Consider the following 56206-nt stretch of genomic DNA (forward strand, 5'->3'; position numbering starts at 1 on the left):
ACCAGCCGAAGCCGAGGATCAAGGCCGAAGGGTCTCCGATCCCGGCGGCGCAGCCAGCGGAGGCGCTCGCCGCCGCCGACGGCGGCGCCGTATCCCGCAGGCCCACCGGCACCTCCGGCTAAGCCGCACGGCCTGCAAAACGCCGAGATTCCATCTCTACACTTTTACGCCTACCCGAAAGGAAACACGCATGAATATCCATGAGTACCAAGGCAAGGAAATCCTGCGCAAATACAATGTGCCGGTTCCGCGCGGCATCCCCGCGTTCTCGGTCGAAGAGGCCCTGAAGGCTGCTGAGCAACTGGGCGGCCCGGTCTGGGTCGTCAAGGCGCAGATCCACGCGGGCGGCCGCGGCAAGGGCGGCGGCGTGAAGGTGGCCAAGAGCATCGACGAGGTCAAGACCTACGCCACCAACATCCTCGGCATGACCCTGGTGACGCACCAGACCGGCCCGGAAGGCAAGAAGGTCAACCGCCTGCTGATCGAAGAAGGCGCCGACATCAAGAAGGAACTGTACGTTTCGCTGGTGGTGGACCGCGTTTCGCAGAAGGTGGCCCTGATGGCCTCCAGCGAAGGCGGCATGGACATCGAAGAAGTCGCTGCCCACACCCCGGAAAAGATCCACACCCTGATCATCGACCCGGCCACCGGCCTGGCCGACGCCGATGCCGACGACATCGCCCGCAAGATCGGCGTGCCCGACGCGAGCGTGGCGCAAGCCCGCCAGGCCCTGCAAGGCCTGTACAAGGCGTTCTGGGAAACCGACGCTTCGCTGGCCGAAATCAACCCGCTGATCCTGACCGGCGACGGCAAGGTGATCGCGCTCGACGCCAAGTTCAACTTCGACTCCAACGCCCTGTTCCGCCACCCGGAAATCGTCGCCTACCGCGACCTGGACGAAGAAGACGCCAACGAAATCGAAGCCTCCAAGTTTGACCTGGCCTACATCTCGCTGGACGGCAACATCGGCTGCCTGGTGAACGGCGCCGGCCTGGCCATGGCCACCATGGACACCATCAAGCTGTTCGGCGGCGAGCCGGCCAACTTCCTCGACGTGGGCGGCGGCGCCACCACCGAGAAGGTGACCGAAGCCTTCAAGCTGATGCTGAAGAACCCGAACCTGAAGGCCATCCTGGTCAACATCTTCGGCGGCATCATGCGTTGCGACGTGATCGCCGAAGGCGTGATCGCCGCGTCCAAGGCCGTGTCGCTGTCCGTGCCGCTGGTCGTGCGCATGAAGGGCACCAACGAAGAAATCGGCAAGAAGATGCTGGCCGACTCGGGCCTGCCCATCATCGCTGCGGACACCATGGAAGAAGCCGCCCAGAAGGTGGTGGCTGCGGCCGCGGGCAAGTAAGCCAAGACGCACGAACGCCAACAAACGCGAACGCGAGCAGCGCGCCGGGCCGTGCCCCGCGCTGCTACGAGCCAAGCAAAGGATTACAGCATGTCGATTCTGATCAACAAAGACACCAAGGTCATCACCCAGGGCATCACCGGCAAGACCGGCCAGTTCCACACCCGTGGCTGCCGCGACTATGCCAACGGCAAGAACTGCTTCGTGGCAGGCGTGAACCCGAAGAAGGCCGGCGAAGACTTCGAAGGCATTCCCATCTACGCCAGCGTGAAGGACGCGAAGGACTCCACCGGCGCCACCGTTTCCGTGATCTACGTGCCGCCCGCGGGCGCCGCCGCCGCGATCTGGGAAGCCGTCGACGCCGACCTGGACCTGGTGGTCTGCATCACCGAAGGCATCCCCGTGCGCGACATGATGGAGCTCAAGGACAAGATGCGTAAGGGCAACAAGAAGACCTTGCTGCTCGGACCGAACTGCCCTGGCCTGATCACGCCGGACGAAATCAAGATCGGCATCATGCCGGGCCACATCCACCGCAAGGGCCGCATCGGCGTGGTGTCGCGCTCGGGCACGCTGACCTATGAAGCGGTCGGCCAGCTGACCGCGCTGGGCCTGGGCCAGTCGTCGGCTGTGGGCATCGGTGGCGACCCCATCAACGGCCTGAAGCACATCGACATCATGAAGATGTTCAACGACGATCCCGAAACGGACGCCGTGGTCATGATCGGCGAAATCGGCGGTCCGGACGAAGCCAACGCCGCGCAGTGGATCAAGGACAACATGAAGAAGCCGGTGGTCGGCTTCATCGCTGGCGTGACCGCGCCTCCGGGCAAGCGCATGGGCCACGCCGGCGCGCTGATCTCGGGCGGTGCCGACACGGCGCAAGCCAAGCTGGAAATCATGGAAGCCTGCGGTATCAAGGTCACCAAGAATCCGTCGGAAATGGGCCGCCTGCTCAAGTCGATCCTGTAATCGCCGCGGTCTGGTGATTCCCGCCCGCGAGGGCGGGAGATTTGCCGGTGCCGGCGCGCCACTGTCCGAGGGCAGTGGCGCGCCAGCCCCCGATGCCCCCGCCTTCGCGCGGGGGCGCGTCATTCTGGGACGCCAGGAACCTAGGGTATCTCCCGAGGCGGGCTGGAAGGCGATTGAAACCGAATCGAAAGCTTGATACGGTAAATCTCATGTCTGAAAAATCAGACATCCGAATTTCATCGTCGGCTGAACATCATCGGTTGCGCATCGCCCGTCGCCGTGCGGCGTTCGAACCATAATTCAAGAAAACTCGAGGAGCTTTACCGTGGAACTGTTGTCCTCCACCGCGTTCTGGATCGCGCTGGGATCCATCATCCTGACCAACATCGTGCTCTCCGGCGACAACGCCGTGGTGATCGCGCTCGCCTCGCGCAACCTGCCGCCCGCGCAACAGAAGAAAGCCATCTTCTGGGGCAGCGCCGCCGCCATCGTCATGCGCGTGATCCTGACCGTCGCCGCGGTCAAGCTGCTGAGCCTGCCGTACCTCAAGATCGTCGGCGCCGCGCTGCTGGTCTATATCGGCGTCCAGCTGCTGACCGGCGACGACGACGAGGAAGGCCACGCCGCCAAGGACAACATCTGGGCCGCGATCCGCACCATCCTGATCGCCGACCTGGTGATGTCGCTCGACAACGTGGTCGCCGTGGCCGCCGCCGCGCAGAAGGGCCCCGAAGGCAGCCAGCTGATGCTGCTGGTGCTGGGCCTGGGCCTGTCGATCCCCCTGATCGTGTTCGGCAGCACCATCCTGCTCAAGGTCATGGACCGCTTCCCCATCATCATCGTGCTGGGCGCCGCGCTGCTGGGCTACCTCGCCGGCGAAATGCTGGTGAGCGACCCGGTCGACGCCGCCTGGTTCGAAATGCACGTGCCGCACGCGCACCTGGTGTTCGGCATCGTCGGCGCCGCGCTGGTGGTGGTGATCGGCAAGCTGATGCAGAAACGCGCGGCACAGCCGGCGTGACGGGCTGAAGCGACTCTCGCCCGCAGCGGGCGGGAACTGCGATTGCGCGGGGCTCTTTGAAGCACCGCGGGACGGGTGGCCTCGGGGCCACCCGTTTCGTTTTCCGGCCTGCCGCTTTCGCTGTTTGACTTCAGTGCGGCTTCGTACAGAGTTAAGCGAAATCGTCGGTTTACTGACCTTCCGCGTCATCGCAGGTGACAAAATTTGCGCCCGGTCAAAACCTGCAATCCCCCCAAGTGGCGAAAATTGTCACCCGGCGACGACGTTTTCAGGGTTTGCGGCGCTGGCACGCTAACTGCTAAGAACTTGCAGCATCACATGAAACAAAATGTTTCTATTTGTATCCAAAATTCCTTCGAGGGGTCAATCATGCAACAACGAGTGCAACTGAAGAAACTGGGCCGCCGTGCCCAGAAGGGCTTTACGCTGATCGAACTGATGATCGTGGTCGCGATCATCGGTATCCTGGCGGCGATTGCTATTCCGCAGTATCAGGACTACACGGTCAAGGCGAAGTTGTCGAAGGTGGCATCGTGCGCGGAGCCCCTTAAGCTGGCAGTTGCGCTGTATGCGCAGACGAACGGTGCGCTTCCCACGGCGACGGACGACTGGACCGGCTTGGGTCTGTCGGCGGCACCTACGGCGACGACCGAGTGTTCCGCGATCTCGGTTACTGCGACCACGGGCGCTGTAGTTGTCACGATGGCTAACATCAAAGCCGCCACGATCGACACCAAGACGGTCACTTTCACGCCTGATGTCAATAGCACCGCCGTGAACTGGACTCCGTCGACGACCAGCGATGATCCCTTGGTGCTGGCCTACTTCAAGTCCACAACTCCTGCCGCAGCCCCCCAATAACCTTGATGTAGCGACTAGGTTCAATGGAAAAGAAAAAGCGCCTCCGGGCGCTTTTTCTTTTCCCATCCCCCAAGCTATCATCCGCCTTTTGCCAACCCGGCATAACAAGGCACCCGCATGCTGCCCTCCCGGTCAGCCATTTCACTCAGCTTCCTCTTCGCCACGCTCGTCGTGCCGCTGCTGGTCTCGCGGCACACGCTTCCGCTCGCCACGTTCTACGGGGAATGGGCTTCCGCGCTGTTGTTCGCGCTTGCGGTGATCGTGCTGGGGACCGTGACGCCCGGGCGAGCCGGCAATTTCGCCTACCAGGCGGAGCCGGCTCAATTTCCGTGGATCATCCTGTTTCCTTTGTGGCTGATCGCCACCGGCATCGCGCAGGGTCTTGCCGGCATGGCCGACGTGTCCGGCAGCCGGCTGGTGACCGAGCTGGCGCTGGCGCTCGCCGCGGCCGTGATGTGGGCGGCCTGGCGGCAGGGCAGGGCCGCGTCGTCGCAGGAGCGGCAGGCAATGGCCGACACGCTCGCCACGGCGTGGCTGGTGGCGGGCCTGCTGGGCACGCTGGCGCAGTGGGCCCAGGTCTTCAACCTGGAGCCGGACACGTTCGGGCTGGTCTCTACCTACTTCTACGACGACAACCGCCGCCTGTGGGGCAACCTGAACCAGCCCAACCACCAGGCCACGGTCGAGGGCCTGGCGCTGGCGGCCGGGGTCTGGCTGGCCGCGCGCGGCTGGCTGCGCGCGCCTGCCTGGCTGGCGGCCGTGCTGCTGCTGGAGAGCGGCATCGTGCTGTCGGGCTCGCGCACGGGCGTGCTGCACGTGGGGCTGGCCGCGGCCTACGCGCTGGCGGCGGCGTGCATGGCGCGCGGGCAGGGCACTGGCGGCGCCGCGCGGCAGCGCGGGCATAACCCGATGCGCCGCCCGGCCGGGCTGGTGTTTGCCGCGATGGCGATGGTGGCGATGCTGCTGGTGCTGCAGCCCGCGATCAAGAGCGCGGGGCAGGCGATGGGCTGGCGGCTGTTCGATACCGTGGCGCAGTTGCAGGGCGCCGACCAGCTTTCCGCGCGCGGCGCGCTGTGGGCGCACGCGTGGGCGATGTTCCGCGCGCATCCGTGGCTGGGCGTGAGCTGGGGCGAGTTCGGCTGGGCGCAGTTCCAGCAGATGGCGCAGGTGGGCGTGAGGGTGGAGATGTCCTTGCATGCCCACAATGCGGTGCTGGACCTGCTGGCCAAGACCGGTATCGTGGGCTCCGCGGGCGTGCTGCTGTCGCTGCTGGCGTGGCTGTGCCGCGTGGCGTACCGGCGCCTGTGGCGCGGCGATGCGCCGGAGCGGGCGCAGACGGTCCTGGTGCTGACCTGGCTGGCGATGCTGGGCGCGCACTCGATGCTGGAGTACCCGCTGCACTATCTGTACTTCCTGCTGCCGTTCTGCTTCATGCTGGGCTGGCTGGAGCCGTCCGGCTTCGGCCGCTTGCGGCTGCCGCGCGCGGCGGCCGTACTGACCGGCCTCGTCTTCGCGGGCGCGTCCGCGGCCGTTCTGGCGACCATGTGGCAGGATTTCCGCCGCGCCGAGGCGCGCGAGTACGCCCACGCCGAGCGCCGCGCCGCGCTGCCCATGCCGCAGCGCTGGTTCCGCCAGGCAGCCGGTTCGGACGCCGCGGAGGACGCGGTCATCACGCCGGCCAACGCCGCGCAACTGCTGGCGCCGCATATCGCCGCCGTCCACCTGCTGCCCACGCCGACCCTGATCGCGCGCACCGCCTGGCTGCTCGCGCTGACCGGCGACCCCGCGCAGGGCCGCGTCTGGCTCGAGCGGCTGCGCTTCTATTACGCCGGCGACGAGGCGCGCCAGTTCGCCGAGGTGGCGCAGGCCTGCGCCGGCGTGGATGCGGCCGCGCGGCCGCAGGCGTTCTGCGACTGGGTCCAGGCACGCAGCAAGGCGCAGCCCGGCCGCAAGCCGGCGCAGGATCTGGAGGACAACGCCCAGGACAGCGCGGAGGATGGTCCCGGATAAACGCATCCCGCGCTGCGGCCGGCCTTCCGGCCGGCGCATGCGCGGGATGCGGGACCGGCAAGGCGCCGGTTACTGCGGCGGGGGCGCGTAGCCCGGCGGCGGGGGCGGATAGTAGTAGGTGGGCGCCGGCGGCCGCGGGGACGAGGACACCATCTGGCCATAGACCGGCACGCGGTGGCCGCTGGCGTACATGCATTGCACGTAGGCGGCGTCGTAGCGGCGCTGGCTGCCGTAGCCGGAAGCCTGCGCGTTGCCGGCGCCGACCGCGGCACCGGTCAGCAGGCCTACGCCCGCGCCCACGGCCGCGCCGGAGCCGCCGTTGAACGCCGCGCCGGCGGCCGCGCCGAGCGCGGTGCCGATGGCCGCGCTGCCCAGCGCGCTGCCGGTGGCGGCCTGGTTGGCGGTGACGCCGCCGACCTGCCCGAAGGCGAACTGGCGGCAGCTATAGTCGTCGGCCCGGAACTGGTCGAAATTCTTGCCCGTGCCCGGCAGCACCATCACGCTCGGGCCGCTGGGCATCACGGCGCAGCCGGCCAGCGCCAGCGCGGCCAGGGGCAGGGCCAGCAGGACGGGCCGCTTGGACAGGCCCGGGCGGGGGAACGCTTTCATCTGGGTACCTCGATACTGGTCAACGAATCGTCTCGCGCGGCCGCCGCGAGGCGGCGCGCGTTCTGGAATGCCGCACCGGCGCGGCGTCAGGCCGGCGGCTGGGCCGGGACTTTCTGCCAGCCGCCCGGGCAGGCCTTGATATACGGGTAGTAGCCGTCAGGCTGGTTGCAGTGGTACCAGAACGCCTGCTCGGGCGCCGGCGCGGCGGCTGCCGGGCCGCCTCCCATGTCGACCGGGCCGTCCTGGCCTTGCTCGATATATTGCGGCGGCGACGACGGTACCGCAACCACCGGCGGATAGTAATAAGGCGGGGCGTAGTACGGGTAGGGGTAGCCCCAGCCGTAGCCATAACCGAAGCCGGGGCCGATCACGACCCCCACGCTGCCGTGCCATCCGCCATGCCAACCGCCTCCGCCGTGCCATCCGCCACCACCATGCCACCCGCCGCCGCCGCGGGCCGCGAAAGCGGCTCCGCTCGCACCCAGCGCCACCAACATCAGCACTATCTGGCCAACCCTACGCCCGTTCATCTTGCTCACCTTGGATTGATGCGGAGCGACGCCCCGCGGGCGGCGCAACGGCGCCTCCCTGACTGCATTGAATACCAATTTTCCCGATGTGGCGCGGGCCTCGCGGCTGGCGAAATGCGGCGTTACGCTTGTTACAGCGGAACGGTCCGGGCCAAGCCTGTGTCACGAACGGTAAGAAAACCGGACACGCGCGAGAGATGGATGCGATACCTGGCGCTGGCCGGCAACGCACCGCCGCCATCGCCGGCGCGACGGCCTGGCTCATACGCCCGCCACCCAGTCCCCGGACTTCCCCCCGTGCTTCTCCAGCAGCCGCACGTCGCCCATCACCATGCCGCGGTCCACCGCCTTGCACATGTCGTAGATGGTCAGCAGGGCCACCTGCACGCCGGTCAGCGCTTCCATCTCCACGCCGGTCTGGCCGTGGGTTTCGGCGCGCACCGTGCAGCGGATGGCGGATGCGGCCTCGTCCAGGGCGAAGTCGACCGCCACCTTGGTGAGCGACAGCGGATGGCACAGCGGGATCAGTTCGGAGGTGCGCTTGGTGGCCATGATGGCGGCCACGCGGGCGATGCCCAGCACGTCGCCTTTCTTCGCGTTGCCGTCGCGCACCAGCGCGAAGGTGGCGGGCAGCATCGTGATGGTGCCGGTGGCGAGGGCCACGCGGTGGCTGTGCGCCTTGGCGCCGACGTCGACCATATGGGCTTGTCCGGCGGAATCGAAGTGGGTGAGCTGGCTCATGGCGTGGGTGGGAAGCGAGGGGGGAGTTGCGGAAACGCCGGGCTCGGCGCCGGCCGGCGCGCGCGGTCCGGGCATGTGCGGGCGTGCCCGATGGGAATGGTTTCCGGAGGCCGCTATCATAGCAAGATGCGCAAGAATCCAACGCTCCGCGGAGCGCTCTCCTCGCCCGCCCGACAGGCTCGCCCGGCATCGTCCGCGCCACTTCCGCGGCATGCCGGCGCCGCCGCTTCCTTCGCCGTGGCCGGCCTTGCGCGCCGCTCGCTGGCGGCGTGGCTGGCGCTGGCGGTGGCGCTGCCCGCATGGCCGCAGCAGCGGATGCTGCTGAACGACCCCGCGCGCACCGCCGCCGATGCCGCCTATGGCGCCGACAGCAGCGACCAGGTCTACGACAACCTGAACCGCAGCGTGAAGGCAGGGCAGAAGTCCGAGTTCGGGCTGCGCACCAACAACACGGTGGTGGAGGGCAGCGGCGTGCAGCTGCCCGACCTCGGCGATCCTTCCACCGCCTCGCTCACGCCCGACATGGAGCGGCGCCTGGGCGAGCACATCATGCGCGACATCCGGCGCGACCCGGACTATGTGGTCGATCCGCTGCTGGCCGACTACCTGAACTCGCTGGGCTACCGCCTGGTGCAGGCGGCGCGCCGGCAGAACATCTCGGGCTCGACCGGCTCGGGCACCTTCGCCACCGGCTTCGAGCTGTTCGCGGTGCGCGACCGCAGCATCAACGCCTTCGCGCTGCCCGGCGGCTACATCGGCGTCAATACCGGCCTGCTGGTGCAGTCGGAGACCGAGTCGGAGCTGGCCTCGGTGCTGGGCCACGAAATCGGCCACGTGATGCAGCGGCATATCGCGCGCGGCATCACCTCGCAGGACCAGTCGATGTGGATCGCGCTGGCGTCGATGGTGCTGGCCGGGCTGGCCGCCACCAAGAGCGGCGACGCGGCCTCGGCGCTGGCGATGGGCGGGCAGGCGGCGGCGGTCGCCAACCAGTTGTCGTTCTCGCGCGGCGCGGAGCGCGAGGCCGACCGCGTCGGTTTCCAGATCATGACCGCGGCCGGCTTCGACCCGCAGGGCATGCCGGACTTCTTCAAGCGCCTGCAGCGGGTGATGGGCATCTCGGAAAGCTCGATGCCGTCCTACGTGCGCACCCACCCGCTGACCTCGGAGCGCATTGCCGACATGCAGGACCGCGTCAGCCACGTGGCGGCGCGCCACGTCGGCAGCACGCCCGAGTACGAGTTCGCGCGGGTGCGCTCGCGCATCATCCAGGAAACCACGCCGAGCGACCTGCAGAACGCGCGCGCCGCGCTGCAGGCGCAGCTCGCCTCGGCCCCGCCGGCGCGCGTGCCGGCGCTGTACTACGGCATGGCCTTCGCCGACCAGCGCCTGGGCCGCAACGCCGCCGCCGAGCAGTCGCTGGCCGAGGCCCGCCGGCTCTACGGCACCATCCCCGGGGCCACCTCGGGCAGCCCCATGCTGGACGTGATGGCGATCGAGCTGGCGCGCGCCCAGGGCCGGCCGCAGGATGCGCTCAACCAGGCCATGGCGTCGATGAAGGCCTTCCCGCTCTCGCACGCCGTGGCGGTGAGCTACGCGGCGACCTTGCTCGGCGCCGGGCGCCTGGACCAGGCGGTGGCCTTCCTGCGCGAGCGCACGCGCGAGGATCTGGCGCGCTCCGAATGGTGGGACATGCTGGCGCGGGCCTACGCCGCGCAGGGCCGGCGCGTGCAGCAGCACCAGGCGCTGGCCGAGAAGTACGCCATCGACGGCGCCTACCAGGCCGCCATCGAGCAATTGCAGATCGCGCGCAAGGCCGGCGACGGGGACTTCTACACGCTGTCGGAAGTCGACGCGCGGCTGCACCAGCTCGAGCGGCAGTTCCGCGAGGAAAAGCAGGACAACAAGGGCATGCCGAACTAGCCCCGGCCGCCGCTCAGGCGGCCTTTTCCCCGGCCGGCGGCGCCGGCTGCCGCACGAAGCCGTAGCGGGCCGGCACCTCGTCCTGGGCGATCGGCTCGATCGGCACGTCGACGCCATTGAAGTGGAACACGCCGAGATTGCCGCCGCAGGCCTCGCCATGCCAGGTGCAGGTGCTGCTGAAGGCATCGAGGTCATGGTCATGCAGCAGCGCGGCCGCCACGCCGCCGGCCGCTTCGCCCTCGATCTCGCCGGTCAGCACCACGTTGCCGTGTTCGTCGGCGTGGCAGCCGCGCAGCGTGAAGGCGCGGCCCGTGGTGGTATGCAGGCGGCCCTGGTGCAGCCGCGCGATCCAGGGCGCGTAGGCCAATGCCACGAACACGCGCTGCGGCCCGTTCTGGAAATACCAGGCGCCACGCTCGTCATGCTGGTAGTTGCGCTCGATGAACGCCACCAGCGCCTCGTGCCGGATCGGGTCGCCGGACAGGCCGTGCTGCTGGGCGTACTCGTTGCGCATGCGCCATTGGCCGCGCCGGTCCAGCGCCAGCCAGCCGTAGCAGTTGGGTACGTTGGGCCAACGGGCCATGGCTTGCTTGACTGTCTCGTCCATGATTGCTGTCTCCTGTGCGGGAGGCCCGGGAGCGGGCCGCCTCGCCGGTCGGTGCTGGCGGTGCCGGCGTGCTACGCCACGCTGTCGAAAAACTGCAGGATGCGCGCCGGCAGCCACTCGATATGGCCAGCATACGGCAGCACGGGCAAGGCCCGCAGCAGATCTTCGCGCGGCGTCATGAAACCGACGTGACCGCCGTGCGCCGGCTGCTCCAGCCGGACCTGCGGGCTGACGTCGGCGGGGCCGGGCAGGTAGCGCGCCGGCAGGAAGGGATCGTTGCGCGCGTTGAGCACCAGCGTGGGCACGGCGACGGCCCCGAGCAGCGGCTTGCTGGAGGCGCGCGCCCAGTAGTCGTCGGTATCGCGAAAGCCGTGCAGCGGCGCGGTCACGATATTGTCGAAGGTGTACAGGTCGCGGCTGGCCAGCATGGCCGCGCGGTCGAACAGGCCGGGATACTGGTGCAGCTTGTCGAGCGACTTGCGCTTGAGCGTCTGCAGGAACATGCGCGTGTAGAGCATGTTGAAGCCCTGCGACAGCGCCGCGCCGCCGCCGGCCAGGTCCAGCGGCGCAGATACCGATGCGGCCGCGCCGACGAAGCCCGCGCCGCCTTCCTCGCCCAGGTAGCGCAGCAGCGCGTTGCCGCCCAGCGAGATGCCCACCGCCAGCAGCTTGCGCCCGTGCGCGCAGTATTGGCGGTGCAGCCGCTCCAGGATCCAGCGGATCTCGTCCGAGTCGCCGGAATGGTAGAAGCGCGGCGCCAGGTTGAGTTCGCCCGAGCAGCCGCGGAAATGCGGCACCACGCCCTGCCAGCCGCGCGCGGCCAGCGCATGCATCATGGTCTGCGCGTAGTGGCTGTCGGAATTGCCCTCCAGGCCGTGGAACATCACCAGCAGCGGCGTGCCTGGCGTGACCGCGTGGGTGGTCCAGTCGAGGTCGATGAAGTCGCCGTCGGGCGCGCTCCAGCGCTCGCGCTGGAAGGTGACGCGCGGGCGCCGCGTGAAGCGCGCGGGGATGATGGTCTGGGTGTGGCCGCCGGACAGCCACCAGGGCATGCGGCGGCCGCCGCCGAATGCGTTCATGCTGCCGCGGTTGCTAGTGCAGCGCCTGTCCCGGCGCCGTGCTCACGGTGGCGACCTGCGCGGCGTTGGCCGGGCTGCAGTGGATATGGGCCAGGCGCCAGCCTTCGTGGTTCTGCATCAGCACGTAGGTGGTGTGCACGTACAGGTCCGCTTCGACGCGGTCGTTGCCGAAGCGCAGCGCCTCGGTCACGTCGAAGATGGCCACGCCGAGCGAGGCATGGCTGCTGGTCTCGATCACGTCGATCAGCACCGGCTGCAGCTCGAGCAACTGGGCGAAGGCCTGGCGCAGCTGCTCGTGGCCGATCAGGCGCTGCCCGTCCGGCATCACGCAGGTGACCGAGTCCTCGTCCAGCCACAGGCGCAGCGAGCCGTCGGCGTCGCGCAGTTTCATGGCTTCGCGAAAGGCTTCGACAATGTCTTCGGCGGAATCGAACAGGCGGGCAAAACGAGGCATGGTGACTGGACTCAGGAATTCGTTGGCCGGATTGACGCAATGTGCGGGTCAGCGCTTCAGGCCCGGTGCAGGAGCTTGCGCAATTCCACAAACACCATCTCGGGCTCGATGTCCTTCAGGCAGCGGAGGTGACCCAGGGGACACTCCCGCTTGAAGCACGGACTGCACTCCAGCTGCAGCCACATGATACTAGCAGCCTGCGACAGCGGGGGGGTATGGCGCGGGTCGCTGGAGCCGAATACCGCGACCTGCGGGCGATTCAGCGCCGCGGTGACGTGCATCAGGCCGGAGTCGTTGCACACCGCGCCCTCGGCCAGCGCCAGCAGGTCCACGGCGTCGTCCAGCGAGGTCTGGCCGCACAGGTTGCGCACGAACGGCGCGCCCTTGACGATCTCGGCGGCGATCTCCGCGTCCTTGGGCGAGCCCAGCGCGACCATCTGCGCATACGGGAACGAGCGCTTGAGCATCTGCGCCAGCTCGGCGAAATGCGCGGCCGGCCAGCGCTTGGCCGGACCGTACTCCGCGCCAGGGCAGAACGCCACCAGGCGCGTGCCCGGCGGGATGCCGAAGCGCTCGGCGGTCTTGGCCATGCGCGCCGGGTCGGTGCGCAGGCACGGCTCGGGCAGGTTCTCGGGCAGGCGCGCGCCCGGCTTGAGCGCCAGCCGCGCGTAGTGCTCCACCATCGGCGGGCGCTGGTCGCGCGGCGGATTGGCATGGCGGATGTTGAGCATGCCGAAGCGCGCTTCGCCGCGGTAGCCGATGCGCAGCGGGATGCCGGCCAGCCACGGGATCAGCGCCGACTTGAGCGAGTTGGGCAGCACGTAGGCGGCGTCGTAGCCTTCGTTCTTGAGCTGCTGCGCGAACATCAGCCGCGCCGACAGCTGCAGCTTGCCGTGCGCCAGCTCGCTGGGGAACACCTGGTTGATCTCGGGCATGCGCGCCAGCACCGGCGCCACCCACTTGGGCGCGAGGGCATCGATGAGCAGGCGCGGATGGCGCGCTTTCATGAGCGAGAAGAGCGGCTGCGCCATCAGGGCGTCGCCGATCCAGTTGGGGGCGATGACGAGGGCTTTTTTCATGGATGGAGCGCTGCCGGAAAGAAAGGCGTGATGCAGGCGACGCGGGTGCCGGGGACGGTGCCGGCCGGGCGCGCCGCGCACGCCGACGCTCCGGCGCGCCTGGCGGCGGGCCGGAGCATCGGAACGGTGCGGTCAGGCCTGGATCGTGTCAGTGGTGGCCCTTGAGGACGGTGCCTGCCTTGAGCTTGTAGACCGTGCCGCAATACGGGCACTTCACTTCGCCGGTGTCGGCCACGTCGAGGAAAACGCGCGGATGGTAGTTCCAGGCGGGCGTGTTGCCGGTGGGGCAGTGCAGCGGAAGGTCTTCTGCGCCGATTTCGATTACGGAGGCGGTTTGCGTCATGGTGTTGCGAGGATGGTTTTGGTCTTGTGAGGGACTTGGATCCGGATCCCCGCCCGGTCCGGCGGGCGGAGCGGGCAAGGACCCGGTGACTTGGTTGGTTCGGTTCGTCGTTGGCTCGGTTCTCGTGGGTTTCCCGGGCTCGTCGTGGCTGCGGCGGTCTTTCGTCGCCGCGCTCAGACCAGCGTCAGCCAGCGCTTGTACTGCTCGCTGGTGCCGCCCACGGCGGCAAAGAAGGCATCCTGCACGCGCTTGGTGACCGGGCCGCGGCGGCCTTCGCCGATGATGCGGTCGTCCAGTTCGCGGATCGGCGTGACTTCGGCCGCGGTGCCGGTGAAGAAGGCTTCGTCGGCGCAGTAGACCTCGTCGCGCGTGATGCGCTTTTCGCGCACCGGGATGCCGAGGTCGCGGGCGATGGTGAGGATGGCGTCGCGCGTGATGCCGTCCAGGCACGAGGCCAGGTCCGGCGTGTAGATCACGCCGTCGCGCACCACGAACACGTTCTCGCCGGAGCCTTCGCTGACATAGCCTTCGGTGTCGAGCAGCAGCGCTTCGTCATAGCCCAGGCTGGTCGCTTCCTGGTTGGCCAGGATCGAGTTGATGTAGTAGCCGCTGGCCTTGGCGCGCACCAGCGAGACGTTGACGTGGTGGCGCGTGAACGAAGACGTCTTGACGCGGATGCCGCGCTCCATGCCTTCCTCGCCCAGGTAGGCGCCCCACGGCCACGCGGCGATCGCCACGTGGATGGTGTTGCCCTTGGCCGAGACTCCCAGCTTTTCCGAGCCGATCCACACCAGCGGGCGGATATAGCAGGACTCGAGCTGGTTGACCTTGACCACCTCGCGCTGCGCCTGCGCCAGCGTGGCTTCGTCGAAGGGCATCGCCATCTGGAAGATCTTGGCCGAGTTGAACAGGCGGCGGGTATGCTCCTTGAGGCGGAAGATCGCGGTGCCGTCCGGTGTCTTGTAGGCGCGCACGCCTTCGAACACGCCCATGCCGTAGTGCAGGGTATGGGTCAGCACGTGGATCTTGGCGTCGCGCCATTCGACCAGCTTGCCGTCCATCCAGATTTTTCCGTCGCGATCCGCCATCGACATGGTCTTCTCCGTGTGCGCCGCCGGCAATGCCCGGCAATGCAAAAGCGACATTGTAAACCCCGGGACCCACGGTGCCAACGCGGGCGCGGGGCCGCCGCAGCTTAAAATCGTCACATTTTCCCCGTCACCATGCCGCCCGTGCCCCTGCTGCCATCGTCCCCTTCCGCCGCCCGCGGCGCCGATCCGCTGGCCGGCCTGCTGCGCGACGCCTTGTTTTCGGGGGCGCAGGAGCAGGTGGTCGAGCCGCTGCTGGCGTTGTCCGGCGACCTCTTCGACCAGGCGCGGGCGCTGGTGGACGCCATGCTGGCGGCCGGCGACGCGCAAGCGCTCGACCGCGTGGCGCCGACATACCGCTGGCGCATCGTGCTGGCCGCGCTGGACATCTTCTTCTACGACTGGGACCCGCGCCTGCGGCCCTGCGTGGACTACGCGCTGGCCTGCGCGCGCGAACAGGCGCCGGCGCTGCCGCCGCCTGTCCGCAGCACGCTGGCGCTGGCGCAACTGTTCGCCGGCGACGTCCCCGGCGCGCTGGCGCTGATGCCGGCGCGCGGCGGCACCGGCGACGACGCTGCCCAGCGCGCCTTCGCCCGCTTGCAGCAAGGCGACTGGCCCGGCGCGCAGGCCGGCTTCGAGGCCGCGCTCAAGCAGTTGCGCGCCGAGACCGGGCAGCGCACCGGGCTGCTGGGGCCCACGCTGGCGCCGTTCTACCCGCTTGCGCTGCTGGCGCAGCGCTCGCCCGCCCAGCTGGAGCGCGCCCGCAAGTTCTGCCAGGCGGAAGCGGGCACGCGCACGCCGGCGGCCCAGGGGCGCTGGGGTTTGTGGGTCCACGCGCTCGACGTGCGGCGCGGCGACGCGCGGCTGGACGAGGCCGCCTTCGCCCTGGAGCCTGAGGTGCCGCCGCTGGCGCGGTTCTGGCGCGTGCTGCTGCGCGCGTGGCTGGGCGACGGCGTGCCGGCCAGCGGGCGCCGCCAGCCGGAAGCCGCGCGTGCCAGCGCCGTGGCCGTCCTGCGCGGCCAGCTGCAGGCTTGCGGCCTGCACTGGCTCGACCTGCAGCTCGAAGGCGCGGCGGCGCTGGCGGCCGGGGAGCCGGTGCCCGGGCACTTCTTCGCCGGCCAGCGCCGCGAGAGCTGGCGGCTGGCGCTCGACGCGCTGCAGGCGCTGGCCGGCGAGGCGCGCGCGCCCGACGGCGCCAGCGCCAGCCGCCTGCTGTGGGCGGTGACGCTGGACGCCGACGGCGCGATCGGCACCATCGAACCGCTGGAGCAGGTGCGCGGGCCGCGCGGCTGGAACAAGCCGCGCCCGCTGCCGCTGGCGAAGCTGGCCGAGGACGACCGGCTCGAGCCGTGGGACGCCCGCGTGGCGCGCGCGATCCGGCGCGACCAGTCCTACCGCCGCCGCCACGTGCTCGACCGCGCCGCCGCCATGCTGGCGCTGGTCGGCCACCCGGGCGTGGTGCTGGCGCAGGCGCCCGAGCAGACGCTGGAAGTGGTCGAGGGCGCGCCCACGCTGGAAGTGGTGCGCGAAGGCACGCGCTATACGCTGCGCGTGTCGCCGCCGCTGCGCGAGGCGCCGGACCTGGACGGCTTCCTGCCGGCCGGCAGCCGGGCCGAGGCCGAGGCGCTGCGCCAGATCACGGTGCTGCGCGACGGCTCGCAGCGCCTGCGCGTGATCCGCCTCACGCCGGCGCAGCAAAGCGCCGCCCAGCTGATCGCGGGCGGGCTGGCCGTGCCGGCCGAGGCGCAGGGCCAGCTCGACGCCACGCTGCGCGCGCTGTCGGGACATTTCCAGGTGCATTCCGACCACGGCGGCGGCACGCGCGAGCTCGAAGCCGAAAGCCGCCTGCGCGCCGAGCTGGCGCCGCAGGGCGAGGGCCTGGCGCTGCGCCTGGTGGTGACGCCGCTGGGGCCGCTGGGCCCGCGCCTGGCGCCGGGCAGCGGGCGCGAGCGGCTGATGGCGGCGGTGCAGGGCGAGTCGCTCGCCACCCAGCGCGACCTCGCCGCCGAGCTGGCCAACGTGGCCGAGGTGTTCGACGCGCTGCCCTTCCTGGTGCCGCGCGCGCCCGAGAGCGGCGAGTACGACTGGACGCTGGCCGACCCGGAAGAAGCGCTCTCGGTGGTCGAGGCATTGCCCGGCCTGGCCGGCGTGCAGGCGCTGGAATGGCCGCGCGGCAAGGAAGTGCGGGTGGCCGGCGCCGACCTCGCCCAGCTGGCGGTGCGCATCGAAACCGAAAGCGCCTGGTTCAAGCTGGTCGGCGAGCTGCGCGTGGCCGAAGGGCTGGTGGTGCAGCTCGGCGAACTGCTGGCCTGGGCCGCCAGCCACGCCGGGCGCTTCATGCCGATGGGGCAGGGCGTCTACGTGGCGCTCACGCGCAGCCTGCGCGCGCGGCTGCGCGACCTGGCCAGCGTGGCCCACGGCGCGCGCGACGGCATCCAGGTGCCGCTGATGGCCGCGCCCTGGCTGGACGACGTGCTGGCCGGCGCCGGCGTCGATCCCGACCGCCATTTCCGCGAGCGCGTGCGGCGCCTGCGCGGCGCGCGCGCCAGCCAGGCCGCGCTGCCCGCCAACCTGGCGGCCGAGCTGCGGCCATACCAGGAAGACGGCTACCGCTGGGCCATGTCGCTGGCCGAGGCCGGCTTCGGCGCCTGCCTGGCCGACGACATGGGGCTGGGCAAGACCTTGCAGGCGCTGGCGGTGATGCTGGCGCGCGCGCCCGGCGGCGCCGCGCTGGTGATCGCGCCCACTTCGGTATGCGGCAACTGGGCCGAGGAGGCGCGCCGCTTCGCCCCCACGCTGCGCGTGCATCTCTATGCCGACAGCACCGCCGACAGCGAACGCAAGGCGCTGCTGGCCCAGGCCGGCGCGTTCGACGTGGTGATCGTCACCTACACGCTGCTGCTGCAGGCGCGCGAGGCCTTCTGCCAGCGCGAATGGCACACCGTGGTGGCCGACGAGGCGCAGTCCTTCAAGAACGCCGCCGCCCGGCGCTCGCAGGCCATTTTCGAGCTCCGGGCCGGTTTCCGCATGGCCTTGTCCGGCACGCCGGTCGAGAACCGGCTGGCCGAGCTGTGGTCGATCATGCGCTTCTGCAATCCCGGGCTGCTCGGCTCGCTGGCGCGCTTCAACGAGCATTTCGCGGTGCCGGTCGAGCGCAACGGCGTGCGCGAGGCCGCGCTGCGGCTGCGCCGCATGATCGCCTCGTTCGTGCTGCGCCGGACCAAGGCCCAGGTGCTCGACGAGCTGCCGCCGCGCACCGAACTGGTCCTGCGCGTCGAGCCCGACGCGGTGGAAGCCGCCCACTACGAAGCGCTGCGCCGCCAGGCGCTGGCCGAGGCCGAGGCCGCGGTGGCCGCGCCGCCGCGCCGGGCAAAGCGGGGCGCGCCGGCCCCCGAGGCCCGCATCCACGTGCTGGCGCAACTGATGCGGCTGCGCCGCGCGGCCTGCGACGCGCGGCTGGTCACGCCCGAGATCGATCCCGGCCAGGACGGCGCCAAGCTGCGCGCGTTCGTGGAACTGGCCGGCGAGCTGGCCGCCAATGGCCACAAGACGCTGGTGTTCAGCCAGTTCGTCGATTTCCTGCAGTTGCTGCGCGGCGGGCTCGAGCGGGCCGGGCTGGCCTGGCAATACCTCGACGGCGCCACCCCGGCGGCCGAGCGCACCCGCCGCGTGGCGGCTTTCCAGGCCGGCGAGGGCGACGTCTTCCTGATCAGCCTGAAGGCCGGCGGCTTCGGCCTGAACCTGACCGCGGCGGACTACGTCATCATCGCCGACCCGTGGTGGAACCCCGCCGCCGAGGACCAGGCCATGGGCCGCGCCCACCGCATCGGCCAGCAGCGGCCGGTCACGGTGTACCGGCTGATCAGCGCCGGCACCATCGAGGAGCGCATCCTCACGCTGCACCACGGCAAGCGCGCGCTGGCGGACGGCATCCTGGAGGCCGGCGAGGAGGGCGGCGCGGGGATGGACGGCACGGCGGCGCCGCTGCCCGACATCGACGAGCTGGTGGGGCTGCTGCGCAGTTGAGCCGGCCGGCGGACGGGCCCTGGCGGGTCCGAAGGGGCTCCATGTCTGCTTATGCCAACATGGCATACCTTCAAGCGAACTGGATCGTTGGTAACGCGGCGGATCGTTGGTATCTTGCTGTCCTGGCCCGGGGCGCAGACCCCGGCCGGCAAGCCTCCTTCCGCCTTGAGTTTGCTTCGATTTCGCTTCGATTTCGCTTCGATTTCGCTTCGATTTTTTTCTTGCGATCCTTTCCTTCCGACGGTGTCCCCCATGTTCCGCATTGCTTCCCGCCGCTCCCCATTCAGCATCCGCGCTTCGCGCCTGGCCGCCGGCCTCGGCGCGCTGGCAGCGCTCTGCGCGCTTTCCACGCCGGCCCGTGCCCAGGGCGCGGAGTGGCCGAACCAGCCCATCACCATCCTGATGGGATTCACCGCCGGCTCGGGCGTGGACATGGTCGGCCGCACGCTGCAGGAATCGCTGCAGAAGTCGCTCAAGGCCACCATCATCTATGACTACCGGCCCGGCGCCGGCGGCAACGTGGCCTCCGAAGTGGTGGCCCACGCCAAGCCCGACGGCTATACGCTGCTGCTCGGCACCGCCGCCACCCACGGCATCAACCCGGCCTTGTACAAGAGCCTGCCGTTCGACGCCGAGGCCGATTTCACGCCGGTGGCGCCGCTGGTCGAAGTCTCCAACGTGCTGACCGTGAACCCCGCCGTGATCGACGTGAAGTCGGTCAAGGAATTCATCGAGAAGGTCAAGGCCAGCCCCGGCAAGTACAACTACGCCTCCACCGGCAACGGCACCGGCACCCACCTGGCCTTCGCCGAGTTCAACGCGCGCGCCGGCCTGGACATGGTGCACGTGCCCTACAAGGGCGGCCCCGACGCGCTGCAGGCCGTGCTCAAGGGCGAGGTCTGCTGCATCTTCAACCAGGTGCAGAGCGTGCTGCCGCAATACCGCGCCGGCAAGGTGCGCCTGCTGGGCGTGACCACCAAGAGCCGCGTGGCGGTGATTCCCGAAGTGCCGACCATCGCCGAGAGCGGCCTGCCGGGCTTCAACAGCACCATCTGGTTCGGCTTCTTCGGGCCGAAGGGGCTCGATCCGAAGATCGGCAAGAAGATCAACGAGGCGGTCAAGGTGGCGCTGGAAACGCCGGCGATCCGGCAGAAGCTGATCGAGGCGGGGAATTCGCCCCGGGTCGAGACGGTGGAGCAGTTCCGGGAGACGGTGAAGGCGGACCGGAAGAAGTGGGCGGGGGTGGTGAAGAGTGTGGGGGCTTCTATCGATTGATTTTGGTTGATGTGGCTGGTTGACGGTGTGGTGTGGCTGGCCGGTGCTGGCTGGCGTTTCCACCTTCGACGTCAACGGCGGTTTCACCTCCCCTGCGGGGAGGCGACCTACTTTCTTGTCTTGCCAAGAAAGTAGGCAAAGAAGGCGACCCGTATGCGGCGACACCCCCTCGCCGCAGACGGGACTTGACCCCCTTCCACGGCTCGCTTCGCTTTGCCGTGGGCGTGCCGGGAATGTCGGGTTTGCCTGCTTTTTCTGGTCTTTCCCTGGTCTTATTCCTATTAAGCGAATGCTTACGTGGGGGCGGGGTGGCTCTATAATGGCCGCTTGCCGCGCGGGCTTGCCTTGCTCGCCGCCCCATCCCTGCCTCGAATCATGACCTTCCAGTCTCCCCAGGCCCTGCAGCGTGCCTGGCAGCGCTTTGATCCGGCCGAACGGGCGGGTTTTGTCGATGGCGCGCGCTATTTCGCGCCTTCCCTGCCGGCGGTGTTTTCGTGGGGGCTGGTGACCGGGGTGGCGATGAGCAAGTCGGTGATGACGGTGCCGGAGGCCATCGGCATGTCGTTGCTGGTCTATGCGGGTTCGGCGCAGCTGGCGGTGCTGCCGCTGTTCGCGGCGGGATTGCCGCTGTGGACGATCTGGCTGACGGCGGCCATCGTCAACCTGCGCTTCGTGATCTTCAGCGCCGGGCTGCAGCCGCATTTCAGCCATCTGCCGCTGTGGCGCCGCACGTTGCTGGGATCGTTCAACGGCGACCTCCATTTCGTCTATTTCATGCAGCGTTATGCCACGCCGGGCTATGAGCCGGGCAAGGAAGGGTATTTCTGGGGCATGGCGCTGACCAACTTCGCCATGTGGCAGGTCTCCTCCATCGTCGGCATCGTGCTGGCGAGCGCGTTTCCGGACAGCTGGGGCCTGGCGCTGGCCGGCACCATGGCGCTGATCCCGGTGATGGTGTCCACCATCGGTTCGCGCTCGACGCTGCTGGCGGTCGCGGTGGCGGCCACGCTGGCGCTGCTGTGCTTCGACCTGCCTTACCGGCTCGGGCTGGTGGTGGCGGTGGTGGGGGCGATCGCGGCCGGCATGGCCAGCGACGAACTGGCGGCGCGCGCCACGCTGCGCGGCATCCGCCGCCGCAAGGACGCGCACGGCGGCGCGGCGCACTCGGCGGAGGACCGCGCATGAGCCATGTCGAGATCTGGATCGCGCTGGCCGGCATGGCGGCGGTCACCATCGTCACGCGCGCCCTGTTCCTGATGGCGGGCGAGCGCGTGACCGTGCCCGACCGTCTCCAGCGCGCGCTGCGCTATGCGCCGGCGGCCGCGCTGGCGGCCATCATCCTGCCGGACCTGATGACCTGGCAGGGGCATTTCTCGGTGGCGCCCGGCAACTACAAGCTGGTGGCCGGCGCGGTGGCGCTGGGCTTTTACCTGCTGACGCGGCGCATGGTCGGCATGATCGCGGCCGGCATGGCCGTGTACACCGGCCTGCGCCTGTTCGTGTGAGCGCCGCGCCCGGGGGCTGGTGGCTTGAGGGCCTGGGAAGGCCTGGGAAGGCCTGGGAAGGCCTGAAGGGCGTCAGCCCGGCCTGGCGCTGCCCACCGCCTGCGGTGCCGCCGGCGCCGGCCCGAGCGCCGCGCCGAGCTGGGTCAGCAGCCGCGCCAGGCGCGCCTGCGTGCCGGTGCCGGTCTTGAGGAAGACCGCCTTGAGCTGGCTGCGCGCGGTTTCGTGCCGCACGCGCAGGCGCTCGCTGGCTTCGGGCAGGCCCATGCCGGTGGCCAGCAGCACCGCCAGCCGGATCTCCGCCGGGGTCAGCCCGTAGAGATCGCGCAGCAGTTGCGGCAGGTGCCCGGCCGACGGGGCATCTTCATGGATCACCACCAGCGCCGCCGGTTTCTGCCACGGCAGCGCGAACCGGTGCGACGGCGGCAGCGGCAGCACGAGCACCTGGGCGCTGCTGCCGTCGGCGTGACGCGCCTGCGCGGCCTGGGCCGGCTGCAGGCTGCCGGCGGAGCAGGCGGCGGCCACCATGTCGGCCAGCGGCCGGCTGAGCTGCCACTCGCCGGCCTTGCCGGCGGGGTCGAGGCGCCGCACCCAGCGCTCGCCGATGGCGTTGCTCAGCAGCACGCGCCGCTCGGGCGAGAAGGCGATCAGGCCGAACGACATCCGCTCCAGCACCTGCGCCGACAGCTGGGCCTGCATGGACAGCCCGATGGCGCGGTCGCGCATGGCCATGGCGCTGCGCATGTGAGGCAGGGCCCAGTCCAGCGCGCGGGTGTCCGCCTCGGTGAACACGCCCTGCGAGAACGAGCGCTGCAGCGCGAAGTACACCTCGTAGTGCGGCTGCCGCTCCACCAGGCAGGCGGCGTAGGAGCACAAGTCGAAGCGGTGGAAGAAATCGCGGTAGAACGGGTTGCGCCGCATGGCGCCCTCGCCGAAATCGCGCGCGTCGATATACCACTGCCCGGGCGACAGTTTCTGCGCGAACAGCTTGCCCGGATCGATCTCGTGGTATTCGCATTCGTAGGCGGTGAACAGCTCCCGCACCGGGCGCACCATCTCGTTGACCGTCATCAGGTCGCGGTCGGTGTCGCGCACGATCATCGAGGCGTGCGCGCAGCCGACGATATTGCTGATGGTGTGCAGGCTGCGCTGCCAGGCCTGCGCGTCGAGAATCCCTTCGTACAAGCCACGGATTGCCCCGTGCATGTCCTCGTTCATGATTACCCCCGCATCGCGACACCGGCAGATGCCGTGTGGCGCCGGCGCCGCTTCCCGAAAGCGCGCCCGGCTCTTTGCCGTGGGTCCCGTCTGCTGTCGCGGTCCTCTGGCTTTGTCTTTGCATGCAAATTTGTACACACATTGCATGCTTTTTCGCAGGTTACGAGACAGCCGCCGAATCTTTCACCCCCCATTCAGGGGGTACGTTGCATGGATGCGGCAGCTTTGTTTTCGATTGTGATTAATGATTAACCCGACTGCCGGAGGGCAAGGTGCCCAAACGCGCAAAACGGCAGTTGCGATCAGGTAAAATGCCGAATTTCCCCGATTTTCGCTCTCTTCCACATCGCCATGACCTCTGTCCTGCGTCTTTCCGATCTCATCTCCCAAGGCAAAATCGCCGGCAAGCGCGTGTTCATCCGCGCGGACCTGAACGTGCCCCAGGATGACGCCGGCCATATCACCGAAGACACCCGCATCCGCGCCTCCGTGCCGGCCATCGAGGCCTGCCTGGCGGCGGGCGCCGCCGTGATGGTGACCTCGCACCTGGGCCGCCCGACCGAGGGCGAGTTCAAGCCCGAGGATTCGCTCGCGCCGGTGGCCAGGCGCCTGTCCGAGCTGCTGGGCAAGCCGGTCAGGCTCGTGCAGAACTGGGTCGACGGCACCGGCGAGGTCAGCCAGGTCAAGCCCGGCGAAGTGGTGCTGCTGGAAAACTGCCGCGTCAACAAGGGCGAGAAGAAGAACAGCGACGAGCTGGCGCAGAAGATGGCCCGGCTGTGCGACGTCTACGTCAACGACGCCTTCGGCACCGCCCACCGCGCCGAGGCCACCACCCACGGCATCGCGAAGTACGCGCCCGTGGCCTGCGCCGGCCCGCTGCTGGCCGCCGAGATCGACGCGCTGGGCAAGGCGCTGGGCCAGCCGGCGCGCCCGCTGGTGGCCATCGTGGCCGGCTCCAAGGTCTCGACCAAGCTGACCATCCTCAAGACGCTGGCCGACAAGGTGGACAACCTGATCGTCGGCGGCGGCATCGCCAACACCTTCATGCTGGCCGCCGGCCTCAAGATCGGCAAGTCGCTGGCCGAGCCGGACCTGGTGGCCGACGCGCGCTCCATCATCGAGCTGATGGCCGCCCGCGGCGCCTCGGTGCCGATTCCCGTGGACGTGGTGTGCGCCAAGGAATTCAGCGCCTCTGCCGCGGCCACGGTCAAGGACGCGGCGGACGTGGCCGACGACGACATGATCCTCGACATCGGCCCCAGGACCGCGCAGATGCTGGCGGGGCAGCTCAAGGCCGCCGGCACCATCGTGTGGAACGGCCCGGTCGGCGTGTTCGAGTTCGACCAGTTCAGCAACGGCACGCAGGTGCTGGCCAATGCCATCGCCGAATCCGGCGCGTTCTCCATCGCCGGCGGCGGCGACACGCTGGCCGCCATCGCCAAGTACAACATTGCCGACCGCGTGGGCTATATCTCCACCGGCGGCGGGGCTTTCCTGGAATTCCTGGAAGGCAAGAAGCTGCCCGCTTTCGAAGTGCTGGAACAGCGCGCCGCCGGCTGAGATGCCGACGGCGCGCGGGCGGCGCCGGGCGCGCCGCCGCGCCATGCCCGTTACGACATCGCCGGGCCGGGCCCCGGCGGCCTGACCATGCATGGCAGACATGCGTGGCTACCGGACTGCGCCGGCCACAAGCCAAGGAAACCGTGTTCATGACCCGCTCGACCAAGATCGTCGCCACCATCGGCCCCGCCTCCAGCACGCTGGAGATCCTCACGCGCATGATCGCGGCGGGCGTGGACGTGGTGCGCCTGAACTTTTCCCACGGCACGGCGCAGGACCATCTCGAGCGTGCCCGCCTGGTGCGCGAGGCGGCCCAGGCCTGCGGCCGCGAGGTCGCCATCATGGCTGACCTGCAGGGCCCCAAGATCCGCGTGGGCAGGTTCGAGCACGGCAAGGTCACGCTCAAGGCCGGCGACCCGTTCATCCTCGACGCGACCTGCGCGCTGGGCAACCAGGAGCGCGCCGGCCTCGACTACGAAGACCTGCCGCGCGACGTCGGCCCGGGCGACCTGCTGCTGCTCAACGACGGCCTGATCGTGCTGGTGGTGGACCGCGTGTTCGGCCACGAGATCTTCACCACGGTGAAGATCGGCGGCGAGCTGTCCAACAACAAGGGCATCAACCGCCAGGGCGGCGGGCTGTCGGCGCCGGCGCTGACCGCCAAGGACATGGACGACATCAAGACCGCCATGGCGCTGGGCGCGGACTACGTGGCGGTGAGCTTCCCGAAGAACGCCACCGACATGGAAATGGCGCGCCAGCTGGCCGCCGTGGCCGGCCAGCCGCATCAGCACAAGACCCGCATGATCGCCAAGATCGAGCGCGCCGAGGCGATCCGCCCGGGCGTGCTGGAAGAAATCCTGCAGGCTTCCGACGGCATCATGGTGGCGCGCGGCGACCTCGCCGTGGAAGTCGGCAACGCCGCCGTGCCGGCGCTGCAGAAGCGCATGATCCGGCTGGCGCGCGAGGCCAACAAGCTGACCATCACCGCCACCCAGATGATGGAGAGCATGATCGTCAACCCGGTGCCGACGCGCGCCGAGGTCTCCGACGTGGCCAACGCCGTGCTGGACGGCACCGATGCCGTGATGCTGTCGGCCGAGACCGCCGCCGGGCGCTACCCCGTGGAAACCGTGGAGGCCATGGCCGCGGTGTGCGTGGAAGCGGAAAAATCGGAAGTGGTGCAGCTCGACACCGACTTCCTCAACCAGACCTTCGCCCGCATCGACCAGTCGATCGCCATGGGTGCGTTGTTCACCGCCTATCATTTGCAGGTGAAGGCCATCGCCGCGCTGACCGATTCCGGCGCCACCGCATTGTGGATGAGCCGGCACCGCATCCACGTGCCGATCTACGCCATGACGCCCAACCTGGCCTCGCAGCGCAAGATGCAGCTCTACCGCAACGTGGTGGCGCTGCCGCTGGAAGCCAGCACCGACCGCGACACCGCGCTGGAGCAGGCCGAGGAACTGCTGCTGGCGCGCGGCGTGGTGCAGCGCGGCGACTTCATCGTGCTGACCATCGGCGAGCCGATGGGCCAGCCCGGCGGCACCAACACGCTGAAGATCGTCAGGGTCGGCGCCTGATGCCGGGATCCGTGCCTTGCCGGACGCAAGGGGCGGCGCGGACCCGGGACAATACGAATACGAAGAACCGAGCGAAATACCGAGACACCCCATTCTTTCTTTAGGAGTTTTGACATGCCACTCGTATCGATGCGCCAGCTGCTCGACCACGCCGCCGAAAACGGCTACGGTCTGCCCGCCTTCAACGTCAACAACCTGGAGCAGGTCCAGGCCATCATGCAGGCCGCCGACGAAGTCAATGCGCCGGTGATCATGCAAGCCTCGGCCGGCGCGCGCAAGTACGCGGGCGAGCACTTCCTGCGCCACCTGATCGAAGCCGCGGTGGAGGCCTACCCGCACATCCCGGTGGTGATGCACCAGGACCACGGCCAGTCGCCGGCGGTCTGCCAGGCCGCCATCGACCTGGGCTTCTCCTCGGTGATGATGGACGGCTCGCTGCGCGAAGACGGCAAGACCCCGTCCGACTATGAGTACAACATCGACGTGACCCGCAAGGTGGTGCAGCTCTCGCACGCCATCGGCGTGACCGTCGAAGGCGAGCTCGGCTGCCTGGGCTCGCTCGAGACCGGCGAAGCCGGCGAGGAAGACGGCATCGGCGCCGAAGGCAAGCTGGACCATTCCATGCTGCTGACCGACCCCGAGCAGGCCGCCGACTTCGTCAAGGCCACCCAGCTCGACGCGCTGGCCATCGCCATCGGCACCTCGCACGGCGCCTACAAGTTCACCCGCAAGCCCACCGGCGACATCCTGGCGATCGACCGCATCAAGGAAATTCACGCCCGCATCCCCAACACCCACCTGGTGATGCACGGCTCGTCCTCGGTGCCGCAGGAACTGCTCGAAGAGATCCGCAAGTTCGGCGGCGACATGAAGGAAACCTACGGCGTGCCGGTCGAGGAAATCCAGGAGGCGATCAAGTTCGGCGTGCGCAAGATCAACATCGACACCGACATCCGCCTGGCCATGACCGGCGCGATCCGCCGCTTCTTCGCCGAGAACCCGAGCAAGTTCGACCCGCGCGAATACCTCAAGCCGGCCCGCGAAGCGGCCAAGCTGGTGTGCAAGGCGCGCTACGTCGCGTTCGGCTGCGAAGGCCAGGCCTCGAAGATCAAGCCGGTCTCGCTCGACGCGATCGCCCAGCAGTACAAGTCGGGCGCGCTCGCGCAGGTCGTGCAGTAAATTGCTGTCCGCGCCGCCGGCGTGCCGGCGGCGCCAACGTATGCCCTGAGTCCCCGGCCGGGCCCCCGGCGCGGGGGCCGACGGGGACGACGCTTTTCCAGGCCGCGCGCCTGGCGCCGCGTTTTATCGGAACCACCATGTCCAACGCCCTCTATCAGTCCTCCATCACTTCGCTGCCGCTGCTCGGCCACGGCAAGGTCCGCGACAACTACGCCGTCGGCGACGACAAGCTGCTGATCGTCACCTCCGACCGCCTGTCCGCGTTCGACGTCATCCTGGGCGAGCCGATTCCCGGCAAGGGCCGCGTGCTCAACCAGATGGCCAACTTCTGGTTCAAGAAGCTGGCCCACATCGTGCCGAACCACGAGACCGATGTCAGCGCCGAAAGCGTGGTGAGCCCGGCCGAGGTCGAGCAGGTCCGGGGTCGCGCCGTGGTGGTCAAGCGCCTCAAGCCGATGCTGGTCGAAGCCGTGGTGCGCGGCTACCTGGCCGGCAGCGGCTGGAAGGACTACCAGGCCACCGGCAGCGTGTGCGGCATCGCGCTGCCCGCCGGCCTGCAGAACGCGCAGAAGCTGCCCGAGCCGATCTTCACCCCGGCCGCCAAGGCCGAGATGGGCGAGCACGACGAGAACATCTCGTTCGGCGAAGTCGAGACCCGCATCGGCGTGGACCTCGCGCGCCAGATGCGCGACATCTCGATCCGCCTGTACAAGGAAGCGGCCGACTACGCCGCCACGCGCGGCATCATCATCGCCGACACCAAGTTCGAGTTCGGCCTGGACGATGACGGCACGCTGACGCTGATGGACGAAGTGCTGACCGCCGACTCGTCGCGCTTCTGGCCGGCGGACTCATACCAGGTCGGCACCAACCCGCCGTCGTTCGACAAGCAGTTCGTGCGCGACTGGCTCGAAGCCGTGCGCATCGACGGCAAGCCCTGGCCCAAGACCGCGCCGGCGCCCAGGCTGCCCGAGGACGTGATCGAGAAGACCGCCGCCAAGTACCGCGAGGCGCTGACTCGGCTCACCGGCGAGGAATTGCAGTAATTTGGAGCGGCGGCGCCGGTTCCGGCAGGATGCGCCGGAGCAAACCGCCGAAAGGCGTGACCCGGCGCGGCAAAGCGTGCCGGACGGATTCATAAGGATTTGACGTGAGCAATACACCCAAGCCGCTGGTCGGCGTCGTGATGGGCAGCAGTTCTGACTGGGACGTGATGCAGAACGCAGTGGCCATGCTGAAGGATTTCGGCGTGGCCTTCGAGGCACGCGTGGTGTCCGCCCACCGCATGGCCGACGAGATGTTCGAATATGCCGCCACCGCGCGCGCGCGCGGCCTGCGCGCCATCATCGCCGGCGCCGGCGGTGCCGCGCACCTGCCCGGCATGATCGCCGCCAAGACCATCGTGCCGGTGTTCGGCGTGCCGGTGCCGTCCCGGTACCTGCGCGGCGAGGACTCGCTGCTGTCGATCGTGCAGATGCCCAAGGGCGTGCCGGTGGCCACCTTCGCCATCGGCGAGGCCGGCGCCGCCAATGCCGCGCTGCATGCCATCGCCACGCTGGCCACCACCGACGATGCCCTGGCGGCGGCGCTCGAAGCGTTCCGCGCCCGGCAGACCGAGGCGGCGCGCGCGATGACGCTGCCGCTCTGAGCCGCGCCATGGCGAAAACCAAACCACCGGGCCAGGGCGCCAAGGCGCCGGCCCAGCCGGTGCCGGCCAAGCCCGCCCGCAGCGAGCTGGTGCGCGCGGTCGTGCTGGCGGTCGCCGGCACCCTGCTGTTCTGGTACGGCATGGGCTTCCTCGGCGGCGCCGAGCCGGACGCGGCCGCGCGCGCCGGCTGGGCCTACCAGACCTTCGGCAAGGACGGCCCGAGCATGGTGATCGCCGCGGTCGGCATGATCATGCTGCTGGTCGGCGTGCAGACCGGCAAGCGCTACTGGCTGAAGTCGCGCGGCCACCGCTGAGGCGCCATTCCCGGCCCCGTTGCCAGCCGCGCCCGAAGTGCCCATGATGCCGGTGGTGCCGGAATGGCGCCGGCGCGGCGCCGGGGCAGCACCCACCGTTTTCCAAAATTCGTTTCAGGAGGCCTGCGTGCCCACCGACATCCATCCCCATCTGGTCGAAGCCCACACGCCGGAATCGCGCGCCGAGTTCGGCGTCGACAATCCCAGCGCGCCGATCCTGCCGGGCGCCTGGCTCGGCGTGCTCGGCGGCGGCCAGCTCGGCCGCATGTTCGCGCATGCCGCCCAGGCGATGGGCTACAAGGTCTGCGTGCTCGACCCGGACCAGGACAGCCCGGCTGGCACCATCGCCGAGAAGCACATCTGCGCGGCCTATACCGACGAGGCCGCGCTGGCCGAGATGGCCCGGCTGTGCGCGGCCGTGACCACCGAGTTCGAGAACGTGCCCTCGCTCTCGCTGGACCGCCTCGAGCAGCTCGGCGCCTTCGTCGCGCCGCGCGGCTACTGCGTGTCGATCGCGCAGAACCGCATCGGCGAGAAGAAATTCTTCGCCTCGTGCGCCGAGCGCACCGGCGTGCCCACCGCGCCGCACTGGGTGATCCAGCACGACGCCGACGTCGACCAGCTGCCCGACGGGCTGCTGCCCGGCATCCTCAAGACCGCGCGCATGGGCTACGACGGCAAGGGCCAGGCCCGCGTCAAGACGCGCGAGGACGTGCGCGCCGCGTGGCGCGCCATGCAGCACGTGCCGTGCGTGCTGGAGAAGATGCTGCCGCTGGCCTACGAGGTCTCGGTGCTGGCCGCGCGCGCCGCCGACGGCAGCACCGCCACCTGGCCGCTGGCCGAGAACGTGCACCGCGACGGCATCCTGTTCGCCACCACCATGCCGTCGACCAGCGTCTCCGACGAGATCGCCGACCGCGCCCGTGCCGCGGCCGCCACCATCGCCACCGAGATGGGCTACGTGGGCGTGCTGTGCATCGAGTTCTTCGTGCTGACCGACGGCTCGCTGGTCGCCAACGAAATGGCGCCGCGTCCGCACAACTCCGGCCACATCACCATGGATGCGTGCGAGACCAGCCAGTTCGAGCAGCAGGTCCGCGCCATGGCGCGCCTGCCGCTGGGCAGCACGCGCCAGCACTCGGCCGGCAAGATGCTCAACCTGCTGGGCGACGCCTGGTTCGAGTTCGGCCTGGAACGCACGCCGGCCTGGGACGAAGTGCTGGGCCAGCCCGGCGCCAAGCTGCACCTGTACGGCAAGAGCGACGCGCGCCCCTCGCGCAAGATGGGCCACGTCAACTGCGTGGGCGGCGCGGCGGCCGATGCCGCGCGCAGCTTCGACGCCGCGCTGGCAGCGCTCCACATCGAGCCCTGACGCGGCCGTTTCCATCGCTTCCACCGCTTTTCACCGTTCCGCCCACTTCAGAGATTTGCCGATGTCGCGCATGCCCACCTCCGCCGAACTTGACCAGGCGGCCCGATTGCTGGAAGACGGCCAGCTGGTCGCCTTTCCCACCGAGACCGTCTACGGCCTCGGCGCCGACGCGGAGAACCCCGAGGCCATCGCGCGCATCTACGCCGCCAAGGGGCGGCCCTCGAACCATCCCATCATCGTGCACGTGGTGGACGGCGGCGACATCAGCTACTGGGTCGACGACGTGCCGCCCGCCGCGCAGGACCTGATCGACGCCTTCTGGCCCGGCCCGCTCACGCTGATCCTCAAGCGCGCCGCCCACATCCCGGCGGCGGTGGCCGGCGGCCAGGACAGCATCGGCCTGCGCTGCCCGTCGCACCCGGTGGCGCAGGCGCTGCTGGCGCGCTTCAAGCGCGGCCGCGGCGGCATCGCGGCGCCCTCGGCCAACAAGTTCGGCCAGGTCAGCCCGACCACCGCGCAGCACGTGCGCGACGAATTCGGCGACAGCGTGTTCGTGCTCGAAGGCGACGGCGTGGAGGTCGGCATCGAATCCACCATCGTCGACCTGTCGCGGCTGGAGCAGGGCATCGGCCCGGTGCTGCTGCGCCCGGGCGCGATCACGGCGGCGATGATGGCGCCGGTGCTGGGCGCCGCGCCGCTGCCGCCTGACGCCGCCGCGCCGCGCGCCTCGGGCACGCTGAAGGCCCATTACGCGCCGCATACCCCGCTGGTGCTGTCGTCGATGGCGGACCTGCCCGCGGCGCTGGCGGATCAGCCCGCCGATGCCAGCGTGGCCTGGATCGGCCGCCAGGCCGCCGCCGATCCGCGCTGCGTGTGGGTGCCGGCGCCGGCCGACGCCGACGCCTATGCGCGCGAACTGTATCGCCTGCTGCGCAAGCTGGACCGGGAAGGGTATGCGCTGCTGGCGGTGGAGGCCTTGCCGGCCGGGCATGAGTGGGATGGGGTCAGGGATCGGTTGCAGCGGGCGGCTGCGGCGTTTGGTTGATTTTTTTGGGGTTTAAGTTTTAAAGGCTTCAAACGCTTAAAGTCAAAATCTTGACTTCAAAGGCTTAAAATCAAAGTCAAAGGCTTTCGCTCCCCCGGAGCGACCTACTTTCTTTTTTCCGAAAAGAAAGTAGGCAAAGAAAGCGGACTGCCTGGCCGGCAGGGGCAGAAACATTGGGATTACTGGTGTTAATGGTTTCGTCGTGGGGTTTGTAGTTCTGCCGGTATCCTGCCGTTACCGGTTTTGGCGGCCACGATTCTGCGAGCGGAGCTGGATTCGTGGTGGCGCTGCATGATGGCGTAGGCCCAGGTAGTTCAGGCTGCTGCCGCGACCGGGGCGGATGCCACGTCATGGGCACGGCACTGGTTTCGTGGTGGGCGCGGTGGCCCCGGCTTGAGACGAGCCCGGCACACCCGCGCCCCGGTCCACGACGCCCACCACGAAACCACGAGGGTGCTATGCCGTGGCGGTTTGCGCCGGTAACGGCAGATACCCGAACAAGCAGTGCGCGCGCCATCATAGGTCTGACCCCGAAACCAATGCCACCAGCAAGATCGTGGTGGGTCGCACCGGTACCGGCAGGATGCGAGCAGAACCGCAGGCCCCACCACGAAACCACCAACAATCAGCAATCCCAATGTTTCTGCCCCTGCCGGCCAGGCAGTCCGCTTTCTTTGCCTACTTTCTTTTCGGAAAAAAGAAAGTAGGTCGCTCCGGGGGAGCGAAAGCCGTTGACTTTGATTTTAAGACTTTGATTTTAAGCCTTTGAAGTCAAGATTTTCACTTTGAATTCTAACTTAAATATAAAAATTCAAACCCTCATGGCGCCCCCTGATAAACCCACTGCAATAAAGCATCATGCGCCTGCTGCCCAGCCGACGCATTCGCGTGATTGATATAACTCACCACCACATAGCGGTCGCCATTGAGCGCATCCACATATCCCGCCAGCGCCCGCACGTCCGACAGCGTTCCCGTCTTCATGTACGCATTGCCGGCGGCGCCGGCGCGCGTGAGCCGGTTGCGCAGGGTGCCGTCCACGCCGAGGATCGGCAGCGAATCGATCAGCACCGGCCCCACGTCGCTGGCCAGCGCCTGCTGCAGCAGGCGCGACATGTCGTAGGCGCTGATGCGCTCCTCGCGCGACAGGCCCGAGCCGTTGTCCAGCACCAGGTCCGGCATGTCCAGGCCCTGGCGGCTCAGCCAGCGCTGCACCACCTTGGCCGAGCGCGCCGTGCTGGCGGGGCCGCCGCGGTCCACCTCGGCGCCGATGGTCAGGTAGAGCTGGCGCGCCATCACGTTGTTCGAATACTTGTTGATGTCGCGCACGATCTCCGACAGCGGCTGGCCGTAGTGGCGCGCCAGCAGGAAGGCGCCGCGCGGGGCGCGGCCCATGCGCAGGGCGGGCAGGTGGGTGAAGCGGCCGCCCGCGGCCTGCCATTCGGCGACGAAGCCGCCCCAGGCGAATTCGTTGTGCGAGAGCGCGGCGATGTTGACCACGTGCTCGCCGCAGTCGGCGGCGTAGCTGCCGTCGAAGGAGGCCAGCACGGTGCCGTCGGGCTGCGGCGTGATCATCGGGTTGGCGCGCGCGCGCCAGTCGCCGCACTTGCCGCGCGCCAGCGCCAGGCGGTTGTCGAGCTTGAGCTGCGCCAGCGCTGGCGTGACCGAGACCGCCACGGTCTGGCTGGCGGGGTCGGGCGTGAGGGTGAACGAGAGCGTCTTGAAAGCGTACAGCAGCGCGTCGGGGCTGACGTTGTAGGCGCGCTGGGTCTCGCCGTCGATGGTGCTGCCGTTGTCGATGGCGGTGTCGAAGAAGCTGCGGTCCAGCACCAGGTCGCCGTCGATGGTGGCGGCGCCGGCGCTGCGCGCGGTGGCGACCAGCTTGGCCATTTCCTCCGGCACCAGCTTGGGGTCGCCCTGGCCGCGCAGGTAGACGTTGCCGTTGATGGTGCCGTCGGGCCCGGGCTGGGTGTCGGCGTAGAGCGAGGTTTGCCAGCGGTAGGACGGCCCCAGCAGCTGCAGGCCGGCGAAGGTGGTGACCAGCTTCATGGTCGACGCCGGGTTCATCGGCGCCTGCGCGTTCCAGCTCGCGCGCGGGGCCGGCGCGCCGACCTTGATCACGTAGAAGCTGGTGGCCGCCAGCGGGATGTGGGCGTGCTTGAGCGCGTTCGTCACGCCCGCCGGCAGGCCCGAGCGCGGTGCGGCCGGCGCGGCGGCTTCGGCCGCCTTGGCGGCATCGTGCCGGGCGGCGTGGGCGGTCGCGCGGGCAGCCTTGGCCGGGGTTTTTGCGGTGGCAGCCGGCAGGCCGTCGAGGAACAGCAGCGCCGCGGCGCAAAGAGGCAGCAGGCGGCGGATGAATAGGGAGCGGCGTTTCGGCATGGTGCCCATGTTAACGCACGGACATGGCGCCACGGATGACGCCGCTTCCAGATTTCGGCGGGTGTTGGAGATCGGCATCGGCGCGCTTGCCACGCGCTTGCCAAGGTCTCGTTTGTGGGAATCCGCTGACAGGAGGTTCGGTCTTGGCCCGCTCCCGAAGTGCTTTTCCAGCCGCCATACTGCCGGTATGCGATGTGCCCGGGCTCGCGCCCGGCGCGCGGCAAATCCAACAAGGAGCCCCATCATGCGTACCGTGACCCTGACTCTTGTGCTGGCCACCCTGCTGAGCGCGGCGGGCTGTGCCGACATGACGCCCAAGCAGCGCAACACCGCGATCGGCGCGGGCGTCGGCGGCGTGGCCGGCGCGGCCCTGATCGGTGGCCCGGCGGCGACCATCGGCGGCGCCGCGCTGGGCGGCGTGGTGGGCAATGTGGCCACGCCGGAGCGGCGCTGAGCCGCGCGCGCGGCCACCGCGCGCAAACCAGAACGGATGCCGCGGCATCCGTTTTTTCATGCCGCGAGCGTCGCGCTCAACGGCCGCACGGCTCCGGCAGCGCCGCCTGCTTCGGGCCCGCGGCGGCCTTGCCGACCGGAAACACCGCGTCGTATGCCCAGTTGTAGATGAAGGCATAGACCACGTAGAACGCCGCCACGGCGATATCTATGAGGAAGGCGTCGAGCAGGCTCATGTCGAGGTACCACGACACCATCGGCAGGAACACCACCAGCAGGCCGCCCTCGAACAGCAGCGCGTGCAAGACGCGCACCGCCACCGGCTTGCGCAGCTGGCCGGTGAGCCGCAGCATGGCCTTGTCGAACAGCAGGTTGTAGAGGTAGTTCCAGCCGGCCGCGATGACCGAGGCGACCACCGCGATGATGCCCATCTGGTGCAGCGCGAAGCCGAACACCAGGCTGCCGAGCGGCGCGAAGATGCACAGGCCGATGACCTCGAAGCCGATGGTGTGGCGGATCCGGTCCTTTGTAGTACGCATGATCTTTCCTGTCTGGTAAAGCCCGTCTGGTAAAGCCATGGAGGCAATGGAGGCCATTCTATCGAGAATCCGATGGTGGTAAAGTTGGTATCCATCGCTTAAACAGATAGATACCGGCCGCCCCCGGTCGCCGGACGGAGCGCGCCATGAGCCTTTCCCTGGAGCAATTGCAGGCCTTTGCCGCCGCCGCCGAATGCGGCTCTTTTTCCGCCGCCGCGCGCCGGCTCGGCAAGGCGCAGTCGGTGGTCAGCACCGCCGTTTCCAACCTCGAGATCGACCTCGGCAACCAGCTGTTCGACCGCGGCGGGCGCTATCCCGCGCTGACCGCCGCCGGCGAGCGCCTGCTGGCCGAGGCGCGCGTGATCCTGGAGCGCTGCGAGCATTTCCGCGGGGTGGCCAAGAGCCTGGGCGAGGGCGTGGAAAGCCGCCTGGTGCTGGCGGTGGACGAGCTCTATCCGGAGGAGACGCTGGGCGTGATGCTCGAAGAATTCTCCGCGCGCTTCCCGGCGGTGGAGCTGGAACTGCTGTTCCCGCTGATGGAGGATGTCAGCCGCCTGGTGCTCGAAGGCTGCGCCGACCTGGGCCTGATGTGGCGCCAGGAGGTGCTGCCGCCGGAGCTGGGCTTTCGCGCGCTGGGCTGGGTGCCGATGCAGATCATCTGCGCGCCGGACCATCCGCTGGCCGGCCAGCGCGTGGGCTGGGAAGAGCTCAAGCGCTACCGCCAGCTGATGGTGGCCGTGCGCAGCAGCGACAGCGAGGAGAAGAAGCGCCTGCGCGTGGCGGCCGAGGTGTGGTGGGTGGAGAGCCAGTGGGTGATCGTGGAGCTGGTCAAGCGGCGCCTGGGCTGGGCTTTCGTGCCGTGGCACGTGGCGGCCAATTCGCCGGCGGCGGCGCAGCTGGTGTCGCCGGTGCTGGAGTTCGACGACCAGGACTGGCCGGTGGCGATGGAGCTGGTGTGGCACAAGCAGCGGCCGCACGGCAAGGCCGCCGCCTGGCTCAAGGAGCGCGTCAGCAAGCAGCCGCTGCCGCGCCCCGGCGGCGAGGCACCGCCCCGCGCCAGCTAGCGGGCCAGGCCGAACTCCCGGGCCAGCGCGGCGTAGCGCTGCACCGTCTGCCTGACGTAGGCATCGAGCGCGGCGGCATCCATCGCCGCGGGGTAGAGGCCCTGGGCGGCGCGCAGGCGGGCGAAGTCCGGGCCGGCCTGCAGGCGCTCGAAGCGCGCCGCCCAGCGCCGGTAATCGGCCTGCGCGACCTTGGGGCCCATGTAGAAGCCGCGCACCACCGGCCAAGTGATGTCATAGCCCTGCTCGCGCGCGGTGGGCACGGCGGCCAGCCGGCCCGGCAGGCGCTGCTCGCCCAGCACGGCGAGGATGCGGACATGGCCCGTGGCTAGTTGCATGGCCGCCTCGGAGGCATCGCCGGAGACCGCCTGCACATGGCCGGCTTCGAGCGCGGTGAACGCCTCGCCGCCGCCCTCGAAGCCGACGAAGCGCATGCGCTTGTAGCCCACCCTGGCTTGGCGCGCCACCAGCGCGGCCTTCATCCAGTCCTGGTTGCCGATGGTGCCGCCGGCGCCGAACAGGACCTGGTCGGGATCGGCGGCCAGCGCGGCCACGAGATCTTTCAAGGTCTTCCAGGGCGAGTCGGCGCGCACCGCGATCACGCCGTAGTCGGCCGCCAGCGCGCCGACCCAGCGCACGTCCGCCGCGCCATACTTGCCGAACTTGCCTTCGGCCAGCGCCAGCAGCGAGCCGCTGGAGAACGCGACCAGGGTATCGGCCTCGGCCGGGCGCTGGGCCACCACGGTGTTATAGGCCACCGCGCCGATGCCGCCGGGCAGGTAGGCGATGCGCATCGGCTCGGCACTCATGCCGGCCTCCTGCAGCGCGCGCTGCGCCAGCTTGCAGGTCAGGTCGAAGCCGCCCCCGGGCTTGGCGGGCACGATGCATTCGGGCGCGGCGGCAGCCGGCCGCGCCGCGCAGGACAGGGCCAGCGCGGCGCAGGCAAGGCGCAGGGCGGCGGGGACTCGGCCCATCGGTTCTCTCCTCGGGGATGCCGCCGGGGTGGCCCAAAGTGGACCAAAGCGGCAAACAGCGGCCGACAGCATAACGGCAAACGCGGGATGCGAGAATACGCATCTCGGTGCGCCCCTGGGGCGGCACGGAAAACCCGAAAAGATGCGCCAAGGGATGCGCCAACGCCGGCCAAGACGACGACGTTTTTCACTCCCTCTCCCCTCACGGGGAGAGGGCCGGGGAGAGGGGCGGTTCGGCTAGGAGCCACATATTGCCGGACGCATCGCCCGGTGACAGGAAAAGCAAGAAAAAAGCGGGAGGAGAGGCCCTGATGAGAGTGCTGCTGGTCGAGGACCACGACGAACTGGCCACCTGGGTGACGCAGGCGCTGCGCGCCATGCATTTCACGGTGGAGCGCGCGGCCGACGCGGCCAGCGCCGAATCGCTGCTGTTCAGCACGCACGCCGGTGCCGCGGGCGCGGCCGGCGGCGACTATGCGCTGGTGCTGCTGGACCTGACCCTGCCCGACCGCGATGGCCTGGACCTGCTGGCGCACCTGCGCAAGCGCGGCTACCGCGTGCCGGTGATGATCCTGACCGCGCGCGGCGAGGTGGGCGACCGCGTCAAGGGCCTGGACCTGGGCGCCGACGACTACATGGCCAAGCCCTTCGACCTCGCCGAGTTCGAGGCGCGCGTCAAGGCGCTGCTGCGGCGCGCGCGGCAGACCGAGGCGCCGCTGGTGATGTGCGGCGGCCTCGGCTTCGACACCGTGGCCCGCCATTTCCAGGTGGGCGGCGTGCCGCTGGCGCTGACGCCGCGCGAGCACGCGGTGCTGGAGATCCTGATGACGCCGCCCGGCAAGACCGTGAGCAAGGAGCGCATCTACGCCAATATCTTCACGCTGGCCGACGAGACCCAGCCCGACGTGATCGAAGTCTACGTGCACCGGCTGCGCCGCAAGCTCGAAGGCTCGGGCGCGGCCATCGTGACCCTGCGCGGGCTGGGCTACATGCTGGAGCCGGCCGGTGGCTGAGCCGGCCACGGGCCAGGGCGCGCGCCGCGCGCGGCCGGCCAGCCTGCGCGCGCGCCTGCTGTGGTGGCTGATCCCGCCGATGCTGGCGCTGCAGGCGGCCTACGGCGTGGTGGCCTACTCGAACGCGCTGGCCTCGGCCGACATGGCCTACGACCGCACCCTGCTGGCGTCGGCGCGCAACATCTCCGAGCGCATCGCGCTCACGCCCGACGGCGTGCGCGTGGACGCGCCCTATATCTCGCTGGACACCTTCGAGGTCGGCATGAACGCCACCATGTTCTACCGCGTGAGCGGCGTGCATGGCGAGTTCGTCTCCGGCTACGACGACCTGCCGCCGTTCGATGCGAGCCAGCCGCGCACCCGTCTCTATCCCGCGCTGGTGAGCTTCTACGACCGCACCTACCGCGGCCAGCCGATCCGCATCGCCGCGCTGCGCCAGCCGGTGATGGACGCCAGCGGCACGCGCGGCGGCATGGCGCTGATCGAGGTGGGCGAAACGCTCGATTCGCGCCAGGCGCTCACGCGCAACATCCTGTTCGACGTGCTGTGGGGGCAGGCCATGCTGGTGCTGGCCGTGGTGCTGGTGATCTGGCTGTTCACGCGGCGCGCGCTGGCGCCGCTGGACGCGCTGCGCGACGAAGTGGCACGGCGCCAGCCCGGCGCCACCACGCCGCTCGCGCTGGACAGCGCGCCGCGCGAGGCCGCGCCGCTGGTGGAGGCGATGAACGGCTACATGGCGCGGCTGGAACAGGTGCTGGCAGCGCAGCGGCGCTTCATCGCCGACGCCGCGCACCAGTTGCGCACGCCGCTGGCGGTGCTGCACACGCAGGCGCAACTGGCCGCGCGCGAGCACGATCCCGCCGAGCAGCGCCGCATCGCGCGCGGGCTCGCCGACAGCACCGCGCGCATGGCCGCGCTGGCCGAGCGGCTGCTGTCCACGGCGCGCGCCGCGCACGGCGGCACCGCGCCGGCGCGGCCGCTGGCGCTGGCCGCGCTGGCGCGCGAGGTGTGCGTGGAACTGATGTCCGATGCCCGCGCGCGCGGCATCGACCTGGGGCTGGAGGCCCACGGCGCGCCGCTGGTGGCGGGCACCGAGCTGCTGCGCGAGCTGGTGGTGAACCTGGTCGACAACGCGCTGCGCTACACGCCGCGCGGCGGCACCGTGACCGTGCGCGCGCGCCGCGAAGGCGCGGCCTGCCTGCTGGAGGTGGAGGACGACGGCCCCGGCATTGCGCCCGCCGAGCGCGCCGCCGTGTTCGAGCCGTTCTACCGCGGCAAGGGCGCGGGGCCGGGCGGCAGCGGACTGGGCCTGACCATCGCGCGCGACATCGCCGCCGCGCATGGCGCCGCGCTGGCGCTGCAGACCGGCGCGGGCGGCCGCGGGCTGCTGGTGCGGGTCAGCTTCGCGGCGGCCTGAGCGCGGCGCGGCTCAGCGCGCGCGGGCGCCCCGCGTTTCCTCGGCGACGGCCTGCGCCGGCGCGGCTGGCCGGCCATCGGCGCGCGCCACCTCGCTTCCCTCCACATGCCAGCCGCCGCCCAGCGCGCGCATCAGCACCACGCTGGAGGTGAACTGGCGGCCGTAGATGGACAGCGCCGTCAGCTCGGCCTGGTAGGCGGTGGTCTGCGCGGTCAGCACGTCGAGCAGCGCGGCGGTGCCGGCGCGGTAGCGGTTGTTGACCAGCGCCAGCGCGTCGCGCGCGGAGCGCAGCGCATCGTTCTGCACCACGGCCTCCTGCTCCAGCAGGCGCGCCGCCGCCAGGTTGTCCTCGATCTCCTGGAACGCGGCCAGCACGGTCTGCCGGTAGTTGGCCACCGACTCGTCGTAGGCGGCCACCGCCTGCGCCTTGGCCGCGCTGCGCAGCCCGCCGTCGAACAGCGTGCCGGCCAGCGCCGGGCCGATCGACCAGACGCGGTCGGGCAGCGACAGCCAGCGCGCCAGCGTGGCGGCGGACAGCCCGCCCGAGGCCGACAGCGACAGCGTGGGGTAGTAGGCGGCCTGCGCCACGCCGATCTGCGCATTGGAGGCGGCCATCTGGCGCTCGGCGGCGGCGATGTCGGGGCGGCGCTCCAGCAGCGCGGACGGCAGCGCCGAGGGCACGTGCGGCACCCGGGAGGCAAAGTCGTGCGCCGGCACCGAGAACGAGGCCGGCGGCGTGCCGGTCAGGATGGCGAGGGCGTGCTCGAACTGCGCGCGCGTGATCTGGATGTCGATCTGCTGTGCCTGCGCGCTCTTGAGCTGGGTCTCCGACTGCAGCACGTCGGAGCGCTGGGCGGTGCCCACCGCGTACTGGTTGCGCACCAGTTGCAGCGAGCGCGTGTAGTCGGCCACGGTGCGGTCGAGCAGCGCCTTCTGCTGGTCGGTGATGCGCAGCAGGAAATAGGTCTGCGCCAGCGTGGCCTGGGTCGACAGCAGCGTGGAGGCCAGCGTGGCTTCGCTGGCCTGCGCATTGGCCTCGCTGCTCTCCACCTGGCGGCGCACCTTGCCCCACAGGTCGGGCTCCCAGCTCGCCGTCAGCGAGGCGCCCTGGCTGTTGGCGATGCGCATGGCGCCGGTGGTGGTGGTGCCGGAGCTGGAGCGGCCCGCCGAGGCGGACGCGCCCACGGTCGGGTAGTAGCCCGCGCGCGCCGACTGCAGCAGCGCCTGCGCCTGCCGGTACTGCGCCTCGGCCGCCTTGATGTTCTGGTTGGAGATCTGCACCTGCGACATCAGCGCGTCGAGGTCGGCGTCGTTGAAGATGGCCCACCAGCGGCCGCGCTCGCTGGCGTCCTGCGGTTCGGCCGGCTTCCATTCGCCCCATTGCGAGCTGTCGGCGGCGGCCTCCTTGAAGGCCGGGGTGGTCGGCGCGTCCGGGCGCTGGTAGTCGGGGCCGACGGCGCAGCCGCCCAGCAGCAGGGCGCAGGCCAGGGCCAGCGGAGCGGGGACGGAAGAGGTGCGGAAAATGGCGTTCATGGGTCGCATTCAGGATTCGAGGCCGGGGCTGCCGGTGGCGAGCGCTGCGCGGCGGCTGCGCCACGCTTTCACCTTGAGGCGCCAGCGGTCCAGGGTCAGGTACACCACCGGCGTGGTGTAGAGCGTCAGCAACTGGCTGACCACCAGCCCGCCCACGATGGAGATGCCCAGCGGCGCGCGCAGCTCGGCGCCGTCGCCGTGGCCGATCGCCAGCGGGATGGCGCCCAGCAGGGCCGCCATGGTGGTCATCATGATGGGGCGGAAGCGCAGCAGGCAGGCACGGTAGATGGCGTCGCGCGGCGACAGGCCCTCGCGCCGCTCGGCGTCGATGGCGAAGTCGATCATCATGATGGCGTTCTTCTTGACGATGCCGATCAGCAGGATCACGCCGATCAGCGCGATGATGGTGAAGTCGGTGTGCGTGCCCAGCAGCGCCAGCAGCGCGCCCACGCCGGCCGAGGGCAGCGTCGAGAGGATGGTAAGCGGGTGCACGTAGCTCTCGTACAGCATGCCCAGCACGATGTAGATCGTGATCAGCGCGGCCAGGATCAGCAGCGGCTGGCTCTTGAGCGAGTCCTGGAACGCGCGCGCGCTGCCCTGGAAGCTGGCGCGCAGCGTCTCCGGCGCGCCGATGCGCGCCATCGCATCCTGCACCGCCGCGGTCGCCTGCGACAGCGAGAAGCCCTCGCCCAGGTTGAACGAGATGGTGGAGGCCGCGAACTGGCCCTGGTGGTTCACCCCCAGCGGCGTGCTGGTCGGGGTCACGCGCGCGAACGCCGACAGCGGCACGCGGTGGCCGTTGCCGGCGACCACGTAGACGTCCTTGAGCGCGTTGGGGCCCTGCAGGTACTCCGGGCTCAGTTCCATCACCACCCGGTACTGGTTGAGCGGGTTGTAGATGGTGGCCACCTGGCGCTGGCCGAAGGCGTCGTTGAGCACGGCGTCGATCTGCTGCGCGGTGATGCCGAGCTTGTAGGCGGTGTCGCGGTCGATGATGACCGAGGTCTGCAGGCCCTTGTCGTTGGTGTCGGTGTCGATGTCCTCCAGCCCCTTGACGTTGGACAGCGCGGCGCGCACCTTGGGCTCCCACTCGCGCAGCACGTTGAGGTCGTCGGACTGCAGCGTGAACTGGTACTGCGAGCTGCTCTGCCGGCCGCCGATGCGGATGTCCTGCACCGATTGCAGGAACAGGTTCGCGCCCGGCTCCTTGGCCAGCTTGCCGCGCAGGCGCGCGATGATCTGGTCGGCCGACTCGTCGCGCTGGCTCAGCGGCTTGAGCGTGACGAACATCTGCCCGGTGTTGCGCTGCGAGCCGCCGGTGAAGCCGGTCACGTTGACCACCGCCGGGTCCGACTGCACGATGCGGATGAAGTTGTCGAGCTTGACGCGCATGGCCTGGAACGAGGTGGCCTGGTCGGCGCGGATGAAGCCGATCAGCCGCCCGGTGTCCTGCTGCGGGAAGAAGCCCTTGGGCACGATGACGTAGAGCCACACGTTCAGCCCGACCGTGCACAGCAGCACCATCCAGACCAGCAGGCTGTGGCGCAGCGCCACCGCCAGCGTGCGCGCGTAGCCGTCGTGCAGCCACTGGAACACGCGCTCGCTGGCGCGGAAGAAGCGCCCCTGCTCGCGCTCGGGCGGGATCGGCCTGAGCAGGCGCGAGCACATCATCGGCGTGGTGGTCAGCGACACCACCAGCGACACCAGGATGGCCACCGACAGCGTGACGGCGAATTCCTGGAACAGCCGGCCGACGATGCCGCCCATCATCAGCAGCGGGATGAACACCGCGATCAGCGACAGGCTCATCGACAGCACCGTGAAGCCGACCTCGCGCGTGCCCTTGAGCGCGGCGGCCATCGGCGTCATGCCTTCCTCGATGTGGCGCGAGATGTTCTCCAGCACCACGATGGCGTCGTCGACGACGAAGCCGGTGGCGATGGTCAGCGCCATCAGCGACAGGTTGTTCAGCGAGAAGCCCGCCAGGTACATCACCGTGAAGGTGCCGACCAGCGAGACCGGCACCGCCACGCTCGGGATCAGGGTGGCGCGCACGTTGCGCAGGAACAGGAACACCACCATGATCACCAGCGCCACCGAGATCATCAGCGTGTACTCGACCTCGCGCAGCGAGGCGCGGATGGTCGGCGTGCGGTCCATCATCACGTCCATCGAGATCGCCGCCGGGATCATCTTCTGCAGTTGCGGCAGCATCTCGGTGACGCGGTCCACGGTCTCGATGATGTTGGCGCCGGGCGAGCGGTTGAGCACCAGCAGCACCGAGGGCTTGCCGTTGGCCGAGCCGGCGTTGCGCACGTCCTCGACCGAATCGATCACGTTGGCCACGTCGGACAGGCGCACCGGCACCGCGAAGGAGTTCGGGCCGGTGCCGCCGGCATTGCCGCCGGTGGCGCCGGTGCTGACGGTGGTGGTGCCGCTGCTGGTGGTGATGGTGGTGACGGTGACGCCGTTGACGGTCTTGGTGCTGACGCCGCCGCCCGCGGTGGCGTTGGCGGTGCTGGCGATCAGCGCGCCGGCCGAGGTCGACGAGAACGTGCCGGGCGTGGCGTAGCGGATGATCAGCGGCATGTACTCCGCCGCCGTGCGGGCCTGGTCGTTGGCGTACACCTGCCAGTTCTTGGCCGCGCTCTCGACCGAGCCCAGCGGCCGGTTGGCGTTGGTGGCGCTGATGGTGTTGCGCACGTCCTCGAGCGCGATGCCGTACTTGTTGAGCGCGGTCGGGTTGAGCTCCACGCGCACCGCCGGCAGCGAGGCGCCGCCGATGGTGACCTGGCCCACGCCTTCGATCTGCGACAGCTTCTGCGCCAGGATGGTGGACGCCGCGTCGTAGAGCTGGCCGCGCGACATGGTCGGCGAGGTCAGGCCGATGATCATGATCGGCGCGTCGGCCGGGTTGACCTTGCGGTAGGTCGGGTTGTTGGGCAGGCTGGTGGGCAGCGCGCCGCGCGCGGCGTTGATGGCCGCCTGCACGTCGCGCGCGGCGCCGTCGATGTCGCGCGACAGGTCGAACTGCATGGTCACGCGGGTCGAGCCCAGCGAGCTGCTGGAGGTGATCTCGGTGACGCCGGCGATGGCGCCGAGCGCGCGCTCGAGCGGCGTGGCCACGGTGGCCGCCATGGTCTCGGGGCTGGCGCCGGGCAGCGAGGCGGACACCGAGATGGTGGGGAAGTCCACCTGCGGCAGCGGCGACACCGGCAGCGTGCGCAGCGCCGCGACGCCCGCCAGCAGGATGCCGAGCGTGAGCAGCGCGGTGGCGACCGGCCGGTGGATGAAGAGGGCGGACAGGTTCATTGCGGCTCCGCGGGTGCCGGCTTGCCGCCGCCCCAGCCGCCGTCGCCTTCGTCATCGGGCCGGCCCGGATCGCCAGGGTCGCCCGGGTCGCCGATGTGCCGGCGGCGCCATTCTGCCAGGCGCGCGGCGACGCGGTCGAAGGCGAGGTAGATGACCGGCGTGGTGAACAGCGTCAGCACCTGGCTCACCAGCAGGCCGCCCACCATGGTGATGCCCAGCGGTCGGCGCAGCTCGGAGCCGATGCCGTTGCCCAGCATCAGCGGCAGCGCCGCCAGCAGCGCCGCCATGGTCGTCATCAGGATCGGGCGGAAGCGCAGCAGGCAGGCCTGGTAGATGGCGTCGCGCGGCTTCATGCCGCCCTCGCGCTCGGCCTCGAGCGCGAAGTCGATCATCATGATGGCGTTCTTCTTGACGATGCCGATCAGCAGGATGATGCCGATGATGGCGATGATGCCCAGGTCCTGGCCCGACACCAGCAGCGCCAGCAGCGCGCCCACCCCGGCCGAGGGCAGCGTGGAGAGGATGGTGACCGGGTGGATGGTGCTCTCGTACAGCACGCCGAGCACAATGTACATGGTCACCACCGCGGCCAGGATCAGCCACAGCGTGTTCGACAGCGAGGCGCGGAACGCCAGCGCGGCGCCCTGGAACTCGGTCTGCATCGAGATCGGCAGGCCGATCTCCTGCTCCACCTTGGTGATCTTGTCGACCGCCGCGCCCAGCGACGCGCCCGGCGCCAGGTTGAACGAGATCGTCGAGGACGGGAACTGGCCCTCGTGGTTGATCACCAGCGGGCCGGTGCGCTCGGAGATGCGCGCCACCGCGCCCAGCGGCACCTGGCCGCCGGAGGAGGAGGGCAGGCGCAGCTCGGACAGCGACTGCGGGCCGGTGCGGAAGTCCGGCATGGCCTCCAGCACCACGCGGTACTGGTTCGACTGCGTGAAGATGGTCGACACCAGGCGCTGGCCGTAGGCGCTGTACAGCGCGCTGTCGATCACCGCGGTGGTGATGCCGAAGCGCGCGGCCGAGTCGCGGTCGATCTCGACGTAGGCGCGCAGGCCGTTGTTCTGCAGGTCGCTGGCGACGTCGCGCATCTCCGGCTCCTGCTTGAGCCGGTCGACCAGGCGCGGCACCCAGGTGGCCAGCGTGGCCGGGTCCGGGTCCTGCACCGTGAACTGGTACTGCGTGCGCGCCACGCGGTCCTCGATGGTCAGGTCCTGCACCGGCTGCATGTACATCGAGATGCCGCCCAGCTTCTCGACCGCGGCCTGCAGACGGTGCGTGACGTCCTCGATGGATTCGCTGCGCTGGTCCTTGGGCTTGAGGTTGATCAGCATGCGCCCGGCGTTGAGCGTGGTGTTGGTGCCGTCCACGCCGATGAACGACGACAGGCTTTCCACCGCCGGGTCCTGCATCACCACCTTGGCCACCGCTTCCTGCTTGAGCTGCATGGCCGGGAACGAGGTGCTCTGCGAGGCCTCGGTGATGGCCTGGATCACGCCGGTGTCCTGCACCGGGAAGAAGCCCTTGGGCACCAGCAGGTAGAGCAGCACGGTCAGCACCAGCGTGCCGATGGCCACCAGCAGCGTGCTCTTCTGGCGGTCGAGCACCCAGTCCAGGGCGCGGCCGTAGCGCGCGATCACGCGGTCGAAGAAGCGGCCGGTGGCGCGGTGAAAGCGCGGCAGCTTCTCTTCCGGCACGTGGTGCAGCAGGCGCGCGCACATCATCGGCGTGAGCGTGAGCGAGACCACCGCGGAGATCAGGATCGAGACCGCCAGCGTGACGGCGAACTCGCGGAACAGCCGGCCCACCACGTCGCCCATGAACAGCAGCGGGATCAGCACCGCCACCAGCGAGAAGGTCAGCGAGATGATGGTGAAGCCGATCTGCTTCGAGCCCTTGAGCGCCGCCACCATCGGGCTTTCGCCCTCCTCGATGTAGCGCATGATGTTCTCGATCATCACGATCGCGTCGTCCACCACGAAGCCGGTGGCGATGGTCAGCGCCATCAGCGTGAGGTTGTTGATCGAGAAGCCCGCCAGGTACATCACGCCGAAGGTGCCCACCAGCGACAGCGGCACCGCCACGCCCGGGATGATGGTGGCCGGCACGTTGCGCAGGAAGACGAAGATCACCATCACCACCAGCGCCACCGCCAGCAGCAGCTCGAACTCCACGTCGCGCACCGAGGCGCGGATGGTGGTGGTGCGGTCGGTCAGCAGCTGCACGTGCACGGCGGCCGGCAGCGCGGTTTCCAGCTGCGGCAGCAGCGCCTTGATGCGGTCCACCACCTCGATCACGTTGGCGCCGGGCTGGCGCTGGATGTTCATGATGATGGCCGGCTTGTCGTTGGACCAGGCGGCCAGGCGCGAATTTTCCGCGCCGTCGACGATGTTGGCGACGTCGGTGATGCGGATCGGCGCGCCGTTCTGGTAGCCGATGATGATCTGCTTGTACTCGTCGGCCGACTTGAGCTGGTCGTTGGCGTCGATGGTCGAGGCGCGCGCCGGGCCGTCGAAGCTGCCCTTGGAGCCGTTGACGTTGGCGTTGCCGATGGCGGTGCGCAGGTCGTCGATCGACATGCCCAGCGCCGCCAGCGCGGTCGGGTTGGCCTGCACGCGCACGGCCGGGCGCTGCCCGCCGCTGAGGGTGACCAGGCCCACGCCCTGGATCTGCGAGATCTTCTGTGCCACGCGCGTGTCGACCATGTCCTGCAGCTTGGGCAGCTGCAGGGTGTCGGAGGTGATGCCCAGGCTCAGGATGGGCGCGTCGGCCGGGTTGACCTTGCTGTAGACCGGCGGCATCGGCAGGTCGGCCGGCAGCAGGTTGCTGCCGGCGTTGATGGCGGCCTGGACCTGCTGCTCGGCGATGTCCAGCGACAGCGTCAGCTCGAACTGCAGCGTGATTACCGAGGCGCCGCCCGACGACGAGGACGACATCTGCTTGAGCCCCGGCATCTGGCCGAACTGGCGCTCCAGCGGCGCGGTGATCGACGAGGTCATCACGTCGGGGCTGGCGCCGGGATAGAGCGTGGTGACCTGGATGGTCGGGTAGTCGACCTCGGGCAGCGCGGACAGCGGCAGCAGCCGGAAGGCCACCAGCCCCGACAGCAGGATGGCGAGCATCAGCAGCGCGGTGGCGACCGGCCGCTCGATGAAGAGGCGTGACGGGTTCATGTATGGGTCCTTACTGCGGCCGCTGCGGCGCGGCGCCCGCCGGGGCACCGCCGCCGCCGGCCGCGGCCGCGCTGGCGCCGTTGTGGTGGCGGCGGCCCTCGCCGTTCGCGCCGGAGGCGCCCGTGCCGCTGGCCCCGCCCCAGCCGCCTTCGCGGCGGCGCCCGCGCCCGCGCGGCTGGCTAGCCGGCACCAGCTGGGAAGCGCGCGCGGCCGGGTCCACGGTTTCCACCGTCATGCCTTCCTTGAGCCGGTCGGCGCCATCCACCACCACGCGCTGGCCCGGCTCCAGGCCCTTCGAGACCGACACCCGGTTCTCGTCGCCCGGGCCCAGCGTGACGTTCTGCACCTTGACCTGGTTGTTGTCGTCGACCACATAGACGAAGGTGCCCTGCTGGCCGCGCTGGACCGCCGCCACCGGGATGACGGTGGCGTCTTCCAGCGTGTCCACGCGGGTGCGCACGTTGACGAACTGGTTGGGGAACAGCAGCCCGTCGGTATTCGGGAAGATGGCCTTGAGCTTGACCGTGCCGGTGGTGGTGTCGATCTGGTTGTCGGTGGTCAGCAGCGTGCCCTCGGCCAGCTTGTTGCGCGCCTGGCGGTCCAGCGCCACCACGGGCAGCTGCTCGCCGGCGTTCAGGCGCTTGAGCACCGAGGGCAGGTTGTCCTCGGGAATCGTGTACAGCACCGCGATCGGCGCCACCTGGGTGATCAGCGCGATGCCGTTGGCGTCGGTGGTGCTGACGATGTTGCCCGGGTCGACCTGGCGCAGGCCGATGCGCCCGGAAACCGGCGCCAGCACGCGCGTGTAGCCCAGTTGCAGGCGGGCGTTGTCGACGTTGCCCTGGTCGGTCTTGACCGTGCCTTCGTACTGCCGCACCAGCGCGTCCTGGGTGTCCACCTGCTGGCTGGAGACCGAGTCCTGCGCCAGCAGCGTGCGGTAGCGCTTCTGGTCCAGGCGGGCGTTCTCGAGCAGCGCGCGGTCGCGCGCCAGCGTGCCGACCGCCTGGTCGAGCGCGGCCTGGAACGGGCGCGGATCGATTTCGGCGAGCACGTCGCCGGCCTTGACCATCTGGCCCTCCTTGAACAGGACCCTGAGCATGGGCCCGGATACCTGGACGCGCACGGTCACGTTGGCGACCGGCGTGACGTTGCCCAGGCCGTTGAGGATGACGTCCATGTTGCGCCTGGCCACGGTGGCGACCACCACCGGCGAGCGCGGCGCGCCGGCGCCGCCCGGGCCGCCGCGCCCGCCCGCGGCGCTGGCGCCGCCGGGGCCGGCCGCGGCGCCCGGGCCGGCGGGCGCGCCCGCGCTGCGATGGTGATACCAGTACCAGCCGCCGCCTGCCAGCAGTACGGCCAGCGCGGCGGCGATCAGTGTGCGGCGGCGCGAGCCCGCCTTGCCGGACGGTGGCTGTTTAGCCTGTTGGTTTTCTTCGGGGTTGGCCATGACCGGTTCCTGGGATGCGACGCGACAACGCGCGTTAATCGGTTTTCGGGGTGGGAGAGGCAGAAGTATGCCGCAACGCCGTTGGCGCGTGCCGCTGGCGGCACGCAACGGCACATCGTGCCGGGCAGCTTCTGGTGGTGCCGCGTTGTCCGGCGGCGCCGGGCGGCAAACGTAAGCGAAGCATAATGCGCCTTGGTGGCGCGGTTGTTTCATCGCCGGCGGCCATTCTTACAGTTCATTACCAGTGGCCCGGGTGTAATGCCCTGAAACAATTCGCCCGGATTGCCGCGCCCAGCCTAGCTATCATCTGCCTATGCGAGCCAATCAGCCCACCCAGATCCTGGTCGTCGACGACGATCCAGAACTCCGCGACCTGCTGCGCGAATACCTGAGCCAGCAAGGGTTTGCGGTTTCCGTCCTGCACGACGGCGAAGGCCTGCAGGCGCGCCTCGAGCGCGAGCGGCCGGCGCTGATCGTGCTGGACCTGATGATGCCCAAAGTCGACGGCCTCACCGCGCTGCGCAACCTGCGCGCCAAGAACGACGACATCCCGGTCATCCTGCTGACCGCGCGCAGCGACGAGATCGACCGCATCGTGGGGCTGGAGATCGGCGCCGACGACTATCTCGGCAAGCCGTTCTCGCCGCGCGAGCTGCTGGCCCGCATCAATGCCGTGCTGCGGCGCAAGCTGGCGCGCCCGGCGGCCGCGCCGGAAGACCGCGAAGGGCTGACCTTCGGGCCCTTCCGGGTGAATTTCCGCCAGCGGTCGCTGGTGCGCGCGGGCGAGGCGGTGCCGATCAGCGATACCGAATTCGCGCTGCTCAAGCTGCTGCTCACGCATCCGCTCGAAGTGCTCTCGCGCGAGCGCATCGTGGAGCTGATGTACGGCTCCGCGAGCGGCATCAGCGACCGCGGCATCGACGTGCAGATATGGCGCCTGCGCCGCCTGCTCGACGAAGACGCGCAGCGGCCGCGCTATATCCAGACCGTGCGCGGGCGGGGCTACACCTTCGTGCCTGACGAAGCCGACGAAATACCGCAATGAAACTGCGCATCGATACGCTGTTCGGCCGCATCGCACTGCTGATCGCAGCGGTGCTGGTGCTGAGCCACTTCTCCTGGCTGGCGATCCTGCGCATGGACCGTCGCCAGCAGCAGGTGGACTATTCCGTCGAGCAGATGCTGTTCCAGTTCGACAGCATCCAGCGCGCGCTGGCCGCCACGCCGCCGGCGCCGCTGCCGAGCCTGGTCGAGGTGGCCAGCGAGGCCAGTGCCGCCGAGCATACCGTGACGGCCAGCGGCCGCGCGCGCCGCCTGGTCGACCAGTTCGCGCAGCGCCTGCCGGCCGGCAGCCAGGTGCGCCTGGAGGAGGAAGAGACCTCGCGCATCTGGGTCAAGCTGCCGCAGCGCCATGACTGGATCGCCATGCCGGTGCTGTGGGTGGTCAATCCGCCGCCCGACAACCGCCTGCTGCCGGGTGTGATCCTGGTGGTGGGCGTGGCCATGGCGGTGGCGCTGCTGATCGCGTGGCAGATCCAGCGCCCGGTGCGCGACATGGCCGCCGCGGCCGAGCAGCTGTCGCGCCAGCACAGCGTGGAGCCGCTGCGCGAGCGCGGCCCGCACGAGTTGCGCCAGCTGATCGAGCGCTTCAACCGGATGATGGCCGACCTGACGCGCATCGACCAGGAGCGCAACACCATGCTGGCCGGCATCGCCCATGACCTGAAGACGCCGCTGGCGCGGCTGCGCCTGCGCGCGGAGATGCTGGCCGATCCCAAGTCGGCGGCCGGCGTCACGCGCGACGTGGAATCGATGTCCGCCATCGTCGAGCAGTTCCTCACCTTCGCGCAGAGCGGCGAGCCGGCCGCGCGCCCGGTGCCGGTCGACCGCCGCGTCGCCGAGCTGGCCGCCTCGCTGGCGGAACAGGACAAGTCGGTGGAGCTGGCGCTGGGCGCGGGCGAGGGCTTCCGCATGATCGCCACGCAACTGGACCGCATCGTCGGCAACCTGGTCGACAACGCCTACGCCTACGGCGCGCCGCCGGTGCGGCTGTCCACCGCCCGCCAGGCCGACGGCTGGCACATGGTGGTGGAAGACGAAGGCAGCGGCATCCCGCCCGACGCCATGGAAAAGGTCACCCTGCCGTTCGTGCGCCTGGACCCGGCCCGCGGCGGCAACGCCCACTCCGGCCTCGGCCTGGCCATCGTCGACCGCCTGGTGCGCCAGTCGGGCGGCCGCCTGGTACTGGAAAACCGCGCCGAAGGCGGCCTGCGGGTCCAGATGATCTTCCCGTTCACGGCACTGGCCCAGGCAGCGTGAGGGGAGGAGACAGGGGGCGAGAAAAAGCGGCTAGGCCTTCTTCTTCTCTCCAATCCGGCTCTCCTTCCCGGCCAGCAGGTTGCCGATATTCGCCCGGTGCCGCACCACCAGCAGCACGCTGATGACGAACACCGCTCCCGCGATCACGTCCACCCCCGACATCAGCACGCAGAAGAACGGCGCGAACACCGCCGACACCAGCGCCGCCAGCGACGAGTAGCGGAAGAAGAAGGCGATGATCAGCCAGGTGGCCAGCGTGCCCAGGCCCAGCAGCGGGTCGATGGCGAACAGGATGCCGGCCGCGGTGGCCACGCCCTTGCCGCCGGCGAAGCCGAAGAATACCGGGAACAGGTGGCCCAGGAAGACCGCCACCGCGGCCAGCGCCACGCCGCTGTCGCCGATGCCGTAGGCCGGGCCGAAATGCTGCGCCAGCCAGACCGCCAGCCAGCCCTTGAGGCCGTCGCCGATCAGCGTCAGCACCGCGGCTTTCTTGTTGCCGCTGCGCAGGACGTTGGTCGCGCCGGGATTGCCCGAGCCGTAGGTGTGCGGATCGGGCAGGCCCATGGCCTTGCTGACCACGACGGCGAAGGAAACGGAACCGATCAGGTAGGCGGCGATAGCGAGAATCAGGTTGGCCATGTGGGGAACGGGAATTTGAGGCTGGCCGGATTGTAGCGCGGCCGGGCCCGCTTCAGTGCCGTGACTTCCCCAATATCGCGGGATCGGCTTCATGGGCAGCGCCGGGCGGGCTCAGTCCGGCAGCGCGCACTCCACCGCCACCGCGCCCAGCAGGTCCGTCAGCACGCCCGGCGCGATGCTGACCAGGTAGCCGCGCCGGCCGCCGTTGATGTAGATCGTGTCCAGCGCCAGCACGCCCGCTTCCACGTACACCGGCAGGCGCTTGCGGGTGCCGAACGGCGAGGTCCCGCCCACCATGTAGCCGCTGTGGCGCTGCGCCACTTCCGGCTTGCACGGCTGCACGCTCTTGCGGCCGGTCTGGCGCGCCAGGTTCTTGGTGGAGACCGAGCAGTCGCCGTGCATCAGCACGATCAGCGGCTGCGCCTTCTCGTCTTCCATCACCAGCGTCTTGACCACGGCGTGCTCGGGCACGCCGAGCTGGCGGGCCGATTCGCCGGTGCCGCCGTGCTCGACGTAATCGTAGGCATGCTCGCCGTAGGCCACGCCGTGCTGCTTGAGGAACTGGGTGGCGGGAGTTTCGGAGACGTGTCTGGACTTGCTCATGATGAATGCTGCGATGACGGGCGCGGTCAGCCGCGCGGATGGTGGTGCTGGTGCAGTTCGCGCAGGCGCTCGCGCGCCACGTGGGTGTAGATCTGCGTGGTGGAGATGTCGGCGTGCCCGAGCAGCAGCTGCACCACGCGCAGGTCGGCGCCGTGGTTGAGCAGGTGCGTGGCGAAGGCATGCCGCAGCGTGTGCGGCGACAGCGGGGCGTGGATGCCGGCCTCGCGCGCGTGGCGCTTGATCAGGTGCCAGAAGGTCTGGCGCGTCATGCCGTCGCCGCGCTGGGTGACGAACAGCGCGTCGCAGGCGCGTTCGCCGAGCAGGGCGGGGCGGCCTTGCGCGAGGTAGCGGCGCAGCCAGTCGCCGGCCTCCGCGCCGAACGGCACCAGGCGCTCCTTGTTGCCCTTGCCGCCGACCACGCGCGCCACGCCCTCGTTGAGGCCGATCTCGATGGTCTTCATCTGCGTGAGCTCGGACACGCGCAGGCCGCTGGCGTACATCAGCTCCAGCATGGTGCGGTCGCGCAGGCCGAGCGGGGTGGCGGTGTCGGGCGCCCCGAGCAGCGCTTCGACCTGCGCCTCGCTCAGGGTCTTCGGAAAGCGCGGAGGCTGCTTGGCGGGCCGCAGCAGCAGGCAGGGGTCCTTGGTGATCATGCGCTCGCGCAGCGCCCACTGGAAGAAGCGCTTGAACACCGTGAGCCGCCGGTTGGCCGACGAGGCGCGCGTCTCCAGGTGGCGCGAGGCGAAATAGCCGTTGAGCGCGGCGTCGTCCACTTCCAGCAGCGCGCACACGGCATTGGCATGCAGCCAGCGCGACAGCAGGGCGAGGTCGCGCCGGTAGGCGTCGATGGTGTTCTGGGAGAGGCCGTCCTCGAGCCACAGCGCGTCGCAGAAGCGGCCGACCAGGTCCAGGTCGGCCTGCAGCGCGGCGCTGTCCGCGGGCACGGTGTCGACGGCGGCGTCGACGGCAGCGGGCCGGCTCATATCAGCAGCACGCCTTCGTGGCGCAGCAGCCAGCGCTTGGTCTCGAGCAGGAAGCCGTCCTCGCTGTGGTGGGCGAAGCCGCCGAGGCCGCCCGCGGCCACCACGCGGTGGCACGGGATCACCAGCGGGAAGGCGTTGGAGCCGCAGGCCTGCCCGACCGCGCGCGGCACGCTGGCGAGCCCGCGCGCCATCGCGCCGTAGGTGGTGACCTTGCCGCGCGGGATGGCGGCGATGGCCTGCCATACGCGGCGCTGGAAGCCGGTTCCCGCGGCGGCCAGCGGCACGTCCAGGGGCGCGTCGGGATCGGCGTAGTAGGCCTCGAGCTGCCGCGCGAGCCGCTGCGCCACGGCGCTGGCGGGCGCGACCGGCGGCGTGCCGGCGGGCAGGTAGACGATCTCGCGGATCGTCTCGCCCTCGGTGCGCACGCCGACCTTGCCGAAGGGCGCGGGGAGGATGGCGTCGAAGCGGGAATGCATGGCTGGCGGGCGGGGGCGCGGAATGGGCAAGGTGGACGGGACGGCCGGGCGCAACAGCGCAAGGGCCGGCGCCGGTCACTCCGGATTCTAGTGCATGGCGGCGCGGCCATTGAAAAAGGGCCTCCCGCGGGAGGCCCTCGACGGCACGGGCCCGGCCCGCGCTTATTGTTCGAGCTTGATGTTCTGGACCTTCACCAGGTTCTTCATCTTGTCGAACTCCTTCTTGATCTCCGCCGCGTGCTGCGCCGGCGAGTTACCCGAGGGCTCGGCCCCGGCGGTGCGCAGGCGCTGCTGGAAGTCCTTGTCCTGCAGCGCCTTGACGGCGGCCTCGTTGAGCTTCTTGATGACGTCGTCGGGGGTGCCGGCCGGCGCCACCAGGCCGTACCAGGCCGGGTCGTTGGGCTCCTTCAGGCCCATCTCGCCGAAGGTCGGCACGTCGGGCAGCGAGTCCAGGCGCTTGTTCCACGCCACCACGATCGCGCGCAGCTTGCCGGCCTTGATGTAGGGCATCGACGAGGGCAGGTTGTCCACCATGATCGGCACCTGGCCGGCCAGCACGTCGTTCAGCGCGGGACCGGCGCCGCGGTACGGGATGTGGACCATGAAGGTCTTGGTCGAGACCTTGAACTGCTCGCCCAGCATGTGGCCGAAGGCGCAGGTGCCCGAGGTGGCGAACGAGTACTTGCCCGGGTTGGCCTTGAGCACCGCGAGGAATTCCTGGTAGTTCTTGGCCGGGAAACTCGGGTTGACCGCGATCACGTTGGCCACGTTGGCCAGGTTGGTGATGGGCTTGAAGTCCTTGATGGGGTCGTACGACAGCCTGGGATTGCAGGCCGGGTTGACCGCCATCGTCGACACCGTGGAGATGCCGATGGTGTAGCCGTCCGGAGCGGCCTTGGCGATGGCGTCGGCGCCGATCGAGCCGCCGCCGCCGGCGCGGTTTTCCACCACCACCGGCTGGCCCAGGATGCGGCTCATCTGGTCGGCCGCGCCGCGGCCGACGATGTCGGTGGTGCCGCCCGGGGCGAACGGGATGATCAGCCGGATCGGCTTGGTCGGAAAGCTCTGTGCCTGTGCCACCGACGCGGCGGCGGCCAGGCCGAGGGCCAGTGCAATCGTGCTCTTGCTCTTGCTCTTGCTCTTGCGCATGAGATCGTGTCTCCCATCAAAGACCGGGCGGGGATATCCGCCCAAGGTGAATAACGCCGGCCAGGCGCCCGCGGTGGCGGGACGGCGAGGCCGGCGGCGTGAGTTCTGGCGGGCGGGCTGTACGCTGCAGCCGCGCCTTGCGGCTGCTCAGCCGCCCAGGAGGCCGCGCTTGAGGTTCCGGTCGACCGGGTGGTCGCCCAGGAAGATGCGCAGCACCGCCTGGTAGAAATCTTCGCCCGGGATCGGCTTGCCGCGCGGGGTGCCGTTGATGGCGACCACGGTGCCGCCGTCCGGCGAGAAGTCGAAATCGATCACGTCGCCCTTGCGCGCGGTGCCCATCTGCTCCATGGTCCGGTGCAGCTGGAACAGGCGCCCGGACAGCCGCTGCACCTGCATCTCGCTGTGGTTCTCGCGGATGCCTTCGTCCAGCGCCTTGATGAAACTGTCCGCGTCCACCTCGCGCAGCGGCCTGATCTGCAGGCGCTTGGGACCCGGCGCGCCCAGCACCACGGTGGCGTTGCGGGCCTTTTCCGGCAGGTAGAGCGCGGCCACGTAACCCTTGATGACGAAGACCGAGCGCAGTCCGGTGCCGTTGAGCTGCAGTTCCTTGCCGCCGACCCGCGTCGCGTCATCGATGCGCATGCCCTCGATTTCGCCGGCGCGCGCGGGCGCGGCAGGCATGGACAACGCCGTGGCCGCGCACAGGATGAGCGCCAGCTGGCTTGCGCGGCGCTGCAGCAAGGCGCGCGCGGACGGGGTACGACGGGGCAGCATGAAGGGTAGGCGGTACGACGGAACGTGTCATATTGAGGGATTTCTGCAACAATACCAATCAGTATCGGCCCTAGTCCGCACTTTGTTGCACTTTACCGAAAGTGCTTCCGTTTGAAGCATTGCAGCAAACAAGACAAATAAAACAAAGAAAACAAAAAAACAGAAAGAGACATGTCCTTTGCCCTGCTGCTGGTCCCGGACTTCAGCCTGATCCTGATCGGCTGGCTGCTGGTGCGCCATACGCCGTTCGACCGCGCCTTCTGGGCCGGCGTCGAGCGCCTGGTGTATTTCGTCCTGTTCCCGGCGCTGCTGCTGCAGTCCACCAACAGCGCGAAGTTCGACTTCTCCTCCACCTCGGCCATGCTCGGCCTGGCCCTGATGACCACCGTGTTCGGCATGGCCGGGGGGTATGCGGTCAAGTGGGTGCTGCGGCCCGCGCCGCTCGATTTCGCCTCCGGGCTGCAGACCGCCTTCCGCTTCAATTCCTATATCGCGCTGGCGCTGGCCGCGCGCCTGGGCGGCAGCGAGGGCCTCGCCATGATGGCGGTGATCGTCGGCTG

49 protein-coding genes (2 of these 49 only partly in view) are annotated in these 56206 nt (G+C 69.5%); 26 read left to right on the forward strand and 23 right to left on the reverse strand.

The features are described 5' to 3' along the window. From ACKI2N_RS04480 to ACKI2N_RS04505, 6 genes are all read left to right on the forward strand, one after another. Positions 1–122: the 3' end of a DUF2889 domain-containing protein gene (locus ACKI2N_RS04480; protein ID WP_420997732.1), read on the forward strand. The gene continues 553 nt to the left of window position 1, outside the view; 122 of the gene's 675 nt are visible here — the last part of the coding sequence; the start codon falls outside the window, past its left edge; its stop codon occupies positions 120–122. Between the two features lie 68 nt (positions 123–190). Beyond that, the gene (gene sucC / locus ACKI2N_RS04485; RefSeq protein WP_059410582.1) at positions 191–1357 is read left to right on the forward strand and encodes an ADP-forming succinate--CoA ligase subunit beta; all 1167 of its coding nucleotides are present in this window, start codon (positions 191–193) and stop codon (positions 1355–1357) included. A gap of 90 nt (positions 1358–1447) precedes the next feature. Next, on the forward strand, positions 1448–2329 hold the full coding sequence (gene sucD / locus ACKI2N_RS04490; protein WP_420997733.1) for a succinate--CoA ligase subunit alpha: 882 nt from the start codon (positions 1448–1450) through the stop codon (positions 2327–2329). Between the two features lie 325 nt (positions 2330–2654). Beyond that, entirely contained in the window at positions 2655–3350 is a 696-nt protein-coding gene (locus ACKI2N_RS04495) for a TerC family protein (protein WP_420997734.1), read from the forward strand. Between the two features lie 318 nt (positions 3351–3668). Further along, positions 3669–4211, forward strand: coding sequence for a pilin (locus ACKI2N_RS04500; protein WP_420997735.1), 543 nt, complete (start codon positions 3669–3671; stop codon positions 4209–4211). 117 nt (positions 4212–4328) lie between these two features. Then, positions 4329–6221 (forward strand): PglL family O-oligosaccharyltransferase, encoded by a 1893-nt coding sequence (locus tag ACKI2N_RS04505; RefSeq protein WP_420997736.1) that lies wholly within the window; start codon positions 4329–4331, stop codon positions 6219–6221. Positions 6222–6290: 69 nt separating this feature from the next. On the opposite strand, the gene ACKI2N_RS04510 is transcribed toward ACKI2N_RS04505, so the two are convergent. From ACKI2N_RS04510 to moaC, 3 genes are all read right to left on the reverse strand, one after another. After that, a complete protein-coding gene (locus ACKI2N_RS04510) occupies positions 6291–6830 on the reverse strand; it encodes a hypothetical protein (protein WP_420997737.1) in 540 nt (179 codons plus the stop codon). A gap of 86 nt (positions 6831–6916) precedes the next feature. After that, positions 6917–7210, reverse strand: a complete 294-nt coding sequence (locus ACKI2N_RS04515) for a hypothetical protein (protein ID WP_420997738.1) — start codon at positions 7208–7210, stop codon at positions 6917–6919. Between the two features lie 411 nt (positions 7211–7621). Then, positions 7622–8101, reverse strand: coding sequence for a cyclic pyranopterin monophosphate synthase MoaC (gene moaC / locus ACKI2N_RS04520; RefSeq protein ID WP_420997739.1), 480 nt, complete (start codon positions 8099–8101; stop codon positions 7622–7624). 315 nt (positions 8102–8416) lie between these two features. Between moaC and ACKI2N_RS04525 the strand changes: the two genes are divergently transcribed. Next, a complete protein-coding gene (locus ACKI2N_RS04525; protein WP_420997772.1) occupies positions 8417–10024 on the forward strand; it encodes a M48 family metalloprotease in 1608 nt (535 codons plus the stop codon). 13 nt (positions 10025–10037) lie between these two features. Here the strand turns inward: ACKI2N_RS04525 and ACKI2N_RS04530 are convergent, their stop codons facing one another. The 6 genes from ACKI2N_RS04530 to ACKI2N_RS04555 form a co-directional block, all read right to left on the reverse strand. Beyond that, positions 10038–10631, reverse strand: coding sequence for a DUF2946 family protein (locus ACKI2N_RS04530; RefSeq protein WP_420997740.1), 594 nt, complete (start codon positions 10629–10631; stop codon positions 10038–10040). Positions 10632–10702: 71 nt separating this feature from the next. Then, entirely contained in the window at positions 10703–11710 is a 1008-nt protein-coding gene (locus ACKI2N_RS04535; RefSeq protein WP_420997741.1) for a YheT family hydrolase, read from the reverse strand. 13 nt (positions 11711–11723) lie between these two features. Beyond that, positions 11724–12164 carry a YybH family protein gene (locus ACKI2N_RS04540; RefSeq protein WP_420997742.1) on the reverse strand — a complete coding sequence of 147 codons (441 nt, stop codon included), beginning with the start codon at positions 12162–12164 and terminating at the stop codon, positions 11724–11726. Between the two features lie 56 nt (positions 12165–12220). Then, positions 12221–13243: a lipopolysaccharide heptosyltransferase II gene (gene waaF / locus ACKI2N_RS04545; protein ID WP_420997743.1), complete on the reverse strand. Its 1023-nt coding sequence runs from the start codon at positions 13241–13243 to the stop codon at positions 12221–12223. A gap of 148 nt (positions 13244–13391) precedes the next feature. After that, positions 13392–13586: a zinc-finger domain-containing protein gene (locus tag ACKI2N_RS04550; RefSeq protein ID WP_420997744.1), complete on the reverse strand. Its 195-nt coding sequence runs from the start codon at positions 13584–13586 to the stop codon at positions 13392–13394. Between the two features lie 173 nt (positions 13587–13759). Continuing rightward, entirely contained in the window at positions 13760–14680 is a 921-nt protein-coding gene (locus ACKI2N_RS04555) for a branched-chain amino acid transaminase (RefSeq protein WP_420997745.1), read from the reverse strand. A gap of 1089 nt (positions 14681–15769) precedes the next feature. Between ACKI2N_RS04555 and ACKI2N_RS04560 the strand changes: the two genes are divergently transcribed. The 4 genes from ACKI2N_RS04560 to ACKI2N_RS04575 all read left to right on the forward strand — a co-directional run bounded on the left by ACKI2N_RS04560 (position 15770) and on the right by ACKI2N_RS04575 (position 21480). Continuing rightward, positions 15770–18700, forward strand: coding sequence for a DEAD/DEAH box helicase (locus tag ACKI2N_RS04560; RefSeq protein ID WP_420997773.1), 2931 nt, complete (start codon positions 15770–15772; stop codon positions 18698–18700). Between the two features lie 252 nt (positions 18701–18952). After that, positions 18953–19975, forward strand: a complete 1023-nt coding sequence (locus tag ACKI2N_RS04565; protein WP_420997746.1) for a Bug family tripartite tricarboxylate transporter substrate binding protein — start codon at positions 18953–18955, stop codon at positions 19973–19975. 375 nt (positions 19976–20350) lie between these two features. Continuing rightward, complete coding sequence (locus ACKI2N_RS04570) at positions 20351–21160, forward strand: AzlC family ABC transporter permease (protein ID WP_420997747.1); 810 nt, start codon at positions 20351–20353, stop codon at positions 21158–21160. Continuing rightward, on the forward strand, positions 21157–21480 hold the full coding sequence (locus ACKI2N_RS04575) for an AzlD domain-containing protein (protein WP_420997748.1): 324 nt from the start codon (positions 21157–21159) through the stop codon (positions 21478–21480). Before ACKI2N_RS04570 ends, ACKI2N_RS04575 begins: the two co-directional genes overlap by 4 nt. Positions 21481–21552: 72 nt before the next feature. Here the strand turns inward: ACKI2N_RS04575 and ACKI2N_RS04580 are convergent, their stop codons facing one another. After that, positions 21553–22695 (reverse strand): helix-turn-helix transcriptional regulator, encoded by a 1143-nt coding sequence (locus ACKI2N_RS04580; RefSeq protein ID WP_420997749.1) that lies wholly within the window; start codon positions 22693–22695, stop codon positions 21553–21555. Positions 22696–23046: 351 nt separating this feature from the next. Between ACKI2N_RS04580 and ACKI2N_RS04585 the strand changes: the two genes are divergently transcribed. From ACKI2N_RS04585 to ACKI2N_RS04620, 8 genes are all read left to right on the forward strand, one after another. Next, complete coding sequence (locus ACKI2N_RS04585; RefSeq protein ID WP_420997750.1) at positions 23047–24255, forward strand: phosphoglycerate kinase; 1209 nt, start codon at positions 23047–23049, stop codon at positions 24253–24255. A 149-nt stretch (positions 24256–24404) separates the two neighbouring features. Continuing rightward, positions 24405–25841, forward strand: coding sequence for a pyruvate kinase (pyk, locus tag ACKI2N_RS04590; protein WP_420997751.1), 1437 nt, complete (start codon positions 24405–24407; stop codon positions 25839–25841). Between the two features lie 114 nt (positions 25842–25955). Further along, positions 25956–27020 carry a class II fructose-bisphosphate aldolase gene (fba, locus tag ACKI2N_RS04595; protein WP_029043902.1) on the forward strand — a complete coding sequence of 355 codons (1065 nt, stop codon included), beginning with the start codon at positions 25956–25958 and terminating at the stop codon, positions 27018–27020. Positions 27021–27157: 137 nt separating this feature from the next. Beyond that, on the forward strand, positions 27158–28066 hold the full coding sequence (locus ACKI2N_RS04600; RefSeq protein WP_420997752.1) for a phosphoribosylaminoimidazolesuccinocarboxamide synthase: 909 nt from the start codon (positions 27158–27160) through the stop codon (positions 28064–28066). Positions 28067–28170: 104 nt separating this feature from the next. Next, positions 28171–28668: a 5-(carboxyamino)imidazole ribonucleotide mutase gene (gene purE, locus ACKI2N_RS04605; RefSeq protein ID WP_420997753.1), complete on the forward strand. Its 498-nt coding sequence runs from the start codon at positions 28171–28173 to the stop codon at positions 28666–28668. An 8-nt stretch (positions 28669–28676) separates the two neighbouring features. Then, on the forward strand, positions 28677–28982 hold the full coding sequence (locus ACKI2N_RS04610; RefSeq protein WP_420997754.1) for a hypothetical protein: 306 nt from the start codon (positions 28677–28679) through the stop codon (positions 28980–28982). Positions 28983–29109: 127 nt separating this feature from the next. Further along, the gene (locus ACKI2N_RS04615; protein ID WP_420997755.1) at positions 29110–30354 is read left to right on the forward strand and encodes a 5-(carboxyamino)imidazole ribonucleotide synthase; all 1245 of its coding nucleotides are present in this window, start codon (positions 29110–29112) and stop codon (positions 30352–30354) included. 61 nt (positions 30355–30415) lie between these two features. Then, the gene (locus ACKI2N_RS04620) at positions 30416–31399 is read left to right on the forward strand and encodes an L-threonylcarbamoyladenylate synthase (protein WP_420997756.1); all 984 of its coding nucleotides are present in this window, start codon (positions 30416–30418) and stop codon (positions 31397–31399) included. A gap of 819 nt (positions 31400–32218) precedes the next feature. On the opposite strand, the gene dacB is transcribed toward ACKI2N_RS04620, so the two are convergent. Next, positions 32219–33787 carry a D-alanyl-D-alanine carboxypeptidase/D-alanyl-D-alanine endopeptidase gene (gene dacB / locus ACKI2N_RS04625; RefSeq protein ID WP_420997757.1) on the reverse strand — a complete coding sequence of 523 codons (1569 nt, stop codon included), beginning with the start codon at positions 33785–33787 and terminating at the stop codon, positions 32219–32221. Between the two features lie 235 nt (positions 33788–34022). On the opposite strand from dacB, the gene ACKI2N_RS04630 reads away from it, so the two are divergent. Next, entirely contained in the window at positions 34023–34232 is a 210-nt protein-coding gene (locus ACKI2N_RS04630) for a hypothetical protein (protein ID WP_420997758.1), read from the forward strand. 76 nt (positions 34233–34308) lie between these two features. Here the strand turns inward: ACKI2N_RS04630 and ACKI2N_RS04635 are convergent, their stop codons facing one another. Continuing rightward, positions 34309–34770 (reverse strand): PACE efflux transporter, encoded by a 462-nt coding sequence (locus ACKI2N_RS04635; protein WP_420997759.1) that lies wholly within the window; start codon positions 34768–34770, stop codon positions 34309–34311. A gap of 146 nt (positions 34771–34916) precedes the next feature. Between ACKI2N_RS04635 and ACKI2N_RS04640 the strand changes: the two genes are divergently transcribed. Next, complete coding sequence (locus ACKI2N_RS04640; protein ID WP_420997760.1) at positions 34917–35834, forward strand: LysR family transcriptional regulator; 918 nt, start codon at positions 34917–34919, stop codon at positions 35832–35834. On the opposite strand, the gene ACKI2N_RS04645 is transcribed toward ACKI2N_RS04640, so the two are convergent. Then, positions 35831–36805 carry a Bug family tripartite tricarboxylate transporter substrate binding protein gene (locus ACKI2N_RS04645; RefSeq protein ID WP_420997761.1) on the reverse strand — a complete coding sequence of 325 codons (975 nt, stop codon included), beginning with the start codon at positions 36803–36805 and terminating at the stop codon, positions 35831–35833. The genes ACKI2N_RS04640 and ACKI2N_RS04645 overlap by 4 nt on opposite strands. Before the next feature lie 311 nt (positions 36806–37116). Between ACKI2N_RS04645 and ACKI2N_RS04650 the strand changes: the two genes are divergently transcribed. Both ACKI2N_RS04650 and ACKI2N_RS04655 read left to right on the forward strand, forming a co-directional pair. Beyond that, positions 37117–37818, forward strand: a complete 702-nt coding sequence (locus ACKI2N_RS04650; protein WP_420997762.1) for a response regulator — start codon at positions 37117–37119, stop codon at positions 37816–37818. Next, positions 37811–39235, forward strand: coding sequence for a sensor histidine kinase (locus ACKI2N_RS04655; RefSeq protein ID WP_420997763.1), 1425 nt, complete (start codon positions 37811–37813; stop codon positions 39233–39235). The genes ACKI2N_RS04650 and ACKI2N_RS04655 overlap by 8 nt, the downstream gene beginning before the upstream one ends. A gap of 12 nt (positions 39236–39247) precedes the next feature. Here the strand turns inward: ACKI2N_RS04655 and ACKI2N_RS04660 are convergent, their stop codons facing one another. From ACKI2N_RS04660 to ACKI2N_RS04675, 4 genes are read right to left on the reverse strand one after another with little or no spacing between them, the layout of a single operon-like run. Next, positions 39248–40777: an efflux transporter outer membrane subunit gene (locus tag ACKI2N_RS04660; RefSeq protein ID WP_420997764.1), complete on the reverse strand. Its 1530-nt coding sequence runs from the start codon at positions 40775–40777 to the stop codon at positions 39248–39250. Next, a complete protein-coding gene (locus ACKI2N_RS04665) occupies positions 40778–44080 on the reverse strand; it encodes an efflux RND transporter permease subunit (RefSeq protein WP_420997765.1) in 3303 nt (1100 codons plus the stop codon). It lies immediately after the preceding gene. Beyond that, positions 44077–47256 (reverse strand): MdtB/MuxB family multidrug efflux RND transporter permease subunit, encoded by a 3180-nt coding sequence (locus tag ACKI2N_RS04670; protein ID WP_420997766.1) that lies wholly within the window; start codon positions 47254–47256, stop codon positions 44077–44079. Before ACKI2N_RS04670 ends, ACKI2N_RS04665 begins: the two co-directional genes overlap by 4 nt. Before the next feature lie 10 nt (positions 47257–47266). Continuing rightward, positions 47267–48703, reverse strand: coding sequence for an MdtA/MuxA family multidrug efflux RND transporter periplasmic adaptor subunit (locus ACKI2N_RS04675; RefSeq protein WP_426990493.1), 1437 nt, complete (start codon positions 48701–48703; stop codon positions 47267–47269). A 313-nt stretch (positions 48704–49016) separates the two neighbouring features. Between ACKI2N_RS04675 and ACKI2N_RS04680 the strand changes: the two genes are divergently transcribed. Both ACKI2N_RS04680 and ACKI2N_RS04685 read left to right on the forward strand, forming a co-directional pair. After that, positions 49017–49748, forward strand: a complete 732-nt coding sequence (locus tag ACKI2N_RS04680) for a response regulator (RefSeq protein ID WP_420998431.1) — start codon at positions 49017–49019, stop codon at positions 49746–49748. Then, complete coding sequence (locus ACKI2N_RS04685) at positions 49745–51022, forward strand: ATP-binding protein (RefSeq protein WP_420998430.1); 1278 nt, start codon at positions 49745–49747, stop codon at positions 51020–51022. Before ACKI2N_RS04680 ends, ACKI2N_RS04685 begins: the two co-directional genes overlap by 4 nt. A 30-nt stretch (positions 51023–51052) precedes the next feature. On the opposite strand, the gene plsY is transcribed toward ACKI2N_RS04685, so the two are convergent. From plsY to ACKI2N_RS04715, 6 genes are all read right to left on the reverse strand, one after another. Further along, complete coding sequence (plsY, locus tag ACKI2N_RS04690; protein ID WP_420998429.1) at positions 51053–51661, reverse strand: glycerol-3-phosphate 1-O-acyltransferase PlsY; 609 nt, start codon at positions 51659–51661, stop codon at positions 51053–51055. A 111-nt stretch (positions 51662–51772) separates the two neighbouring features. Then, on the reverse strand, positions 51773–52264 hold the full coding sequence (locus tag ACKI2N_RS04695) for an aminoacyl-tRNA deacylase (RefSeq protein WP_420998428.1): 492 nt from the start codon (positions 52262–52264) through the stop codon (positions 51773–51775). Between the two features lie 26 nt (positions 52265–52290). Beyond that, entirely contained in the window at positions 52291–53247 is a 957-nt protein-coding gene (gene xerD, locus ACKI2N_RS04700; RefSeq protein ID WP_420998427.1) for a site-specific tyrosine recombinase XerD, read from the reverse strand. Beyond that, positions 53244–53723: a methylated-DNA--[protein]-cysteine S-methyltransferase gene (locus ACKI2N_RS04705; protein WP_420998426.1), complete on the reverse strand. Its 480-nt coding sequence runs from the start codon at positions 53721–53723 to the stop codon at positions 53244–53246. The genes xerD and ACKI2N_RS04705 overlap by 4 nt, the downstream gene beginning before the upstream one ends. Before the next feature lie 162 nt (positions 53724–53885). Further along, entirely contained in the window at positions 53886–54872 is a 987-nt protein-coding gene (locus tag ACKI2N_RS04710) for a tripartite tricarboxylate transporter substrate binding protein BugE (RefSeq protein ID WP_420998425.1), read from the reverse strand. A gap of 147 nt (positions 54873–55019) precedes the next feature. Beyond that, positions 55020–55553: a chalcone isomerase family protein gene (locus tag ACKI2N_RS04715; RefSeq protein WP_420998432.1), complete on the reverse strand. Its 534-nt coding sequence runs from the start codon at positions 55551–55553 to the stop codon at positions 55020–55022. 264 nt (positions 55554–55817) lie between these two features. Here ACKI2N_RS04715 and ACKI2N_RS04720 point away from each other — a divergent pair, with 264 nt between their 5' ends. Beyond that, positions 55818–56206: the start of an AEC family transporter gene (locus tag ACKI2N_RS04720; RefSeq protein ID WP_420998424.1), read on the forward strand. 505 nt of this gene lie beyond the right edge of the window; the window shows 389 of its 894 coding nt (coding positions 1–389); its start codon is at positions 55818–55820; its stop codon lies off the right edge, out of view.

Source organism: Cupriavidus sp. 30B13, from assembly GCF_049059565.2.
Taxonomy (GTDB): domain Bacteria; phylum Pseudomonadota; class Gammaproteobacteria; order Burkholderiales; family Burkholderiaceae; genus Cupriavidus.

What these genes read in the sequence shown, in the direction of transcription:
- ACKI2N_RS04570 (WP_420997747.1), top strand. Translation starts at nt 20,351, where the DNA reads ATGACCTTCCAGTCTCCCCAGGCCCTGCAGCGTGCCTGGCAGCGCTTT.
- ACKI2N_RS04510 (WP_420997737.1), bottom strand. Translation starts at nt 6,830, where the DNA reads ATGAAAGCGTTCCCCCGCCCGGGCCTGTCCAAGCGGCCCGTCCTGCTG.
- ACKI2N_RS04715 (WP_420998432.1), bottom strand. Translation starts at nt 55,553, where the DNA reads ATGCCTGCCGCGCCCGCGCGCGCCGGCGAAATCGAGGGCATGCGCATC.
- ACKI2N_RS04550 (WP_420997744.1), bottom strand. Translation starts at nt 13,586, where the DNA reads ATGACGCAAACCGCCTCCGTAATCGAAATCGGCGCAGAAGACCTTCCG.
- fba (WP_029043902.1), top strand. Translation starts at nt 25,956, where the DNA reads ATGCCACTCGTATCGATGCGCCAGCTGCTCGACCACGCCGCCGAAAAC.
- pyk (WP_420997751.1), top strand. Translation starts at nt 24,405, where the DNA reads ATGACCCGCTCGACCAAGATCGTCGCCACCATCGGCCCCGCCTCCAGC.
- ACKI2N_RS04645 (WP_420997761.1), bottom strand. Translation starts at nt 36,805, where the DNA reads ATGGGCCGAGTCCCCGCCGCCCTGCGCCTTGCCTGCGCCGCGCTGGCC.
- ACKI2N_RS04695 (WP_420998428.1), bottom strand. Translation starts at nt 52,264, where the DNA reads ATGAGCAAGTCCAGACACGTCTCCGAAACTCCCGCCACCCAGTTCCTC.
- sucC (WP_059410582.1), top strand. Translation starts at nt 191, where the DNA reads ATGAATATCCATGAGTACCAAGGCAAGGAAATCCTGCGCAAATACAAT.
- ACKI2N_RS04665 (WP_420997765.1), bottom strand. Translation starts at nt 44,080, where the DNA reads ATGAACCTGTCCGCCCTCTTCATCCACCGGCCGGTCGCCACCGCGCTG.
- ACKI2N_RS04685 (WP_420998430.1), top strand. Translation starts at nt 49,745, where the DNA reads ATGAAACTGCGCATCGATACGCTGTTCGGCCGCATCGCACTGCTGATC.
- ACKI2N_RS04660 (WP_420997764.1), bottom strand. Translation starts at nt 40,777, where the DNA reads ATGCGACCCATGAACGCCATTTTCCGCACCTCTTCCGTCCCCGCTCCG.
- ACKI2N_RS04500 (WP_420997735.1), top strand. Translation starts at nt 3,669, where the DNA reads ATGAAACAAAATGTTTCTATTTGTATCCAAAATTCCTTCGAGGGGTCA.
- ACKI2N_RS04600 (WP_420997752.1), top strand. Translation starts at nt 27,158, where the DNA reads ATGTCCAACGCCCTCTATCAGTCCTCCATCACTTCGCTGCCGCTGCTC.
- ACKI2N_RS04610 (WP_420997754.1), top strand. Translation starts at nt 28,677, where the DNA reads ATGGCGAAAACCAAACCACCGGGCCAGGGCGCCAAGGCGCCGGCCCAG.
- ACKI2N_RS04635 (WP_420997759.1), bottom strand. Translation starts at nt 34,770, where the DNA reads ATGCGTACTACAAAGGACCGGATCCGCCACACCATCGGCTTCGAGGTC.
- ACKI2N_RS04505 (WP_420997736.1), top strand. Translation starts at nt 4,329, where the DNA reads ATGCTGCCCTCCCGGTCAGCCATTTCACTCAGCTTCCTCTTCGCCACG.
- ACKI2N_RS04540 (WP_420997742.1), bottom strand. Translation starts at nt 12,164, where the DNA reads ATGCCTCGTTTTGCCCGCCTGTTCGATTCCGCCGAAGACATTGTCGAA.
- ACKI2N_RS04555 (WP_420997745.1), bottom strand. Translation starts at nt 14,680, where the DNA reads ATGTCGATGGCGGATCGCGACGGAAAAATCTGGATGGACGGCAAGCTG.
- ACKI2N_RS04620 (WP_420997756.1), top strand. Translation starts at nt 30,416, where the DNA reads ATGTCGCGCATGCCCACCTCCGCCGAACTTGACCAGGCGGCCCGATTG.
- ACKI2N_RS04670 (WP_420997766.1), bottom strand. Translation starts at nt 47,256, where the DNA reads ATGAACCCGTCACGCCTCTTCATCGAGCGGCCGGTCGCCACCGCGCTG.
- ACKI2N_RS04530 (WP_420997740.1), bottom strand. Translation starts at nt 10,631, where the DNA reads ATGGACGAGACAGTCAAGCAAGCCATGGCCCGTTGGCCCAACGTACCC.
- ACKI2N_RS04580 (WP_420997749.1), bottom strand. Translation starts at nt 22,695, where the DNA reads ATGAACGAGGACATGCACGGGGCAATCCGTGGCTTGTACGAAGGGATT.
- xerD (WP_420998427.1), bottom strand. Translation starts at nt 53,247, where the DNA reads ATGAGCCGGCCCGCTGCCGTCGACGCCGCCGTCGACACCGTGCCCGCG.
- sucD (WP_420997733.1), top strand. Translation starts at nt 1,448, where the DNA reads ATGTCGATTCTGATCAACAAAGACACCAAGGTCATCACCCAGGGCATC.
- dacB (WP_420997757.1), bottom strand. Translation starts at nt 33,787, where the DNA reads ATGGGCACCATGCCGAAACGCCGCTCCCTATTCATCCGCCGCCTGCTG.
- ACKI2N_RS04565 (WP_420997746.1), top strand. Translation starts at nt 18,953, where the DNA reads ATGTTCCGCATTGCTTCCCGCCGCTCCCCATTCAGCATCCGCGCTTCG.
- waaF (WP_420997743.1), bottom strand. Translation starts at nt 13,243, where the DNA reads ATGAAAAAAGCCCTCGTCATCGCCCCCAACTGGATCGGCGACGCCCTG.
- ACKI2N_RS04680 (WP_420998431.1), top strand. Translation starts at nt 49,017, where the DNA reads ATGCGAGCCAATCAGCCCACCCAGATCCTGGTCGTCGACGACGATCCA.
- moaC (WP_420997739.1), bottom strand. Translation starts at nt 8,101, where the DNA reads ATGAGCCAGCTCACCCACTTCGATTCCGCCGGACAAGCCCATATGGTC.
- ACKI2N_RS04525 (WP_420997772.1), top strand. Translation starts at nt 8,417, where the DNA reads ATGCTGCTGAACGACCCCGCGCGCACCGCCGCCGATGCCGCCTATGGC.
- ACKI2N_RS04675 (WP_426990493.1), bottom strand. Translation starts at nt 48,703, where the DNA reads ATGGCCAACCCCGAAGAAAACCAACAGGCTAAACAGCCACCGTCCGGC.
- ACKI2N_RS04640 (WP_420997760.1), top strand. Translation starts at nt 34,917, where the DNA reads ATGAGCCTTTCCCTGGAGCAATTGCAGGCCTTTGCCGCCGCCGCCGAA.
- ACKI2N_RS04630 (WP_420997758.1), top strand. Translation starts at nt 34,023, where the DNA reads ATGCGTACCGTGACCCTGACTCTTGTGCTGGCCACCCTGCTGAGCGCG.
- ACKI2N_RS04710 (WP_420998425.1), bottom strand. Translation starts at nt 54,872, where the DNA reads ATGCGCAAGAGCAAGAGCAAGAGCAAGAGCACGATTGCACTGGCCCTC.
- ACKI2N_RS04705 (WP_420998426.1), bottom strand. Translation starts at nt 53,723, where the DNA reads ATGCATTCCCGCTTCGACGCCATCCTCCCCGCGCCCTTCGGCAAGGTC.
- ACKI2N_RS04575 (WP_420997748.1), top strand. Translation starts at nt 21,157, where the DNA reads ATGAGCCATGTCGAGATCTGGATCGCGCTGGCCGGCATGGCGGCGGTC.
- ACKI2N_RS04535 (WP_420997741.1), bottom strand. Translation starts at nt 11,710, where the DNA reads ATGAACGCATTCGGCGGCGGCCGCCGCATGCCCTGGTGGCTGTCCGGC.
- plsY (WP_420998429.1), bottom strand. Translation starts at nt 51,661, where the DNA reads ATGGCCAACCTGATTCTCGCTATCGCCGCCTACCTGATCGGTTCCGTT.
- ACKI2N_RS04650 (WP_420997762.1), top strand. Translation starts at nt 37,117, where the DNA reads ATGAGAGTGCTGCTGGTCGAGGACCACGACGAACTGGCCACCTGGGTG.
- ACKI2N_RS04585 (WP_420997750.1), top strand. Translation starts at nt 23,047, where the DNA reads ATGACCTCTGTCCTGCGTCTTTCCGATCTCATCTCCCAAGGCAAAATC.